The 49,350-nt window shown below is 39.3% G+C and carries 47 protein-coding genes and 1 pseudogene; 33 read left to right on the top strand and 15 right to left on the bottom strand.

Annotation, left to right across the window (positions count from 1 at the left end):
• The 4 genes and pseudogenes from ACPWSO_RS16230 to ACPWSO_RS16215 all read right to left on the bottom strand — a co-directional run.
• Nucleotides 1-214, bottom strand: a pseudogene (locus ACPWSO_RS16230) (IS5/IS1182 family transposase); the annotation flags it as partial.
• A 129-nt stretch (nucleotides 215-343) separates the two neighbouring features.
• Nucleotides 344-1,450 carry an SLC13 family permease gene (locus ACPWSO_RS16225; RefSeq protein ID WP_426084633.1) on the bottom strand — a complete coding sequence of 369 codons (1,107 nt, stop codon included), beginning with the start codon at nucleotides 1,448-1,450 and terminating at the stop codon, nucleotides 344-346.
• Nucleotides 1,451-1,880: 430 nt separating this feature from the next.
• Nucleotides 1,881-2,618 carry an amino acid ABC transporter ATP-binding protein gene (locus ACPWSO_RS16220; protein ID WP_426084632.1) on the bottom strand — a complete coding sequence of 246 codons (738 nt, stop codon included), beginning with the start codon at nucleotides 2,616-2,618 and terminating at the stop codon, nucleotides 1,881-1,883.
• The gene (locus ACPWSO_RS16215) at nucleotides 2,619-4,769 is read right to left on the bottom strand and encodes an amino acid ABC transporter substrate-binding protein/permease (protein WP_426084631.1); all 2,151 of its coding nucleotides are present in this window, start codon (nucleotides 4,767-4,769) and stop codon (nucleotides 2,619-2,621) included.
• 282 nt (nucleotides 4,770-5,051) lie between these two features.
• Between ACPWSO_RS16215 and uvrB the strand changes: the two genes are divergently transcribed.
• From uvrB to whiA, 6 genes are all read left to right on the top strand, one after another.
• On the top strand, nucleotides 5,052-7,046 hold the full coding sequence (uvrB, locus tag ACPWSO_RS16210; protein ID WP_426084630.1) for an excinuclease ABC subunit UvrB: 1,995 nt from the start codon (nucleotides 5,052-5,054) through the stop codon (nucleotides 7,044-7,046).
• Nucleotides 7,047-7,056: 10 nt separating this feature from the next.
• Nucleotides 7,057-9,873 carry an excinuclease ABC subunit UvrA gene (uvrA, locus tag ACPWSO_RS16205; protein ID WP_426084629.1) on the top strand — a complete coding sequence of 939 codons (2,817 nt, stop codon included), beginning with the start codon at nucleotides 7,057-7,059 and terminating at the stop codon, nucleotides 9,871-9,873.
• 349 nt (nucleotides 9,874-10,222) lie between these two features.
• A complete protein-coding gene (locus tag ACPWSO_RS16200) occupies nucleotides 10,223-10,429 on the top strand; it encodes a hypothetical protein (RefSeq protein WP_426084628.1) in 207 nt (68 codons plus the stop codon).
• 116 nt (nucleotides 10,430-10,545) lie between these two features.
• Nucleotides 10,546-11,430: an RNase adapter RapZ gene (gene rapZ / locus ACPWSO_RS16195; protein WP_426084627.1), complete on the top strand. Its 885-nt coding sequence runs from the start codon at nucleotides 10,546-10,548 to the stop codon at nucleotides 11,428-11,430.
• Complete coding sequence (locus tag ACPWSO_RS16190; protein ID WP_426084626.1) at nucleotides 11,427-12,419, top strand: gluconeogenesis factor YvcK family protein; 993 nt, start codon at nucleotides 11,427-11,429, stop codon at nucleotides 12,417-12,419. The genes rapZ and ACPWSO_RS16190 overlap by 4 nt, the downstream gene beginning before the upstream one ends.
• 36 nt (nucleotides 12,420-12,455) lie before the next feature.
• Complete coding sequence (gene whiA / locus ACPWSO_RS16185; protein WP_426084625.1) at nucleotides 12,456-13,391, top strand: DNA-binding protein WhiA; 936 nt, start codon at nucleotides 12,456-12,458, stop codon at nucleotides 13,389-13,391.
• Between the two features lie 133 nt (nucleotides 13,392-13,524).
• Here whiA and ACPWSO_RS16180 read toward each other — a convergent pair whose 3' ends face one another.
• Nucleotides 13,525-14,424, bottom strand: a complete 900-nt coding sequence (locus ACPWSO_RS16180; RefSeq protein ID WP_426084624.1) for a hypothetical protein — start codon at nucleotides 14,422-14,424, stop codon at nucleotides 13,525-13,527.
• Nucleotides 14,421-14,942, bottom strand: coding sequence for a flavodoxin domain-containing protein (locus ACPWSO_RS16175; RefSeq protein WP_426084623.1), 522 nt, complete (start codon nucleotides 14,940-14,942; stop codon nucleotides 14,421-14,423). Before ACPWSO_RS16175 ends, ACPWSO_RS16180 begins: the two co-directional genes overlap by 4 nt.
• Before the next feature lie 409 nt (nucleotides 14,943-15,351).
• Between ACPWSO_RS16175 and ACPWSO_RS16170 the strand changes: the two genes are divergently transcribed.
• Entirely contained in the window at nucleotides 15,352-15,942 is a 591-nt protein-coding gene (locus ACPWSO_RS16170) for a TetR/AcrR family transcriptional regulator (RefSeq protein ID WP_426084622.1), read from the top strand.
• Between the two features lie 324 nt (nucleotides 15,943-16,266).
• Here ACPWSO_RS16170 and ACPWSO_RS16165 read toward each other — a convergent pair whose 3' ends face one another.
• The gene (locus ACPWSO_RS16165; protein ID WP_426084621.1) at nucleotides 16,267-16,584 is read right to left on the bottom strand and encodes a hypothetical protein; all 318 of its coding nucleotides are present in this window, start codon (nucleotides 16,582-16,584) and stop codon (nucleotides 16,267-16,269) included.
• A 172-nt stretch (nucleotides 16,585-16,756) separates the two neighbouring features.
• Between ACPWSO_RS16165 and ACPWSO_RS16160 the strand changes: the two genes are divergently transcribed.
• On the top strand, nucleotides 16,757-17,188 hold the full coding sequence (locus tag ACPWSO_RS16160) for a cupin domain-containing protein (protein WP_426084620.1): 432 nt from the start codon (nucleotides 16,757-16,759) through the stop codon (nucleotides 17,186-17,188).
• A gap of 265 nt (nucleotides 17,189-17,453) precedes the next feature.
• Here ACPWSO_RS16160 and ACPWSO_RS16155 read toward each other — a convergent pair whose 3' ends face one another.
• Together ACPWSO_RS16155 and clpP are read right to left on the bottom strand one after the other, a co-directional pair.
• Nucleotides 17,454-17,978, bottom strand: coding sequence for a DsbA family protein (locus ACPWSO_RS16155; protein WP_426084634.1), 525 nt, complete (start codon nucleotides 17,976-17,978; stop codon nucleotides 17,454-17,456).
• 120 nt (nucleotides 17,979-18,098) lie between these two features.
• Nucleotides 18,099-18,692, bottom strand: a complete 594-nt coding sequence (clpP, locus tag ACPWSO_RS16150) for an ATP-dependent Clp endopeptidase proteolytic subunit ClpP (RefSeq protein WP_209558463.1) — start codon at nucleotides 18,690-18,692, stop codon at nucleotides 18,099-18,101.
• Nucleotides 18,693-19,059: 367 nt separating this feature from the next.
• Here clpP and ACPWSO_RS16145 point away from each other — a divergent pair, with 367 nt between their 5' ends.
• From ACPWSO_RS16145 to ACPWSO_RS16095, 11 genes are all read left to right on the top strand, one after another.
• Entirely contained in the window at nucleotides 19,060-19,419 is a 360-nt protein-coding gene (locus ACPWSO_RS16145; RefSeq protein WP_426084619.1) for a DUF3958 family protein, read from the top strand.
• Between the two features lie 40 nt (nucleotides 19,420-19,459).
• The gene (locus tag ACPWSO_RS16140; RefSeq protein ID WP_426084618.1) at nucleotides 19,460-19,999 is read left to right on the top strand and encodes a hypothetical protein; all 540 of its coding nucleotides are present in this window, start codon (nucleotides 19,460-19,462) and stop codon (nucleotides 19,997-19,999) included.
• 54 nt (nucleotides 20,000-20,053) lie between these two features.
• Nucleotides 20,054-20,359 carry a hypothetical protein gene (locus ACPWSO_RS16135; RefSeq protein WP_426084617.1) on the top strand — a complete coding sequence of 102 codons (306 nt, stop codon included), beginning with the start codon at nucleotides 20,054-20,056 and terminating at the stop codon, nucleotides 20,357-20,359.
• A gap of 169 nt (nucleotides 20,360-20,528) precedes the next feature.
• Nucleotides 20,529-21,044 carry a hypothetical protein gene (locus ACPWSO_RS16130; RefSeq protein ID WP_426084616.1) on the top strand — a complete coding sequence of 172 codons (516 nt, stop codon included), beginning with the start codon at nucleotides 20,529-20,531 and terminating at the stop codon, nucleotides 21,042-21,044.
• Nucleotides 21,045-21,497: 453 nt separating this feature from the next.
• Nucleotides 21,498-23,189, top strand: coding sequence for a dihydroxy-acid dehydratase (gene ilvD, locus ACPWSO_RS16125; protein WP_426084615.1), 1,692 nt, complete (start codon nucleotides 21,498-21,500; stop codon nucleotides 23,187-23,189).
• A 159-nt stretch (nucleotides 23,190-23,348) separates the two neighbouring features.
• Nucleotides 23,349-25,037: a biosynthetic-type acetolactate synthase large subunit gene (ilvB, locus tag ACPWSO_RS16120; protein ID WP_426084614.1), complete on the top strand. Its 1,689-nt coding sequence runs from the start codon at nucleotides 23,349-23,351 to the stop codon at nucleotides 25,035-25,037.
• 1 nt (nucleotide 25,038) lies between these two features.
• Nucleotides 25,039-25,524 carry an acetolactate synthase small subunit gene (ilvN, locus tag ACPWSO_RS16115; protein WP_426084613.1) on the top strand — a complete coding sequence of 162 codons (486 nt, stop codon included), beginning with the start codon at nucleotides 25,039-25,041 and terminating at the stop codon, nucleotides 25,522-25,524.
• Nucleotides 25,525-25,694: 170 nt separating this feature from the next.
• On the top strand, nucleotides 25,695-26,690 hold the full coding sequence (gene ilvC, locus ACPWSO_RS16110) for a ketol-acid reductoisomerase (protein WP_426084612.1): 996 nt from the start codon (nucleotides 25,695-25,697) through the stop codon (nucleotides 26,688-26,690).
• A 23-nt stretch (nucleotides 26,691-26,713) separates the two neighbouring features.
• Entirely contained in the window at nucleotides 26,714-27,970 is a 1,257-nt protein-coding gene (gene ilvA, locus ACPWSO_RS16105; RefSeq protein ID WP_426084611.1) for a threonine ammonia-lyase IlvA, read from the top strand.
• 337 nt (nucleotides 27,971-28,307) lie between these two features.
• Nucleotides 28,308-30,191: an acyltransferase family protein gene (locus tag ACPWSO_RS16100; RefSeq protein ID WP_426084610.1), complete on the top strand. Its 1,884-nt coding sequence runs from the start codon at nucleotides 28,308-28,310 to the stop codon at nucleotides 30,189-30,191.
• Between the two features lie 116 nt (nucleotides 30,192-30,307).
• Entirely contained in the window at nucleotides 30,308-31,312 is a 1,005-nt protein-coding gene (locus tag ACPWSO_RS16095; protein ID WP_426084609.1) for a zinc-binding alcohol dehydrogenase family protein, read from the top strand.
• A gap of 158 nt (nucleotides 31,313-31,470) precedes the next feature.
• On the opposite strand, the gene ACPWSO_RS16090 is transcribed toward ACPWSO_RS16095, so the two are convergent.
• The gene (locus ACPWSO_RS16090; protein ID WP_426084608.1) at nucleotides 31,471-32,286 is read right to left on the bottom strand and encodes an NUDIX hydrolase; all 816 of its coding nucleotides are present in this window, start codon (nucleotides 32,284-32,286) and stop codon (nucleotides 31,471-31,473) included.
• 353 nt (nucleotides 32,287-32,639) lie between these two features.
• Here ACPWSO_RS16090 and abc-f point away from each other — a divergent pair, with 353 nt between their 5' ends.
• From abc-f to ACPWSO_RS16070, 4 genes are all read left to right on the top strand, one after another.
• Nucleotides 32,640-34,190 carry a ribosomal protection-like ABC-F family protein gene (gene abc-f / locus ACPWSO_RS16085; protein WP_426084607.1) on the top strand — a complete coding sequence of 517 codons (1,551 nt, stop codon included), beginning with the start codon at nucleotides 32,640-32,642 and terminating at the stop codon, nucleotides 34,188-34,190.
• Between the two features lie 613 nt (nucleotides 34,191-34,803).
• Nucleotides 34,804-35,370, top strand: coding sequence for a TetR/AcrR family transcriptional regulator (locus ACPWSO_RS16080; RefSeq protein WP_426084606.1), 567 nt, complete (start codon nucleotides 34,804-34,806; stop codon nucleotides 35,368-35,370).
• Complete coding sequence (locus tag ACPWSO_RS16075; RefSeq protein ID WP_426084605.1) at nucleotides 35,367-35,615, top strand: zinc ribbon domain-containing protein; 249 nt, start codon at nucleotides 35,367-35,369, stop codon at nucleotides 35,613-35,615. Before ACPWSO_RS16080 ends, ACPWSO_RS16075 begins: the two co-directional genes overlap by 4 nt.
• On the top strand, nucleotides 35,615-35,869 hold the full coding sequence (locus ACPWSO_RS16070; RefSeq protein WP_426084604.1) for a TfoX/Sxy family DNA transformation protein: 255 nt from the start codon (nucleotides 35,615-35,617) through the stop codon (nucleotides 35,867-35,869). The genes ACPWSO_RS16075 and ACPWSO_RS16070 overlap by 1 nt, the downstream gene beginning before the upstream one ends.
• 170 nt (nucleotides 35,870-36,039) lie before the next feature.
• Here the strand turns inward: ACPWSO_RS16070 and ACPWSO_RS16065 are convergent, their stop codons facing one another.
• Entirely contained in the window at nucleotides 36,040-36,615 is a 576-nt protein-coding gene (locus tag ACPWSO_RS16065; RefSeq protein ID WP_426084603.1) for a GNAT family N-acetyltransferase, read from the bottom strand.
• A gap of 271 nt (nucleotides 36,616-36,886) precedes the next feature.
• A complete protein-coding gene (locus ACPWSO_RS16060; protein WP_426084602.1) occupies nucleotides 36,887-37,729 on the bottom strand; it encodes a MerR family transcriptional regulator in 843 nt (280 codons plus the stop codon).
• Nucleotides 37,730-38,226: 497 nt separating this feature from the next.
• Here ACPWSO_RS16060 and ACPWSO_RS16055 point away from each other — a divergent pair, with 497 nt between their 5' ends.
• From ACPWSO_RS16055 to ACPWSO_RS16035, 5 genes are all read left to right on the top strand, one after another.
• Complete coding sequence (locus ACPWSO_RS16055; protein WP_426084601.1) at nucleotides 38,227-39,651, top strand: PTS mannitol transporter subunit IICB; 1,425 nt, start codon at nucleotides 38,227-38,229, stop codon at nucleotides 39,649-39,651.
• A gap of 44 nt (nucleotides 39,652-39,695) precedes the next feature.
• Complete coding sequence (locus tag ACPWSO_RS16050; protein ID WP_426084600.1) at nucleotides 39,696-41,777, top strand: BglG family transcription antiterminator; 2,082 nt, start codon at nucleotides 39,696-39,698, stop codon at nucleotides 41,775-41,777.
• A gap of 25 nt (nucleotides 41,778-41,802) precedes the next feature.
• Nucleotides 41,803-42,234 carry a PTS sugar transporter subunit IIA gene (locus ACPWSO_RS16045; protein WP_426084599.1) on the top strand — a complete coding sequence of 144 codons (432 nt, stop codon included), beginning with the start codon at nucleotides 41,803-41,805 and terminating at the stop codon, nucleotides 42,232-42,234.
• On the top strand, nucleotides 42,231-43,379 hold the full coding sequence (locus ACPWSO_RS16040) for a mannitol-1-phosphate 5-dehydrogenase (protein ID WP_426084598.1): 1,149 nt from the start codon (nucleotides 42,231-42,233) through the stop codon (nucleotides 43,377-43,379). Before ACPWSO_RS16045 ends, ACPWSO_RS16040 begins: the two co-directional genes overlap by 4 nt.
• Before the next feature lie 225 nt (nucleotides 43,380-43,604).
• Complete coding sequence (locus ACPWSO_RS16035; protein WP_426084597.1) at nucleotides 43,605-44,501, top strand: alpha/beta hydrolase; 897 nt, start codon at nucleotides 43,605-43,607, stop codon at nucleotides 44,499-44,501.
• A gap of 44 nt (nucleotides 44,502-44,545) precedes the next feature.
• Here ACPWSO_RS16035 and ACPWSO_RS16030 read toward each other — a convergent pair whose 3' ends face one another.
• Together ACPWSO_RS16030 and ACPWSO_RS16025 are read right to left on the bottom strand one after the other, a co-directional pair.
• Entirely contained in the window at nucleotides 44,546-45,733 is a 1,188-nt protein-coding gene (locus ACPWSO_RS16030; protein WP_426084596.1) for a toxic anion resistance protein, read from the bottom strand.
• A 28-nt stretch (nucleotides 45,734-45,761) separates the two neighbouring features.
• Complete coding sequence (locus ACPWSO_RS16025; protein WP_426084595.1) at nucleotides 45,762-46,412, bottom strand: 5-bromo-4-chloroindolyl phosphate hydrolysis family protein; 651 nt, start codon at nucleotides 46,410-46,412, stop codon at nucleotides 45,762-45,764.
• A 263-nt stretch (nucleotides 46,413-46,675) separates the two neighbouring features.
• Here ACPWSO_RS16025 and ACPWSO_RS16020 point away from each other — a divergent pair, with 263 nt between their 5' ends.
• The 5 genes from ACPWSO_RS16020 to ACPWSO_RS16000 are packed head-to-tail and all read left to right on the top strand — an operon-like array spanning nucleotide 46,676 to nucleotide 48,999.
• Complete coding sequence (locus tag ACPWSO_RS16020; RefSeq protein ID WP_426084594.1) at nucleotides 46,676-47,257, top strand: NUDIX hydrolase; 582 nt, start codon at nucleotides 46,676-46,678, stop codon at nucleotides 47,255-47,257.
• A complete protein-coding gene (macP, locus tag ACPWSO_RS16015) occupies nucleotides 47,257-47,541 on the top strand; it encodes a cell wall synthase accessory phosphoprotein MacP (protein WP_426084593.1) in 285 nt (94 codons plus the stop codon). The genes ACPWSO_RS16020 and macP overlap by 1 nt, the downstream gene beginning before the upstream one ends.
• A 16-nt stretch (nucleotides 47,542-47,557) precedes the next feature.
• Nucleotides 47,558-48,250 carry a 5'-methylthioadenosine/adenosylhomocysteine nucleosidase gene (locus ACPWSO_RS16010; protein WP_426084592.1) on the top strand — a complete coding sequence of 231 codons (693 nt, stop codon included), beginning with the start codon at nucleotides 47,558-47,560 and terminating at the stop codon, nucleotides 48,248-48,250.
• Between the two features lie 46 nt (nucleotides 48,251-48,296).
• Nucleotides 48,297-48,845, top strand: a complete 549-nt coding sequence (locus ACPWSO_RS16005; RefSeq protein ID WP_426084591.1) for a cysteine hydrolase family protein — start codon at nucleotides 48,297-48,299, stop codon at nucleotides 48,843-48,845.
• Nucleotides 48,835-48,999: a hypothetical protein gene (locus ACPWSO_RS16000; RefSeq protein WP_426084590.1), complete on the top strand. Its 165-nt coding sequence runs from the start codon at nucleotides 48,835-48,837 to the stop codon at nucleotides 48,997-48,999. The genes ACPWSO_RS16005 and ACPWSO_RS16000 overlap by 11 nt, the downstream gene beginning before the upstream one ends.
• Nucleotides 49,000-49,024: 25 nt before the next feature.
• Here the strand turns inward: ACPWSO_RS16000 and ACPWSO_RS15995 are convergent.
• Nucleotides 49,025-49,350: transposase (locus tag ACPWSO_RS15995; protein ID WP_426084589.1), on the bottom strand; the 326-nt coding region annotated here is incomplete at its 5' end.

Genomic DNA, 49,350 nt, shown 5'->3' with positions numbered 1-49,350 from the left:
AAAAGACACGCTGAGTATACGCATACAGAATAATTTTTAATAGCATCTTCGGGTGGTAGGCCGGTCGGCCTAATTGTTCTTCTAATTTATTAAAGAGTGTTTGCGGCATGGCTTCGACTAAGGCATTAACCGCAAAAGCGACATCCGTTTCAGGAATAAACTGTTCCAACTCTAATGGTAAAATCGTTTGATTAATGGTATAATCTTTAAACATAAAAGCACGCTCCTTTTGATTTGGTTTAGTCACTTTAATCTTACACGGTTGCGTGCTTTTTGTGTACCCTAAAATTAAAAAAGTAGGACAATAATCAGATTTTCTTCTGACTATTGTCCCACTCCCTTTTTAGTTTAAGAAAAATAAAAATACAACAATCATTCCTGCCAGAAATAATAGATTAAGCAGAGAGAATTTAGTTAAGAATTGTTTGTCTTTACCAGGGTAATAAACCCTGTAGATTTTAAAACCAATTAAATTTGCCAGAGAAGCAATTAATGTTCCGAGACCTCCAATATTTACACCAAAGAATAAGGCCTTAATATGGCTGGTAAAAGGAGCAATCAGAATAACTGCGGGTACATTACTGATGATTTGACTAAGAGCAATGCTTCCTAAAAAAGTTCGATAACTGCTTTTAAACTGCTCTTTAATAACAGCGGCAGCACCTGGAATTTGAGAAAAACCTCCTACTGCAATGAAAAAGAAGAGAAAGGTTGCCAATAAACGATAGTCAACCTGTTTCCCAGATTGAGGAGAGTAAAAAAGCAAAATAGTAACTGCCAAGGGGATACTAACCTCATAAGGAGATAAATTAAAAACTGCAGACAAAATCAAAAGACCAGTTAGAGAAAGTAATAGTATATGTTTTTGATTAAGCGACTTAAGCTTGACAGTTTTCTCAGTAAGTTTCTTTTTCTCAATAAATAGAAAAGAAAGACAAAGAAAGCCTAAAGAAGCAACCAGCAGGATAAAAGACCATTGAAAAAAATCACTAGCAGATAAGGAAAAATGAGACATCAGATATAAATTTTGGGGATTCCCAAATGGAAAGAAGCTGCTGCCCAGATTAGCTGCAATAATCAGTAAGACTGCTCCAGTAAGCGGATCTTTTAAAACCTTTAGCTTTTTAGTAATTTTTAAGTAAATCGGCATTAGAGTAAGGATAGCTACATCGTTTGTTAAAAGCATTGAGCTGAAGAACGAGAGCAATGTGATGCTAATGATTAAGCTGCGCGTGTCTTTGGAAAAGTGAATAATTTTTTCAGCTAAAAAATTTAAAACTCCAAGATTTTCAATATTCTTGATTAGCAGCATTAACGCAAATAAGCAGCTAAGCATTTTATAATCAATAGTTTCCTTTCCTGGTAGACCAAAGCCTAAGCTAAGTAAAGCGGCTAGGAAAGAAATCGTAAATAAAAGGTCTGTTTTGAAAAACTGAATAATTTTTGTCATTAAGAGATACTCGCCTCGAATCAAAATAGGATAATTTATAGAGTAAAAAAACAGCAGCTGCTTTGACTTCTTTTATGATGCTGAGTTTCACAAAAGAGCTGTAAAATACTTTAGCAGTTTATAGATTTAAGACCCGCTTAAATTAAATGTACGGCAGGAAAAAAGAAATTTCAAGTGAGACACTGTAACAGTTCAGAGAAAACTTAGAGGAAACAAACCAATAGAAATGAACTAAGAGAATATTCGGTGGCTGAAAGTAGTCGGAAGCTGGAATAAAAATCAGAAGCGATTGGGAACTGAGGAATGTCTTGATTTTTTCAAATAAAAGAACTTGAAACAAAACCAGATATTTCCTGCTTTTTGTTCCAAGCTCCACGATTTTAATTAGCTTTTAATCCTGCCAACACTAGTTGATGTTGAAAACTTTTTATCAAATATTCAATACCTTATTCAGGAAGTCCTGAGTCCGTTCATGCTGAGGAGACTCAAAGATTTGCTGTGGCGTACCATCTTCAAGGAAGTTCCCGCCGTCGATGAACATTACGCGGTTTGCCACCTCTTTGGCAAAGCCCATCTCATGTGTAACAATCACCATTGTCATACCTTGTTTTGCCAGCTTTTTCATAACATTCAATACATCCCCAACCATTTCAGGGTCAAGTGCTGAGGTAGGCTCATCGAAAAGCATAATGTCAGGATTCATTGCAAGCGCACGGGCAATAGCCACACGCTGCTTTTGACCACCAGACAAAGATTTCGGATAGCTATCTTTTTTATCTGCCAGTCCAACTGTATCCAGCAGCTTAACAGCTTTTTCTTTTGCCTCGCTTGGAGACATACGGCCTAAATCAACTGGTGCAAGTGTAATGTTTTCCAAAACAGAGAGATGAGGAAAAAGGTTAAAATGTTGGAACACCATCCCGATGTGCTGACGCACCTTATTGATATCTGTATTTTTATCAGTCAGATTCGCACCATCAATAATGATATCCCCGCTGGTTGCCTCTTCCAACTGGTTCAGACAACGTAGAAAGGTACTTTTTCCAGAACCAGAAGGACCAATAACACAAACAACATCACCTTCATTAATTGATACGTTAATGTCTTTTAAAACGGTGTTATCACCATATTTTTTTACTAATTTTTCGACTAGAATTTTTTCTGTCATTTAGTTCACCTTCTTTTCAAGTACTTTAGCCAGCTTAGTTAATGAAGTGATTAGAATCAAATACATTACTGCAACAATCAGATACACCATTGTACTTTGCAGGTTACGGGCAACGATGATTTTACCAGTCTGCAGCAGTTCAATCAGACCAATTGCAGAAAGAATAGTTGTATCTTTCAAAGAAATAACAAACTGATTAATGAAAGAAGGAATCATGATGCGGATAGCCTGCGGCAAAACGATTTTTCTCATTGTTTTATTGTAAGAAAGCCCTAAGCTTCGGGAGGCTTCCATTTGACCAACCGGAACGGCATTAATACCGCCGCGGACAATTTCGGAGATGTAGGCACTAGCATTTAACGTTAATGTAATAATCCCTGCAATAAACACGGGGATGTTGAAGCCTAGAACCCCTGGTAAACCAAAGTAGATGAAGAAAGCAACTACCATCAACGGAATCCCTCGAATAAGATCGACATAAATGGTTGCGACTATGCGCAGGGCCTTAACCGGAGATACACTGAACAGACCAAAGATAACACCAATAATTAGAGCGAGAACAAAAGAAATCAATGTTAGCTGAATGGTCATCCAGAGACCGCTTAACAGTCGTTTCCAGTTGTTTTTAATCATTCCGGCAAATGTAGACTCATCAGCAGTTTCTTTTTTACTGCCGTCTTGAATGTACTTGCTGAGAATCTCGTCGTATTCACCAGTTCGTTTCAGCTCTGCGAGCCCTTCGTTGAACATCTCAACTAATTCCGGATTGTTGCCTTTTTTCACTGCAAAACCATAAGAGCCGCCTTCTTCCCGGGGAATCGGTGTAGCTAAAGGCTGTCCCTGAGCAATACCGTAGCCGATAACAGGGTAATCGTCCATCATGGCATCGATTTCTGAAATTTCTAATGCACTATACAACGCATCAGTAGTATCAAGATACGTGATGGAATACCCATAGTTTTCTTTGTTCGCTTCAAGGAAATCAGCGCTTTCCGTTCCAATTTTCGCTCCTACTGTCTTCCCTTTTAAATCCTCATAAGAAGTAATGGAATCGTTATTTTCTTTAACAGCAATTTGGATGCCGCTGTCAAAGTAAGGTGTTGAGAAATCGAAAGCTTTTTCTCGTTCCTGTGTAATAGTCATTCCAGCAATCATTCCATCTGCCTGACCAGATTCTACGGCTTGAACAGCTGAACTGAAACCAATAAATTTAAATTCAATGTTGAAGCCTTGCAGCTCAGCAACGCGTTTCATTAAATCAACGTCGATTCCTTCGTATTCACCATCAGAATTTTGAAACTCAAATGGTGCAAAGGTTGAATCGCTAGCAATTGAATAAACCTCTTTCTTTGGCTCAATCTGCTGCATTTCTTTTCCGTCGTCTTTGGCACCGGAAGAGATATAAGTAGAAACTATTTTGTCATAGGTTCCATCTTCCTTTAGCTTTTTTAAACCTGCGTTGAACTGTTTAATCAGTTCTGGATTTTGTCCTTTTTTCACTGCAAAACCATAGGAGCTGCCTGTCTCTTTTTCTCCGACTAGCTGCAGCTTCTGTCCGTTAGTGATCGCGTATCCTAAAACTGGATAATCATCAAAGATAGCATCTGCTTCACCATTTTGGAGAGCTTGATAAAGACCTGTTGCATCATCGAAGTTCTTAATTGTATAATCATATTTCTTTTGATTTTCTTCGAGGAAAGCAGCACTCTCTGTTCCAACTTTAGCAGCAACTGTTTTCCCTTTTAAATCCTTATACGAACTGATTGTATCATTTCCTTGCTTAACAGCCATCTGCAGACCACTGTCAAAATAAGGCTCCGAAAAATCAAATGATTTTTTTCGTTCGTCGGTAATACTCATTCCAGCTATCATTCCGTCAATCTGGTTTGACTGAACTGCTTGAATCGCTGAATCAAATCCTAAAGGTTTCAAATTAACTTTAAATCCCTGATCTTCTGCAATCGCATTAAGTAAGTCAATATCGATACCGATGTATTCATCATTTGAATCCTGAAACTCAAACGGCGCAAAAGTCAAATCTGTTCCGATATCGTATGTTTTTTCTTCAGCCGAGGCCGGCTTACCAACAGTGAAAACAAGCAGGCTGGCAATTACAGCAACTAAAGAAAATAAAAAATACTTCTTCTTCATAAAAGTCCTCCTAATATAATTACATATTCAGTAATTATATAGCAAAATTAAGGTCAAAAACAATTAATTTGACATAGAAAAATAAAAAAATATTTAGAAAGTAACATTTCGTGTGAGAAATCATGACATGTAAAAGAGTTTTTTCTATTAAAAAACGATAAAAGAATCTGATCTATTCAAGTGGCGAAAATATGTTCGGTATGTTAAAATAATTCAGGGAGTAAGAAATTACTCTTTTCCTTTTTTCTAGTGAGAAAAAACTGTATGAAGGGAGTAAGTCAGATGATTGAAAGAACAACAACAAACCAGTTTGAACTGGTCTCTAAGTATCAGCCAGATGGTGATCAGCCGGAGGCGATTGAACGATTAGTAGAAGGAATTGAAGGCGGAGAAAAGGCCCAAATTTTACTAGGCGCCACAGGTACTGGTAAAACTTTTACAATCTCAAACGTGATTAAAGAAGTGAACAAACCAACACTGGTGATTGCTCATAATAAAACCTTGGCAGGACAGCTTTACGGGGAGTTTAAAGAGTTTTTCCCAAACAATGCTGTTGAATATTTTGTCAGCTACTATGATTTTTATCAGCCGGAGGCTTACGTTCCTTCAAGTGATACATATATTGAAAAAGATGCCAGCATCAATGATGAAATTGACAAGCTGCGTCACTCGGCTACCAGTGCACTACTAGAACGAAATGATGTTATTGTGATAGCGTCGGTTTCCTGTATTTTTGGTTTGGGAAATCCTGATGAGTATAGTGATCAAGTTGTTTCGCTGCGGGTTGGTATGGAGATAGACCGTGGAACCTTACTTAGAAATCTAATTGATATCCAGTTTGAACGAAATGATATAGACTTTCAGCGGGGACGCTTTAGAGTACGAGGGGATGTTGTCGAGATATTCCCAGCCTCCAAAGATGATCATGCCTTACGGGTGGAGTTTTTTGGAGATGAAATTGAGCGCATTAGAGAAGTAGATGCTTTAACTGGAGAGGTACTTGGCGATACAGAACATGTAGCGATATTTCCAGCAACCCACTTTGTGACCAATGATGATCATATGGAGCATGCGATTGCTCAAATTCAGGCTGAGCTGGATGGCCGGCTTAAGGTTCTGCGTTCTGAAAATAAACTGCTGGAGGCGCAGCGGTTGGAACAACGGACGAATTATGATATCGAGATGATGAGAGAGATGGGCTATACATCTGGAATTGAGAATTATTCCAGACATATGGATGGACGAAAAGAAGGCGAGCCGCCTTATACATTAATCGACTTTTTTCCAGACGATTTTCTGCTGGTTATTGATGAGTCTCACGTAACCATGCCTCAGGTTAGAGGGATGTATAATGGGGACCGTGCCAGAAAGCAGATGCTGGTGGACTATGGTTTTCGTTTGCCGAGCGCGCTGGACAACCGTCCATTAAAACTGGAAGAATTTGAGAAGCATGTCCATCAGGTAGTCTATGTTTCTGCTACACCGGGACCGTATGAACATGAACAAACAGAGACTGTGATTCAACAAATTATTCGTCCAACGGGTCTGTTGGATCCATTGATTGAAGTTCGTCCGATTATGGGACAAATTGATGATTTAGTTGGCGAAATTAATGAGCGGGTGGCAAATAATCAGCGGGTCTTTGTCACGACTTTGACGAAAAAAATGTCGGAGGATTTGACTGACTACTTCAAAGAGCTGGGATTAAAGGTTAAATACCTGCACAGTGATATCAAGACGCTGGAACGTACGGAAATAATTCGTGATCTTCGTTTAGGTGAGTTTGATGTTCTAATTGGGATTAATCTTCTAAGAGAAGGCTTAGACGTGCCGGAGGTATCTCTAATTGCCATCTTGGATGCGGATAAGGAAGGATTTCTGCGAAGTGAACGTTCGCTGGTTCAGACAATTGGACGGGCAGCCCGGAACTCTGAGGGAAAAGTTATCATGTATGCAGATAAAATTACGGATTCCATGCAGAAGGCGATGGATGAAACTGCCCGCCGCCGTTCAATACAAGAGAAGTACAATGAAGAACACGGAATTGTTCCTAAAACAATTATCAAGGAAATTCGTGACTTGATTTCTATTTCTAAAATCGCTGAAGATGAAGAAACTTATTCAATAAGCACATCTTATGACAAGCTGACTAAGCAGGAAAAAGACGATTTGTTGATGAAACTTGAGAAAGAAATGAAAGATGCTGCGAAAGCATTGGATTTTGAAGCAGCTGCAACATTACGGGATACGATTCTGGAGCTGAAGGCTTCAGATTAGGAGGTAGAATATGGCTAACGATAAAATTGTGATTCATGGAGCACGCGCTCATAACTTAAAGAATGTTGATGTGACGATTCCCCGCGATAAGCTGGTTGTAGTGACCGGCTTGTCTGGTTCCGGGAAAAGCTCGCTGGCTTTTGATACATTATATGCAGAAGGGCAAAGACGTTATGTGGAGAGCCTTTCGGCCTACGCTCGTCAATTTTTAGGTCAGATGGATAAACCAGATGTGGATAGTATTGACGGGTTAAGTCCAGCCATCTCCATTGATCAGAAAACAACCAGTAAGAACCCTCGATCAACAGTAGGAACGGTCACGGAAATAAATGATTACCTTCGTCTGCTTTTTGCACGCATTGGTCATCCAATTTGTCCGAACGACAATATCGAAATCACCAGTCAGTCTGTTGAACAGATGGCGGATAAAATTCTGGAATTTCCGGAACGTACAAAACTGCAGATTATGGCTCCAGTCATCGTTAAGAAAAAAGGACAGCATAAAAAAGTATTTGATTCTATTCAAAAAGAAGGATATGTCCGTGTTCGTGTAGATGGAGAAATCTATGATTTGAGTGAAGTACCGGAGCTGGAGAAGAATAAGAAGCATGATATTGCGATTGTAGTAGATCGAATTATTCTTAAAGAAGGCATCCGTTCCCGTTTGTTTGATTCAATTGAAGCTTCTCTTCGCTTAGCAGAGGGATACGTATTAGTAGACATTAATGGTGAAGAAGAACTATTGTTCAGTGAACACTATGCTTGTCCTTACTGCGGCTTTACCGTTGGCGAGCTGGAGCCGAGACTCTTCTCATTTAATGCACCATTTGGCGCTTGCCCAGACTGTGACGGCTTAGGTATGCGCTTGGAAGTAGACAAAGATTTAATCATTCCAGAACCTTCAAAAACATTGAAGGAAGGGGCCATCGCCCCTTGGAATCCAATTAGCTCACAATATTATCCTCAAATGCTTGAGCAGGCAGCAGCTGGTTTTGGCATTGATGCGGATACACCATTTAATGAACTGCCAAAGGAACATCAGGATATCATTTTAAATGGTTCAAACGGTGAAATTTTCCATTTCCATTATGAAAATGAGTTTGGCGGCGTGCGTGATGTGGATCTTGCCTTCGAAGGGATTTTAAAGAACATTAAACGTCGCTATCATGAAACCAACAGCGAATTTACCAGAGAACAAATGCGTTCATACATGACAGAGCTGCCTTGTCAAACCTGTAAAGGCTACCGTTTGAATCCACAAGCTTTAGCTGTGAAAATAAATGGTACCAGCATTGGTGAAGTAAGCGAGTTAACCATTCAAAACAGTGTACCTTTCTTTGAAAAACTGAGCTTAACAGAACAAGAGCAGATGATTGCCAAGCCGATATTGAAAGAAGTAAAAGACCGGTTGACCTTTTTGGAAAATGTGGGATTAAATTACTTAACCTTGAGCCGTGCTTCCGGTACGTTGTCAGGTGGAGAGGCACAGCGGATTCGCCTAGCTACCCAGATTGGATCAAATTTATCCGGCGTATTATATATTCTGGATGAACCCTCTATCGGTCTTCATCAGCGGGATAACGATCGTTTGATTGCTTCTTTAAAGAAAATGCGGGATCTTGGCAATACCCTGATTGTCGTGGAGCATGACGAAGATACTATGCGGGAAGCTGACTACTTGATTGATGTAGGGCCAAGAGCCGGAGAACAAGGCGGACAGATTGTGGCTGCTGGAACACCAGAAGAAGTAGCCGCAAACCCTGATTCACTGACAGGACAATATCTGTCGGGCAAGCTTGTGATTCCTGTGCCGGAAAAACGGCGGAAGGGCACCGGCAAGTCCATTAAAGTCACTGGAGCAGCAGAAAACAATCTCAAAAATGTCAATGTGGAGTTTCCTTTAGGGGAGTTTGTTGCAGTTACCGGTGTATCTGGATCAGGGAAAAGTACGTTGGTCAATCAGATATTGAAAAAGGCTCTTGCTCAAAAGTTAAACCGCAACTCAAATAAACCTGGTAAGCATAAAAGTGTAACTGGGTATAAACAGATTGAAAAAGTAATTGATATCGATCAAAGTCCAATTGGCCGAACACCTCGAAGTAATCCTGCTACATACACTAGTGTATTCGATGATATTCGGGATTTATTCGCTAAAACAAATGAGGCGAAAGTTCGCGGATATAAGAAAGGCCGTTTTAGTTTCAATGTGAAGGGCGGGCGCTGTGAAGCCTGCCGTGGTGATGGGATTATTAAGATTGAAATGCATTTTCTGCCGGATGTTTATGTTCCCTGTGAGGTTTGTCATGGGAAACGCTATAACTCTGAAACGCTGGATGTTCATTACAAAGGAAAAAATATTGCAGATATCTTAGAAATGACTGTTGAAGATGCTGTAGAATTTTTCCAGCCTATTCCTAAAATTCACCGCAAGCTGCAGACAATTTTGGACGTTGGTTTAGGGTATGTAACATTAGGACAGCCAGCTACCACATTGTCAGGTGGTGAAGCACAACGTATGAAGCTTGCCAGTGAGCTGCATAAGATTTCGAATGGCAAGAATTTCTATATCTTGGATGAACCTACGACCGGACTTCATACGGATGATATCGCCCGTTTACTGGATGTTTTGAACCGACTGGTTGATGCTGGAAATACTGTACTGGTTATTGAACATAATCTGGATATGATTAAATCAGCCGATCATGTTATTGACTTAGGTCCAGAGGGTGGCGACGGCGGCGGAACGATTGTCGGAATCGGTACACCGGAAGAAATTGCTGAAATTAAGGAAAGCTATACTGGTCAATATTTGAAGCGGGTTTTATAAATTGGTATACTCCATTTCTGTGAAAGTGTTTTCTTTTTTAAGAAATTCATAATTTTTAAGAATAGATTGAAAAATCTTGATTTATAATTTCTCATAGAGTAAAATCAAAGCAGATAGACAGATTATTGGTATGAATTGGTCTATATCTATCTCTCTATAAATAATCCGTTCAAAAAGAAAAGAAAAGCAGTTTGTCGTAAAAGACAAACTGCTTTTCTTTTTGCTGTTAAGGATTAGGTAGGAAAAAGTCAAAAAAAAGGAAAAAACATCAGAATATTGAATGAGCATAAAATTTTTTTCATGCTATTCTATAGATAGAAAAGATGTCACAAGAAAGAAGGATAGACAAATGGATAGAGGAAACATTAGAGTCGGTGGTACGTATCTATGCAGTGCTGATCACTTATCTTGGTCATTTATTGGAAAAGCTCTTTCCAAGGAAGATCATGCAGTACAAGTGGAGTTGCTCAAATGTCATCCGATTGACCGTATGGCTTTAGAATCTGATAACCCTGTTTTGGACATCAACTACTTGAGCATTATTGACACAATATGATAAGTGAATTGGCAAGGAGGCGCAAGCCTTCTTTTTTTGCGCTTAGAGCTAAGGCTTCCTTTGACACGCCCGGAATGTTATAATAAGTAAAATGTGTTGGAGGAGCGGTGAATTTTATGGTCGATAATTTACAATTAGTCATTATTACAGGAATGAGCGGTGCAGGAAAAACAGTAGCGGTGCAGTGCTTTGAAGATATGGGATATTTCTGTATTGATAATATGCCGCCAAGTTTGATTCCCAAATTTTGGGAGCTGATTAAAGAATCTGGCAAAGTATCGAAAATTGCTTTGGTCGTGGATCTGAGATCACGTGCCTTTTTTAGAGAAATACAGAATATGCTTGTTGAAATAGAAAATACCAATGTCATTGATACCACTGTCATGTTTTTAGATGCGACCGATGAAGAGCTTGTTTCCCGCTATAAGGAAACCAGAAGAACTCATCCTTTAGCTATGGACGGATTAGTCACTGAAGGGATTAGAAAAGAGCGGGCAATCTTGGAAGAAATTAAAGGAGATGCTCAACTAGTTATTGATACAACGGCACTTTCTCCAAGACAGCTTCGAGAACGAATCAGTAAGGAATTTAAATCTAGAGATACCCACGAGTTTCGCGTAGAAATGGTTTCCTTTGGATTCAAATATGGTCTGCCGATTGATGCAGATATTGTAATGGATGTACGCTTCCTGCCTAATCCCCATTACATTCCCGAACTGCGGCCGCTTACTGGACTGGACAGCGCTGTTTATGAGTATGTAATGAATTTTCCAGAAACAGAAGAATTCTATACAAAGTTTATTGATTTGGTAGAGTATGTGCTGCCAGGCTATAAAAAAGAAGGAAAATCTAATGTGACTATCGCTATTGGCTGCACAGGCGGACAGCACCGTTCTGTTGCGCTCACTGAACGGATGTCTCATGAACTGGAAAAAAATTATCATGTAAATGTAACCCATCGTGATAAGGACAAACGGAAAGAGACGGTGAATCGCTCATGAAAACCTATCGAATCCGTAAGCCTAAAATAGTCGTTGTCGGCGGTGGAACAGGACTACCGGTTATTTTGAAAAGTCTCCGTAATCAGGGGGCAGAAATTACAGCGGTGGTAACTGTTGCCGATGACGGAGGCAGCAGTGGAGAGATTAGAAAGTCAATGAATCTGACACCACCAGGGGATTTAAGAAATGTGCTGGTGGCACTTTCAGATATGCCCCAGCTGTATGAAGATATATTCCAATACCGCTTCAATAAAGATGATGAGTATTTTGCTAATCATGCCATAGGCAATCTGATTATAGCCGCTGTCTCTGAGATGAGAGGCAGTACCTATGAAGCGATTCAGCTTTTATCGAAAATGATGCATGTAGATGGACATATTTATCCTTCTTCTGAGCGGCCGCTTACCCTGCACGCTATATTTAAGGATGGTACTGGAGCTGTGGGTGAATCAAGGATCGGTTTAGCACGTAAAACGATTGATCACGTATTTGTGACAAATACGAACGATGATGAACAGCCAACAGCAGCACGAAAAGTTGTAAAAGCAATTGAAGAAGCAGATATGATTGTGCTGGGCCCAGGAAGCTTATTTACTAGTATTTTGCCGAATCTTGTTATTGGTGAAATTGGGGATGCTATTTTAAAACGAACTGGAGAAGTCGTCTATATTTGTAATATTATGACGCAAAAGGGGGAAACAGAGCATTTCACCGATGCTGATCATATTCGTGTGCTCCATGACCATTTAGGAGAGAAATTTGTGGATACTGTTTTGGTGAATACTGAACCTGTACCAGATGGGTACATGGACTTTGAGATTTATGATGAATATCTAGTACAGGTAGTCCACGATTTCCAAGGCTTAAGAAATGAAGGCTGCCGTGTAATATCAACAGACTTTTTAGAATTGAGAAACGGCGGGGTTTTTCATGATGGAGACAAAGTTGTTGAAGAACTATTCCGAATAGTCTTTGGCGCAAAGTATTAAAAGCAACAGTGAAATAGAAAGGAGGCGTACATTCAAATGTCATTTGCCTCAGATGTAAAGAAGGAACTGACAACCTTAGAGGTTCACAGAGAACATGCACGGGCAGAGCTGGCTGCTCTGATTCGGATGAATGGTTCATTGAGTCTGTTGAATCAACAGTTTGTTTTAAATGTTCAGACCGAAAATGCGGCGATTGCCAGACGAATATATACCTTATTAAAGGATCATTATGATGTTCGTTCGGAGCTGCTGGTTAGACGAAAGATGAAGCTGAAGAAAAACAATGTATACATTGTTCGGCTAAAACAGGATACCAAATCTGTATTAGCGGATTTAGACATTATGGACGGCTTGGTTTTTCAGGACCATGTTTCCGATGAAATTGTCGGAAATGCTCAAAAGATGCGCTCCTATTTACGTGGGGCTTTTATGGCAACTGGGTCGGTAAATAATCCGGAAACCAGCCGCTATCATCTGGAAATATTCTCCATTTATGAAGATCATAATAACGATATTTGCGACATGCTGAACTATTATGGATTAAATGGACGAACCTTAGAACGAAGAAACGGCTATATTTCCTATCTAAAAGGAGCAGAAAAAATCGCTGACTTTCTGACCCTGATCGGAGCAACCAATTCTATGCTAAAGTTTGAAGATGTTCGAATTGTTCGTGATATGAGAAACTCAGTGAATCGATTGGTTAACTGTGAAACAGCTAATTTAAATAAAACAATTGATGCTGCCTCAAAACAGATAGAAAATATTCAATATATAGAAAATACAGTCGGTTTGCAGGCTTTACCGGGAAAGCTTCAGGAAATTGCCGAGCTGCGTCTAGAGCATCCAGAAGTTAGCCTAAAGGAACTGGGAGAAATGATTCCTTCTGGAGCGATTTCTAAATCTGGAATTAATCACCGTATTAGAAAAATCAATGAGTTTGCTGAAAAGCTTAGAGAAAAAAGTGCATAAAAAAGGTTGGTAGATTTTCCTTTTGGAGTTTCCACCAACACAATATATTTTAGAGTCTAAAAACTGGTTTATTCTGATTACTTGGAGTAGGCCAGTTTTTTCATGTAAAAATCAGGTATATAAAATCATATTTTTAAGGTTTTGCAGGATCTCTAGCGTCTGATACTTGTTTGAAGTGTTTAAAATAACGAAAACTAATACTGGATGAATAAAAAGAGAGTAGAATAAAGACAATTACCTTAGTGACTAGCGCTGGAAGGGGCACATCAACGGCAGCCAGCAGCTGCATTACCGTTTGAAAAATAACCATGATGCCAATAAACGTACACATCAATGCTGTAACGGGCAGCAACGTATACGCACGACTATCATCAGTTTTCACTAGATATAGTACTAGAAAAATGAAAGGGCTGAGAATGGCTAAGTCGATAACATAAGTAATTTCAGTAGTATAAATCTCAAGCATCGCTAATGGTGAATCTGATATCAAGGCGGATAAAATATCCGGCAGCCAGGCGATAAATATTGAAAACCCGGAAAGAATCAGAAAAAAATGAACAAAGCGACTATTAAGACTCCGCTCTTGCTGCTGCTTCAGCCATTTATGATCTAATAAAAATAGGCAAGAAATAAAACTGAAAAAGCATAAAGAGAAAAATAAGATATAAATCAAGTGAAGTCGATTATAAGCCACACCGATTGCCAAACTAACAGCATAGTAAAGTAGTGCTGAGAGCAAACCTGTTAGCAAAAGCAGTAGTTTCTCGCTCCCGCTTTTTTTGTATTTCAGCAAGAACCATGACATTGGCAGCAGCAAAAATAATAAAACAGACCAGTCTGAGCCAATGAGAATAGGTGCTTTAAAATATGAGTCATGGGCATAGATACCGAAGCCCCATAGTTCTACCGGTTCTCCGTATTGATTAAGAACTTCATAGGAGTCGCTGAAATCAAACGAAAAAATACCGGCTAATGTAGTAATGAATCCAAACAAGATTGTCAATCCAAGCAAGATTTCCGTTTTTTGTTTCATGTACTATATGTCCTCCCTTCTTGTTCATTGAGTGCTTGTACGATACTGTCCAGAGCAGATTTATCTAGGTAATGATCAGTTTCATGGCGTGGAAATTCTAAGCGCTGATCATGAAATATTTTTTTTAGAATCAGCTTTTCAAAAAAATTTAGTTTATCTGGATAAATAATTGATCCAGCAAAAGCAGTCAATTCGGCATGCTCACGAAGAGCAGCGGGAAAAATAGCTTGAAGCTGCTGCGCAATCTTTTCCTCTGAGAACTGTAAGCCAGTATTGACAAGAATTAGCGTTTTTTGTAGTAAAGTTTCTTGATGAGAAGCTAAGAATGCAGCAGCTTGTTTTCTCAGCTGACCGGCATAAGCCGGTGCTAAAAAGATAATTTGGTTAAAATCATCTGATAGACTGATAGGTTCCTGAATGTCAGAAAGCTGAACATCAAATTGGAGTTCGCAACCAATCATTTTAGCTATATGTGAGGTACTTCCATGTTTAGAATCGTAGATAATCATAGTTTTCATAGAAAGGCTCTCTCCTTTTTTTGAACAATATTCATAAAATGAACATCGTTCATATTTATGTTATAATAATAACATAAATCGGAAAAATGTAAAGATACTCTGTTGAAAATATCTTCTTTCTTTATTATGATTAGACCAACAGTAGCCAAAAGAGCTAACTATGTGGATTTCAAAAAAGCTTCGATGTTCAAAGCTAATAACTAGTCATACAGAGGAATCAAGTATTTTTTGCGAAGCGACTTATTTCGCTCGATTATGTACAGACTCACTATAATTTTTTATTTTGACTTGCCTGGAGTGAGTTGACTTGCTAAAAGAAATTTTTCAGTAGTAATACAGATAAAAGCTACGGACTGATGCTGCACTTCTTTTATGGGATATTTAATAGATAGATAGAGGGTGAATGGGAATGGATAGTAAGTCAAGAAAACAAATAGAACGAATAGCAATAGAGGAAAAAATTGTAGATGCGGCTGTGGTAATTATTCTTGAAGAAGGAATCGAGAAGCTGTCAATCCGAAAAATAGCAGAAAGAATCGGTTATGCAGTTGGCACAATCTATAATTATTATAAAAACAAAGATGATATTTTAACAAGCATCTCAACTAGGGTTTTTCAGGAAGTTATGGAAGAGATTACTACGTTATTAGCAAAGTATCCTGAACAGACGCCAGTTGAAAAATTGAGAGCATGCAACAGGACGTTTATTCGAACAATGATAAAATATCCTGAGAAATTTAAAGCCGTAATGATGGCCTCCCGTAATGATCCTATTCCAGAGGAGGGCGAAGAAGAAGCAGGAATTGATTTACTGCAGGCATTAATCAATGAGGGGATAACAGAAGGCTGCTTTACGTCGGCGAATCAGCATTCAGCTGAGCTGATGCTAATTGGACTGATGGGTTTAGTCTATCATATTGTCAGCACTGGTCTATCTGGTGAATCAGCAGAAAGGATGGCAGAACAATATATAGAAATGCTTATTCAAGCATTAAATTAGACTATCAGTGATTTTTTTAAGAAATGTTTAGAGATAAATAGCTTGTATTATCTAATAGCAAATTGTTTTTAAAAGACTTTATATGGTTTGCGCTACTTGAAGAAATAATGAATGTTTTTTCCTGAAACGACTAGAAAGTTAACTGTTGGTCATTCTATTGAGATAGTTCATGACTGTTTTCATCAAGAGAAAAATGCAATTATCAGCAGCCGCCAGCAGTAAAATAAACAAATAAATAGCAATGCCTAATATAAAACAGCTTTCAATTCGTTCTCTAAAAATTGAGGCTTTTTTATTTTTCAGAAAAAAAATAAAACTTGGTGATTACCAAATTTTAACAACTTTGCCGAAAATATTCTGTTTTTTTATCCAGCCATTCACATAATTATGATTGTTGGAAATTTGAAACTCCAGTTGATTGTTTCGATTTCTAACAGCTGTTATTAAGTGTGTGTAGTAGTTACCTTTGACTTTGCAAAAAACAATATCATTGACTGCTAACTCAGTATTCATCGTTACTGGTTCTAAGCTCACAGGCTGATTTGATTTAATAATCGGCAGCATGGAATTTCCTGCTTCTTTATATTTTTCAACGGGAATTCCCTGTTGAAGCAATGAAGCAAAATAGCTTGCTTTAGACAAAATAACCCCTCCTTTAATAAAAAGAATAACATAGTTTAGGATTTTCTCCTAGTTAAAATAGGCAGGAGAGCGGTTTGTCGGTATACTAGTTAATATATAGAATTCGACGAGTAATCAGCATTAAATGCTCCAACAAGTAAAATTCCAAAGCGCAGAAAGGATGAAGGATAGAATGAAAAAACAAATACCGGATATAATGACTCAAATGGACGCATTGTCAGTTACTAAAGAAAACGGAACTGCAGTCGGCTATTTTTTGTTTGATACCTTTGAAGTGCATACGAATACTATTCCAGCTGGCTGTGTTCAGGATTGGCATGCCCACAAAGAAATTGAAGAAATTATTGTAGTTAATAAAGGAAGTCTGTGTGTAGAATGGATTGATGACTTATTGCAGTGTCGTCAGGTAGCAGCGGGTGAACTGATTCGAATGAACAAAAGCATTCATCGGATATCAAATCCAGGAAAAACTATCGCTGAATGTACTATCTTCAGATTTGTTCCACCAAAAGAAAATCAAGCAGCAGTTATTAAAATTGATAAGCAGGTTTTTTCTGAGGCAGAAGCAGCAAGGCTGCTAAGAAGAAACAAGGATGAAAAATAAGGCGATTAAAAAAATAGAATTATCATGAACTAATCTTGGGTTGATTTGAAAAGAGTAATTGAATAAAAAACACAGCTAAATAGATGGAAAACAGAATAATAAATGGTGGGTAAGATATTCAATCGAATACCTTACCCACTAATCTTAGTATATTTATTCGGAGCAGGCACAACTAAAGAGCTGAAAATTTATTTATATCCCAGACCTCATAAAACGAATATTTATTTCAGTTGATTTTTTTAACTCCAAATTTTTTAAATGATTGTTACTCTCTGTGTTCAATATAGGCAATTAACTCTTCTTTTGTAACTGATTCATCAAAAATATGCTGGTCAATAATGATGGTTGGCACAAACTGGATATTAGCAGCAACAGCTTCATCAATAACTGCCTGTGAAACTGCCCGATTATCCATTTCCTGCAGTCCCAGATTATTTTGAGCAAATTCCGCAACATGAGTCAGGGACATATCCCCCCATTTATCCTGCGTGGCATAAATTTGCCGTAAGTCTGTCAAACCTTTTAACGGAAGGTCGTAATTGATAAAGCGGTGCATCATATTTCCCCGCTGCAGGCTTTCCTTTTCTTTATCGAACAGTTTGATAATCCGCTGCAGTTTTCCATTGTTCACATAAGTCGTAAGCATATCGTCATATTCATTAAACCACTGTCTACAATAAGGGCAGCGGACATTCATAAACTCAATCATTTTCACTGGAGCCGAGTCTCTGCCGATGATTAAACCATTTTCTTCTGTAACTTTGGAGGCATCGATTTGAGAAATATCCATCATCAATAATCCTTTCTTCCTTTAATTTTCTTTCAACTATTAGTGTACTATTGTTTGTAAGTTAATTTCAAAGAAAAAAGCCTGAAATCTAATGATTTCAGACTTTTGAGATTCTGATTATTAATTCAGAGAACTGCTGTTTTCCATCACTTCATCAATCAGCCCATAATCTTTTGCCTGCTGTGCAGTCATAAAGTTATCGCGATCTGTATCTTTCTCAATCACTTCAATTGGTTGCCCCGTACGTTCAGCTAAGATTTTATTCAAGCGTTCACGTGTATCGAGAATGTGTTTAGCAGCAATTTCAATTTCAGTTGCCTGACCTTGTGCTCCTCCTAATGGCTGGTGAATCATGATTTCAGCATTCGGCAACGCAAAGCGTTTGCCTTTTTGACCGGCTGTCAGCAAGAAGCTGCCCATAGAAGCTGCCATCCCTAATACGATTGTCTGTACATCAGCTTTAACAAAGTTCATTGTATCAAAGATTGCTAATCCAGCAGAAACACTGCCGCCCGGAGAGTTGATGTATAGATAAATATCTTTTTCAGAATCCTGTGCATCAAGGAACAACAGCTGAGCGATAACGGAGTTAGCTACATTGTCGTCGATTGGTCCGCTCAACATAATGATTCTGTCTTTTAATAAGCGTGAGTAAATATCATAGGCTCTTTCGCCGCGAGATGATTGTTCTATGACTGTTGGTATTAAATTCATAAGTTATGTCCTCCTATATAAAAAGCTCATAAAAACATTCTAACATATCCCTGATTGGAATGCCTAAAAAAAGTATACTCTAATGGTCAATAAAGGTCAATTAAATTGCATTGAAATTATTCACCTGTTTTTACACAGAAAAATAGGAGAAGCTATATCAATTATTTTATATAAAGAGAAAAAATCTGATAAGTTGATTTCCAAGGATTATGATAAACTATATGTAATGAAAAGAATTTTTAATTGGTTATTTTGTCATTTTTATTATGAGACTATTTAGGAGGAAAGTTAATGAGTGATAAAGAGGTTGGATTTGTATCCAAGCAGAGAAGGCAAATCATTATCCAGAAAATTGCAGGGCGTGTAAATGGATAGAAAGAAGATTAACCAATGGGATGGCCTGCTGCTGGAAGAGCGAAATGTCGAAAAAGCATTAGACGAAGCTATAGAAACACAGAGAAAAATGGACAAGCTTGAGGATAAATATAGTGAACTGTTCTACCGGGTGAATCATCTTGTCAGCCGTTTAGATCAGTTTATCGGCAACGATCAGGAAAAACAAATGACCGAGGAATTGCGATGGCAGGTTCAGCAAAAGAAAAAAGCTGTATTCTTTCATTTGGAGGAGGAAAAAGAAAAGCTTCTTAAAGAGACTAAGGAGCTGCAGGATCAGGAAGACTTAATTTATTATCAAAAGAAACGTCTTCTAATAGAAGAAAAGGTGTAGTTGATTAGAGTAGACAGGTTCATTGGATAAGGAGCAGCAGATGAAAAATTACATGAAGCGAGACAGTCGTTTTATGCAGCAGTACTACGCACTGTTTTCTGATGAGAACATAATGAGCAGTCATCAAGCCTATTACGCAGCACTAGCGGCTTTTGTCAAAAGAAATAATCGATATTTCAGAAAAGAGGTTTTGCAAAACTCGCGCTTGGATATGCTAATCGAGCTTGATCCGGCAGTCTATGTTAATCCAGAGACAACTCTCTCTTTGGAAACAGAGAAAAACATAGTAAGTCAACGTGAATATAATAAAATCGGCGGGTTAGCGATGATCATCAGCAGTACGTTATGGGAGCTGGCGGCGGTTCCTACAAGCAATGACTGCCCAAAAATTAATCAATATACTATGTATTATGTTCTTGCGAAGCAGCCGAACGGGAAAATTCATTTTTTGGAAGAATGTGAGCAGTGTGGCTATCTGATGGACAGTTATGGAAATGAGTATGAGGGACTAGCTGGCATTATTTTTCCAGCAACGAGAGAAGAAATTGCCATCCACCTCTCTAAAAAAGGTATATTGTAGAAAGTAAAAGAATTATTTGCGGCTAAATGAACACGAAAAAAGGAGTAGTATGATTTGAATGATGTAAATGATATTGAAGAGCTTTATCCGTTGTTGAGAAAGCAGTTGGAAGACTATGTGATTACAGGAGATGTCATAGAGCGGTTGTCGTTTTTGTATAGTCAATGTCTGGATAACACCTCACAATTTGCCTGGTATCTGGGAGGACCGCTTTTTTGGATTATTCATTGGCGGGCGGTGAAGAAAACGGATAAGAAGATAGGTATCTGTTCCACGGAACGAAAGATTATTCATATTCTGCAGGAATATGAAGCTCAATTTGAAAAAGGTGTGACAATCCTGATACGTCGTGAAGCATAACTATAAGTTAGTTCTGCTTTCTATGGTAATTGCTGGAAAATTTGATTTCTACTGAGAACTTGGATAGAGCAAGGATATACCGAGGTGTGTAGCCGTAGTTTTTAATTTCTCTAGAAAGCAGAATGTGCTATACTAATTTACAGACAAACTAACGTAAGAGGTAAATCCAATGCTTGTTTTTTTTGTAGGAATTATAGGGGTTATCGTAGGGGCGGCAATTGTGATCTTATCGATGGCTTTTCGGCTTTCATATGAAGAACGCAGATATATTCGCCACCGCGAATTGGAAAATTATGTGAAGGAGATTGAGAGTTTAAATCTTCTGAATAAAAAAATTAATGAGATTTTACAGAAGAGAGATATCTATATTGACCGGTCTGTTCATTTTCTGTCAGTTGATGACTGTTATATCAGTATTGATGATTTTATTTATCTGGAATCTTTTTCAGCACAGAATAATTTTTATCTGCCAACTTACCTGATTGATGTGTTTTTTAAAAAAATTACCCATCGAAAGGTAATACTTACGCCAGATGAGGTTGCTTCAATTGGCGGAAACACGTATAAAGGCGGTCGAGTCATTCTTGAAAATTTCTCTGATGAGCTTTTATCAATTATTGAAGATAAAAAACGTCAGATGAAACGTCTGACTAAAAAACCGTTATATTATTTTAGAAATAATTAAACTGTCAACACTAGAACAAAAGTCAAATTTTGTTCTAGTGTTTTTTTATTTCGCAAAACAGCTCCTGTTCCCAAATAGCTTTTTATAACTAAAAGTTAGAAAAGAAAATTGAAAATGTTTTTCGAATTTTCTGAATTTTCTATTGACATTCTCATTTTAAAAGTTTATAGTTAACAAAAGCTTTTCTGATTCACATTAATTTTTAATGTTATGTACCTATGTACAGCGAATAAAGGAGAATCCACTTATGAGAAAGACAGCGAATATTGAATTAGTCATTATTTTATTATCGAGGACTTAGAACACTGAGATTTTTGCAGATGTTTGAGTCCTATTCGTCTTTAGTGAATGGGATTCTTGCTAAAGCATCCCATTTGATGGGATGCTTTTTTTGTAGAAGAAATAGGTGAAGCAAGACTGAAGAGACCGAAAACCAGAATTGGAGTGATAAAAATGCGAAGTGATATGATCAAAAAAGGAATCGAAGCAGCTCCGGCAAGAAGTCTGCTATACGCAACAGGCCAAGTAAAAAGTGCCAGAGATATGGAGAAACCATTTATTGCTATCTGTAATTCTTATATCGATATTGTTCCTGGACATGTCCATCTGCGCGAGCTGGCGGATATTGCGAAGGAAGCGATTCGTGAAGCTGGCGGAATTCCGTTTGAGTTCAATACAATCGGGGTTGATGACGGCATAGCGATGGGGCACATTGGAATGCGCTATTCATTACCCAGCCGGGAAATAATTGCAGACGCGGCGGAAACCGTGATTAATGCTCACTGGTTTGATGGTGTTTTCTACATTCCAAACTGCGATAAAATCACACCGGGCATGTTAATGGCAAGTGTCCGTACGAATGTACCAGCTATCTTTTGTTCCGGCGGTCCAATGAAAGCTGGAGTTGATCCTCGTGGACACACAGCGACGTTATCGTCTATGTTCGAAGCGGTAGGAGCTTATAAAGATGGACAAATGACAGAAGAAGAATTTACCTTTATGGAACAAAATGCTTGCCCGACCTGTGGTTCTTGTGCCGGAATGTTCACTGCAAACTCAATGAATTGTCTGATGGAGATTTTAGGTATGGCACTGCCGGGGAATGGCACAATTTTAGCTGTTTCAGAGGAGCGCAAAGAATTGGTTCGAAAATCTGCATTTCATTTAATGGATTTAGTTAAACAGCAAATCAAACCAAGAGATATTATCACTAAGGAGGCAATTGATGATGCTTTTGCCTTAGACATGGCAATGGGCGGCTCAACCAATACCGTTCTTCACACCTTGGCAATTGCAAATGAAGCAGAGATTGAATATGATCAAGAATCAATCAATGAAATTGCCAAGCGAGTCCCTTACCTTTCAAAAATTGCTCCTTCATCCGCTTATTCTATGCATGATGTACACGAAGCTGGTGGAGTTCCAGCAATCATAAAAGAACTGGTTGATTTAGGCGATGCGATTCATCCTGATAGGATAACTGTATCAGGTAAAACTCTTCGGGAAAATGTAGCAGATGCATCAATTAAAAATGAGGAAGTCATTCATCCAAAGGAAACACCGTACAGCCCTGTCGGCGGTCTTTCAATTCTATATGGAAATATTGCACCAAAGGGCAGCGTTATTAAAGTCGGTGGTGTAGATCCGTCTATTCAAGTGTTTACAGGAAAAGCGATTTGTTTCAACTCTCATGATGAGGCAGTTCAAGCAATTGATAATCATACGGTGACTAAAGGACACGTGGTGGTTATCCGCTATGAAGGACCAAAGGGCGGACCGGGCATGCCTGAAATGCTGGCGCCGACTTCAAGTATTGTCGGTAGAGGTTTAGGCAAAGATGTTGCTTTGATTACAGATGGACGCTTTTCCGGTGCTACTAGGGGAATTGCTGTAGGACATATTTCTCCTGAAGCTGCTGAAGGCGGACCGATAGCGCTAATTAATGATGGAGACACGATTGAAATTGATTTGACTAATCGAACATTAAATGTTCAAGTTCCAGAAGAAGAACTACAGCAGCGGAAAGAAACGCTGCAGCCGTTTAAGGCTAAGGTTAAAACTGGGTATTTAGCTAGATATACAGCCTTGGTTACTTCTGCTCATACAGGCGGTATTATGCGTATTCCTGATGATTTGCTTGACTAAAAAAATGGGTATGACCAAAAATGCAATGGGTACTTCTTTACTATAATATCCTTTTTTAAAAGAACTGGTTTGTACAGGTTAGTAGGAAAATAATCAAAGAGGATTGGCTTTAGCCAGCAAATAAAGGAGCTATAGAATCAAAAGTTAGGAGGAACGCGTATGACAAATGCAAAGAGCGGTTCAAAAATATTGATTGATGCGCTGCTTCGTCAGAATGTAGAAATGATTTTCGGGTATCCGGGAGGCGCAGTCCTCCCGCTCTATGATGCCTTGTATGATGGAGAGATGCCGCATATATTAACACGGCATGAACAAGGAGCTGTACATGCCGCGGAGGGATATGCAAAGGCAACTGGCAAGCCGGGAGTTGTAGTGGTGACAAGCGGACCAGGTGCTACAAATGCAGTCACAGGAATTGCGGATGCAATGAGTGATTCGGTTCCCCTCGTGGTATTCACCGGACAGGTAACGACTAATGGTATTGGTAAAGACGCCTTTCAGGAAGCTGACGTGGTAGGAATTACGATGCCGATCACTAAAAATAATTATCAGGTAAGAGATACGAGCGAGCTGCCGAGAATCATTGATGAAGCTTTTCATATTGCTTCTACAGGAAGAAAAGGACCAGTAGTAATTGATTTGCCTAAGGATATGACAATTATTGAATCAGATGCCGAGCACCCGCCTGCATTAGCACTGCCAAGCTATCAGCCGACAGTCTTTCCTAATAAGCTTCAGGTTAAAAAGCTGATGGAGGAGCTGAAGGAAGCGAAGAAGCCGCTTGTATTAGCGGGAGCGGGTGTAGTTCAAGCGAATGCTAGTGAAGAATTAACCGCGTTTGTTGAAAAGCACAAGCTGCCTGTATTAAGTACGCTACTTGGTTTGGGTGCAGTACCTTCTGAGCATGAGCTGTTTTTGGGAATGGGTGGTATGCATGGTTCCTTTGCGGCGAATATGGCACTGACAGATTGTGATTTGCTGATCAACATTGGTTCGAGGTTTGACGACCGCCTAGCAAGTGCGCCGCAGGAATTTGTTCCGAATGCAGTAGTTGCTCATATTGATATTGACCCAGCTGAAATCGGTAAAATAATTGAAACCAAGATTCCGATAGTTGCCGATGCAAAGGAAACATTGAAGGAAATGCTGACTTATGAGCTGTGTGAAAACGGAGACTGCTGGTCAGACTGGCGGAAAATCAATCAGTCAAGGAAGAAATTGCATCCATTTAAATATGACGCAGAACAACAGAAAGAAATCAAACCGCAAAAGGTAATTGAGTACATCGGAAAACTGACAGCTGGTGAAGCAATCGTGGTAACAGATGTTGGACAGCACCAGATGTGGACAGCACAGTTCTATCCATTTAAAAATGAAAAGCAGTTCATTACGAGCGGTGGTTTGGGAACGATGGGGTATGGTATACCGGCAGCGATTGGCGCCAAGCTGGGCTGTCGCGAAAAAGAGGTTGTCCTGTTTGTTGGAGACGGCGGGTTTCAAATGACGAATCAGGAGCTGGCAATTTTAAATGACTACGATTTGCCAATTAAGATTGTTCTCTTGAATAATCAATCGCTGGGAATGGTCCGACAGTGGCAGGAAAGCTTCTTTAACGAACGGCGGTCGGAGTCTGTATTTGCCAGTCAGCCGGACTTTGTTAAGCTGGCTGAAGCTTATGGAATTTCTGCTGTTCGCATTACTGATCCGCAAAAGGTCGAAGCAGATCTGACCGAAGCATTTAAAGAAAAAGGTCCGATACTGATTGAAGTAGCAGTATCACAAACTGAACATGTACTGCCAATGGTGCCGGCAGGCAAACCAAATTATCAGATGATGGGAGTGGACTAAGATGAGACGAATTATAACAGCTGCAGTTCATAATAATTCAGGTGTCCTGAATCGTTTCAGTGGTGTTCTGACCAGGCGTCAGGTAAATATCGACAGTATTTCAGTAGGACCTACAGAGCAAAGCAATATCTCTAGAATAACGATTATTGTGCAAGTGGAAGATCTCAATGAAAGTGAGCAGATAACCAAACAGTTGAACAAGCAGATTGATGTGATTAAGGTTTCCGACATCACTGATGAACCACATCTGGAAAGAGAGCTGGCTTTGATTAAGCTAAATGCGCCGGCTGCTGTTCGTTCAGAGCTTTTCTCAGTCATTGATCCATTTAGAGCCAATGTCATCGATGTGGGCACAAAAACAGTAGTCATTCAGGTAACTGGTACCAGTGAGAAGATTAGCGCCTTTGTTGATGTTGTTGCTCCTTATGGGATAAAGCAGCTGGCAAGAACAGGTGTGACAGGATTTACCAGAGGGAATAATAGCTGAAGGAGAGACCGACAGCTAGCCGCAAAAAAATATATTTTCACTTTACTAATAACGTCTGGCATTACAAATTCCGCTTGCTGAATAGATAAGAAGGTTGTAAAACAATCTTTCACAAAAAGGCAGCTAAATTTGGATTGCTTTTCTAATAAAAATATGGAGGGTTTATGATTATGGCAAAAGTATATTACAATGATTCAGTTGAAAAAAATGTGTTGGAAGGAAAAACAGTAGCAATTGTGGGCTATGGCTCTCAAGGACATGCTCATGCTCAGAACCTGAGGGATAATGGTAATCAGGTAGTTATCGGAATTAGAGAAGGAAAATCAGCTGAAGCAGCTAGAAATGACGGCTTCGAAGTACTGCCGGTTGGAGAAGCTGCTAAAAAGGCACAGGTTGTCATGATTTTAGCTCCCGATGAAATTCAAGGTGCGTTGTATGAAAATGAAATTGCACCAAATCTGGCAGCAGGAGATGCACTGGCTTTCGCTCATGGTTTTAATATCCATTTTGATGTAATCAAGCCTCCCAAAGATGTTGATGTCTTTCTGGTTGCTCCTAAAGGACCCGGACATCTGGTTCGCCGGACATTTACGGAAGGATTTGCTGTACCTGCTTTATTTGCTGTTTATCAGGACGCAACAGGAACTGCATCAGATGTCGCTCTTTCTTATGCCAAAGGAATTGGAGCTACTCGTGTAGGTGTTCTGGAAACAACCTTTAAAGAAGAAACTGAAACAGATCTTTTCGGAGAGCAGGCTGTTTTATGCGGAGGCTTGACTAGCTTGATTGAAGCGGGCTTTGAAACACTGACAGAAGCTGGATACCAGCCTGAGCTGGCTTACTTCGAGGTATGTCATGAACTGAAGCTGATTGTCGACCTAATCTACGAAGGAGGCTTCGAGAAGATGCGTCATTCTATCTCTAATACGGCGGAATATGGCGATTATGTATCTGGACCTAGAGTAGTAACAGAGCAGGCAAAAGCAAATATGAAAGATGTTCTGACTGATATCCAAAACGGGAATTTTGCTAAAGGCTTTGTGGATGACAATAAGAACGGCTTCAAGGAATTTTATAAAATGAGAGAAGAAAACGCCGGACATCCGATTGAAAAAGTTGGTGCAGAGCTTAGAAAAATGATGCCCTTTGTTTCAAGAAATGACTAATTGTTCGTTAATGAGGTGAAATGATGGCAAAGCTCACAAAAGAAAAAATAGAAGACGCATATGGACTACTTAGCAAAGTAGTGATGAAGACGCCGCTGCAGTATGATGTATACCTGTCACAGAAATATCAGTGCAGTGTATATTTAAAGAGAGAAGATTTGCAAAAGGTACGCTCATTCAAACTTCGAGGCGCGTATTATGCGATTTCGCAAATTGCACCTGAAACGTTAGCGAATGGTGTTGTATGCGCCAGTGCGGGAAATCATGCTCAAGGAGTGGCTTACACCTGTCAGGAAATGAAGGTTTCTGCAACGATTTTCATGCCGACAACTACACCTCAGCAAAAAATTACTCAGGTTCAGTTTTTTGGTGGAAATGAAGTAACAATCCAATTGGTAGGAGATACCTTTGATGCCTCGGCGGCAGCAGCAAAAGCATTTGCTTTAAAGAACGGTCAAACGTTCATTGATCCTTTTGATGATTTGGATATCATGGCAGGGCAGGGAACGGTGGCTGTAGAAATCTTTAACAAGGCACGGGAAGAAGACATTCAAGTGGATTACTTGATTGCTGCGATTGGCGGCGGCGGTTTAATTAGCGGAACAGGCGTCTATACTAAAAGCGTCAGTCCTGTAACTGCTGTAATCGGAGTAGAGCCTAAAGGTGCTCAGTCGATGAAAGCGGCCTTTGATTTAGGAGAGCCAATTGAATTATCTCAGGTTGAGAAATTTGTCGATGGTGCAGCAGTAAAAAAAGTTGGCGGGAAAACATACGCTCACGCAGTGGAATCAGTCGATGAGTTGTTGGCGGTTGACGAAGGTCAGGTATGTTCAACAATTTTAGAGCTATACTCCAAACAGGCGATTGTAGCAGAACCAGCGGGTGCACTGAGCGTTGCGGCACTTGAACAGATGAAAGACACAATTAAAGGGAAAAATGTCGTTTGTATCATTAGCGGCGGAAATAATGATATTAATCGAATGGCTGAAATTGAAGAGCGTTCGCTGATATTCGAAGGACTGAAACATTATTTTGTAATTAACTTCCCTCAGCGTCCGGGAGCGTTGAGAGAGTTTGTAAATGATGTTTTGGGACCTGCTGATGATATTACACGGTTTGAGTATACCAAGAAAGTGAACCGGGGAACTGGACCGGTTATCTTAGGGATTTTGCTAAAAAATCCAGAAGATTTGGCTAAACTTACTGAAAAGCTGAATGAATTCGATCCAACTTACATTGATTTAAGTCAAAATCCTTCACTGTATACGTTATTGGTTTAAATGTTCCAAAAGAAAATGCAGAATCATAAAAAAGACTCGTGAAATATATATAATATTTTTCGAGTTTTTTTGTTATTTAAAAATATAAACATAAAATTAAATTTCATGAAATTTAACAGTTCCTAGGAAAAAGAAAAATATCAAATTCGGTAAAAATTTTTTTAGTTGAAAATTTATTTTCAGCTACTATAAGAATTTGTAAAATTTTTAAGAAAATCGTAAAACTATTCTTGCCATTTCTATAGAAAGGACGTATATTTAATTTATTGCTTTAAAAAGCATCTAAAAATTAAAAATAACCTTTATAAAAATAGATTATAGTAAAGTTGGTATATAGATGGAACAGAAACAAAGGCTGAAAAACAGCCGTTATATCACTGGTTTCGATGGCATTCGAACACTTGCAGTTGTCGGGGTTATCCTCTATCACTTATTTCCTCCTATCATGAGTGGAGGCTATCTGGGGGTCCCGATATTTTTTACTCTTTCGGGCTATTTAATCACCGATTTACTTCGCCAGGAATGGCTTCAAAATAATGAGATAGATGTTAAAGGATTTTACATACGAAGGATGAAGCGACTCTATCCAGGACTAATTTTTATGCTTATCTCCACATCCGCTTACATCGCTCTGTTTCAGAGGGATCTGCTCAATAATCTTCGGGGCGTTGTAGCCAGCAGCATGTTATATTATAACAACTGGTGGCAAATATTTCACGGTTTTTCCTACTTTGATCGTTTCGCAACACAATCACCGTTTACCCATATCTGGTCTCTGGCTGTAGAGGCTCAAAACTACCTAATCTGGCCACTCATATTTATTCTTTTAAAGAAATATTTAAAGAACAGAGTAAAAATTACCACAGCAATTTTCGGTGCAGCACTTGGTTCGGCGCTGTTAATGGCTATCTTATACACACCAGGCGCAGATCCTACAAGAGTCTATTATGGAACGGATACGCGATTGTTTTCAATACTGCTGGGCAGCGGGCTAGCATTCGTCTGGCCGACCTTTCGATTAAAAAAAGAAATACCTGAAAAAGCTCGTTATCTTTTGAATATCGTTGGAGGTGTTTCACTGGCGGCAGTTATTCTTTCGTTTATCTTCTTAGCAGACCATTATACCTTTGTCTACAGAGGAGGCATGCTGCTGGTTACTGTATTTGCCACATTACTTGTTGCAATCACTGCTCATCCAGGCGCAGATGTCAATAAGTGGCTGACAAATCCAGTCTTCACCTGGATTGGCAAACGGAGTTATGGCATTTATCTGTATCAGTTTCCAGTGATGATTTTCTACGAAGCAAAAATAAAAAATATTAGCGAACATCTGATTATTCACTCGCTGATTGAACTAGCGTTGATTTTAGGTATTAGTGAACTCTCTTATCGATTTATTGAAAAGCCCCTTGGCAAGTTCTATTACAAATATATCTGGTACGCTCTGAAGGATTTGGTGAAAAGACCATGGATTACTATTCCTAAAGCTACTTTTCTAATTGGCACAGTTTTATTTGGTTTTGCAGTATATGGCTGGGTTGAAGCACCGGTTAATTATGTGACGGCGGAACAAAAGCAGCTTCAAGAAACCATTGCCAATAATAAGAAGAAGGCGGAAGAACGAAAGCAAGCAGAAAAAGATAAGACAGCAAGCTCTTCCAGCAGCGAAGCAGAACCTGTAGATCCGACGCATTATGGACTAACCGAGGACGAATGGAACCAGGCCCAGGCTCTAGAGGTAACAGCATTTGGTGATTCTGTTATTTTGGACGGCGCGGCTGACCTGCAGGCGATTTTTCCTAAGATGATTGTAGATGGCGAAGTTGGACGGCAGCTGTATAGCAGCGAGGAACCACTGGAAAAATTGAAGACGGACAATCAGCTGAAGGAGACTGTCTTAATCGGTTTGGGAACAAATGGCTCTTTTACCGAAGATCAATTTGATAATCTAATGAAAATTATTGGAGAAGAGCGACAAGTCTTTTGGCTGAACGTTCGGGTACCAACGAGGCGTTGGCAAAATGAAGTCAATGCCATGCTTGAATCCATGACAAACAAATACAAAAATCTGACAATTATTGATTGGTATAGTCTTAGTAAAGATCATGACGAATGGTTCTACGAAGATTTAGTCCATCCTAATATAGATGGTCAGGTGGAATACGCCCAGCTGATTGCTAAAAGTCTAGTAGCTGGCAGTCAAGCCAAGCAGGACAAATAAAATAAAACGCACTTATTCTGTAGCTGTTCTAAAACCAGCACAAAATAAGTGCGTTTTTTTTCATTTCAGCGTACTCTTATCAGTAAGAGCTTGAATTATTGTGAGGAGGAAAAGTTATGAAGACGATGAAAGCTGTTGTATTAAGAGAAACCAATCAGGAAAATCATTTTGAAGATGGATTACTGGCTGTTCCAGAGCTGCAAAACCCTAAGGATGTATTAATTGAAGTGAAGGCTGTATCAGTGAATCCTATTGACACAAAGACGGCAAAACAAAAGATAGATAATGACTATCGGATTTTGGGCTGGGATGGTGCGGGAATTGTGAAGGAGACTGGAGCAGAAGTCACTTCTTTTAAAATCGGAGATGAGGTTTTTTATGCTGGAGACTTTAGTAGAGCCGGCAGCAATAGTCAGTATCAGTTAGTGGATGAAAGACTGATAGCTAAAAAGCCCAAAAACCTTAGCTTTGAGGAGAGTGGCGCAATTCCTTTAACTGGTTTGACTGCGTGGGAATCTCTTTATGATCGTTTAGGAATTAGTGAAGCAGACAAAGGTAAACAAATTCTGATTATTAACGGAGCCGGAGGCGTAGGTTCAATAGCTATTCAGCTGGCAAAAAAAGCTGGATTACAGGTAATTACTACAGCTTCCAGAGAAGAAACAATGACTTGGGTTCAAAATATGGGTGCCGATTTTGTCATTAATCATCGGAATGCTCTTTCAGATGAGTTGGAAAAAATAGGCATTAGAGAAGTACCATATATTTTATGTTTGTATAATACTAGTATGTATTGGCAGGAGATTGCAAAGATAATTCAGCCCCAAGGGAAAATATGCTCTATCGTTGATGGCGGAAGCCCGGTTGATTTAGATTTGCTGAAAAATAAAAGCGTGACATTCAGCTGGGAGTTCATGTTTACCCGGTCCCTCTACCAAACCGCAGATATGAGTCGTCAAGGTGAAATATTGAAGCAGCTGGCTGAGCTGTATGACTCGCATGAATTGGAAAGCACTGTAACGGAGTCTATTCAGCCGATAAATGCAGAAAATTTGGAGAAGGCACATCAGCTGGTAGGAAGGGGTAAAATGGTTGGCAAGCTTGTACTAAGCGGGTGGTAAAAGGAGCAAACTAAGTAATAGAAAAAAGTGATGGGGATATAACTCAATGAGTTATACCCCATCACTTGGAATCTGGATAAATGGTGGGTGCAGAAGCAACCTCTTCGGAAATAAACACTTCTGCCCATCCTCGCTTTAAAGTCAAATTTTACCGACATCTAGTCATCCAGCTTTAATTTATAAATCTTTGAAGGACGGCCAATCCCAACAGGACGTTCACCAATCTCTTCAAAATATTGAAGCATGGCCTTTTTAAAGTTGGAATGATCGATGGACTTGTAGTCCACCCCTAAAAATTTGGCAAATACTTTACGTGCTTCTGTTATTGTAAAGTCCTTTCCTAAAACCTGCAGCACCTGCGGTTCATGCTCCATCTTGTTAGCTACTCGATTAAAGGCCTTTAAAAGAATCTCACTATGGTCAAAGGCTAACAGATGATGATCACTGGCACTTGAATCGTTTAGGTCAAGGGTTATTTCGGCTTCTCCGTTTGCCAAAAGCAGCTTGCTTCCCACCCGCTGCATAGTGAACCAGCTGACTTCTTTCGCATCGTCTCCGGCAATCAATGGTTCTTCACCGATAAACGCCAGATAGCTGACCGTTACAACCCAGCCGCGGGGATCACGATTAGGTGTACTAAAAGTATGGAGCTGTTCAATATTCTGTTTAGAGATTACGACGCCGGTTTCTTCCTTTGTTTCTCTCAGAACACTTTCGCCTGTGGATTCATTCGGCATAACAAATCCGCCTGGCAGTGCCCATGAGTTTCTATAGGGGTGACCTTTTCGCTTAATTAGAAGCAGCTTTAACTGATCCTCTTCTTTGTTATAGCACATCAAAACAATATCAACTGTCAATGAAGGCTTTTCATACTCAGGATGATCCTGCTGGTGATACCACTTTAAGAACTCTACTTCACTGGCTATCTGCTCATAATATTGGCGTTCTTCTTTTTTAGAAGCAAAGTGAGACAAAAGCACTCATCCTTTCTATATTAATGGTAATAGTAATTTTTACTTTATTGTATCACGAAGAAGAATAAAAACAACTATAGGCAGAAAGTATTGAAAAAATAAAAGAAATTTGTTAGACTATGGTTAATGTTAAGAAAGGGAAAGGTATTCAGACTATGCGTATTACATCTACTATTCAATAATTTAATACAATTATTAAATTCTGTAGTGGATGAGTGTGCCTAAATAGTCATGACAAAATATCTTTCGTTATTCAAAGCCGGACCTAGGGTTTATTTTGGTTGGTTTTTGAGTGTTCGTTATATTTAGGTCAATAAGGCATCTTCTTCAGGATTGAAGGAGGTTTTTTTGTTATGTCAATAGAATTAAAAAATATAAAAATGTACTTTGGAGATAAGGATTTGTTTACAATCGACCATTTGGTAATTCCTGATGGAAGTAGAGTGGGAATTGTAGGAGACAACGGTTCAGGAAAAACAACACTCTTTTCTCTTATAAAAGGCGAAATTGAACCAAACCAAGGGCAAGTGTTCTGTAGTGACCAGACAGCGTCTATTGAACAGTTGATTGATACTGAAACAACAGATAGCGGCGGTGAACAGACAAAACGGCGAATACAAGAGGCGCTGAAATCACCTACCAATATTTTGCTTGCTGATGAGCCGACGAACCATTTAGATAAAAAAGGAATTGCCTTTTTAGAAAAGAAACTAAAGCGATATGCAGGAACACTGCTGGTTATCTCTCACAATCGTTCTTTTTTGAATAAGGTTGTTAATAAAATTTTAGCAATAGAAAATGGTAGAGTGAAGCTGTATGAAGGAAACTACGATACGTATTTCGCTCAGAAAAAAATTGAAGAGACAGAGCAACAGAGAGCATATGATAGCTATCAACAGGAAAGGCGGCGGTTAACTCAGTCAGTCGGTGTGGTGCAGGAAAAGAGCCGCCAGACTAGAAAAGCACCAAAGCGTATGGGAAATTCTGAGGCAAGACTTCATAAAATGGGAGATCAGAGAGCGAAAAAAAACTTAGATGATCGGGCAAAAATTATGGAAACTCGTTTAGCCAAGCTGGAAAAAGTAGATAAGCCAATTGAGAAAAAACAGCTGATTATTCCGTTTTCTCCTGCTCAGAAGCTGCATACAGCATATCCCTTGACCGCTGAGGGCTACAATTTGACAGCAGGAAATAAAGAACTTCTAAAAACAGCTGCTTTTCGTTTGGAAACAGGTTCTAAAACAGCTTTAATAGGAGTGAATGGTTCAGGAAAAACGACTCTGCTTAAAGAAATTCTCAATAGAGGACAAGGGATTACTTTTGCGAAAGGTGTTCGTATCGGTTATTTTAGTCAAACCTTTGAAACCTTGAACGAAGAAAAGACAATCTTTGAATCCGTAAGTGAGTCTTCTATGCATAGTGATCAGTCGGTTCGGGATTTACTGGCTCATATGCAATTCCTTGGAAATGCTGTGTTTAAAAAAATTGGTGTATTAAGCGGCGGTGAGCGAAGCAAAGTAGCAATCAGCAAGCTTTTGTTAAGCGATTATAATCTGCTGTTGCTGGATGAGCCAACCAACCATTTGGATATTTCTTCGATTGAGGTTTTAGAAGAAGCATTAAATGTATATCAAGGGACAATTCTCTTTGTTTCTCATGACGATACCTTTATCCGTAATGTAGCTACTGAAACCTGGCTGATTTCAGGGAAAGATATTCAGTCTGAGCAGGATCAAAACCGTTTGAGCGAATTAGAAGAGCAGGAGAAACAGCAAAAGCTGCTGCTGGAGAACCGTAAAACGGTGATAATTAGTAGACTGAGTTCGGCAGACGAGCTGGAAAAACGAAGGCTTGAAGAAGAATTTCAAGAGGTTTTAAAAAAATTAAAGAAAATGAACAGCTGATTTTAAAAGATTGATTTAGATCGATAAGTATAGAGGAGTATCCTCAATTGGATTTCCAAATAGGTATTCAAATCAACTAAATCTTGCGTTTTTATCAGATTAAGTAAGTAGTAGTTTTATCTGATAAAAATAATTTTTGAATAGCTGAGGTTATGACAAAAGTGTTCAGCTTCGAGAAATAAGAAGAATAATCCGAAAATAGTTTCTCATATTTTTGAGATTATTCGGCTTATTTCCGAGAAAGCTGCTTTTGGAATACCGTTTATTCGGTTTTAGGGATGTCAAAAGTCTGGGATTTTGTTTATGTCCCAGACTTTTTTTAGAATCCACCGCAATAGGTAAAATAGTAATCTTTAAGCAGGCTAAAAATATAATTGACAGAAAATCTAGAAAGTTATAAACTGACTATGTAGTCAGTTCGTGATAAGGGATAAAAGAGTGTAGAATTTTTATAGTTGTAAAATCGGTCATATCAAAGATTACCCAAGGAAACATTTGACTAGTATCTAGCTTCACGAGCCAGCTATTTTGGGAACACCGTTTATTCGGATTCTAGATAAGGCAGAGTTCAATCATTTAGTTATGTCCCACTGACTTTCTAATTGGAGGAAATATGAAAAGAGCAGAAAAAAAAGCAATGACTCGAAAGAAAATATTAGCTGCAGCTACTGTTTTATATGGTAAAAAGGGCTTTGTTGAGGTATCAATTGAAGAGATTAGCCGCCAGGCAGAAGTTGGCAAAGGAACGGTTTTTCTGCATTTTGTCAATCAGGACAGATTGATGGAAGAAGTGATTTCTCAACTACTAAAGGATTTTGATTATCAAATGCAGACCGGTATGATAGCCTCATTGGAGGACTATCTGTTTCTTCATCTATCTGTTTTAGAACAATATGAAGATTTATATGTTTATTTCATTACTCAACGGCTGCTGCTGAATCAAGAGGTTAGCTATTTGTATGTAAGTATTCAAGCTGCCTTTGCTCATCATTTTGAACGAGCAGTCAATGATACACTTAGCCTGCCGTTGGCGGTGCTTTTTACAAACTGGTTAGGGTTTATTCACTATTATCTGGAAAACCGTGATTTATTTGGTGGAAAAAATATCATAAAAAGAAATAAGGCCTATTGGATTGAACAATTTCTGACATTAGTTTACAAAGGAGGAATAAAAAAATGAAACATTGTATTGCCTGTGGCATGCCGATGCGAAATAAAGCAGACTTTGCCGCTTCCGATATGACAAAAGAGTATTGTGTCTATTGTGAAAAAGAAGATGGAACGATGAAAAATTTTTCTGAAATGGTAGCTGGGATGACTGATTTTATTGTTGCTACACAAGGTTTAGATCGAAAGGCTGCAGAGAAAGCCGCTGTCTATCAATTAGGACAGCTGCCGCATTGGCAGAGTAAGGAGGAACTGTGATGAAGCTGGAGGAAGCACAGGGAATTGGACCAGTAACTGTAGAAAAGCTCAGTCAGGTTGGCATTGATACATTGGAGGAACTGGAAGAGAAGGGGAGTATGGCGGCATTTCTCTTAGTACGGGAACAAGTAGATAAAGGCGCCTGTCTATCTTTTCTTTATGGGTTAGAAGGGGCGATTCAAAAAAAGAGAAGTAAAGAGCTCTCTAAAGAAACGAAGGAAGATTTACGTCTTTTTTATCATTCACTGGAGTAGCCAGCTTTTTGAGTCATTGAATGTAAATAAGTTGAGAGGCAGATTACTTCCGTCGCTGTTTGTCACTTATCTCAAATATTTGAAGCATAAACAAGCTTTGAAACATCGTTTATTCAACTTTCAGCATACTAAAAGTCTGGGAATATAGTTATATCTCAGGCTCCTTTTTTCTATAGGAAAGACTTAGTTAAAATAGCTGTTTCCTCCACACCGTAATCCCCATTTTCATAAAGAGCGGCGTACTCTTCCCGTAAAAAAGCAGACATTTTTTTCTCAGTTTTTTTAAAACCAGCCTTTCCATATGCTTTAAGTGCCCAAGTATTTTTAATTGAAGGGGCGATGATTATTTGTTTACTGCCGATTGTCTGATTCAGATAGTCACTAAGTACATTTAAGGCATCAACACCAAATCCTTTGCCGCAATTTACCTCACAATTCATCCAAATATCGAGTTCTGCAAGTGCTGGTTTTAAATGAAAAGTAGAGTAGCTAATATAGCCAATGGCTTCATCAGCATTTAGAATAAGAAAGCCCTGACCATCACTAGGTCTGGTTCCAGTAAAAAAATAGTCTTCATAATAAGCAGTGCAAAATTCTTCATAAGTCGGAATTTCTTTTTCTGGATAATCAGGTGGTCCGCTATGGAATTTCGTTGTTTCTGAATGAAAGCACCAGTCATATACTTTCGCCCTATCCGTCAGTGCAGCAGGGATTAAGCAAATTTTTTTACCCTGTAACATAGTCATTTCTCCTCCATAGTTAATCAGATAGTGCTTATTTGTAAATTTGAGTAGTCAGCATAATCTGCTATTTCATTATATCAAACAAAAAAGAAACTAAAATTAAAGTATAAACCAATTAATTTTTTGTTAGCAAGGGGAGTATAAAATTTTTATAGTTGTAAGCTAGGTGATATCAGGAAATAGTGAGAGAGCTGTCCAGGTAATGTCCAGCTTCTCCAGCAAGCTCTCTTCAACATTAAATCAAGTCGGCCGCCTCATGATAAGATAAAAGGCATTATGCGCTGGACTCACCATAATACGTCAAAATAGCTTTGGCGATAAACACAGTAATTCCAGTACCATATTGCGCTTCAGTTGCCTGATTTTGCTGAGAAGGATCTAGGTACCCCTTCGCCAGCTCTAAAAGTAAGCGTCTAGCATTTATCAGTTTGAAAAAATTTTTATAGTTTTCGGCCAGCTTTATGACAGCCTTTTCGGCCAAAGCTGAATTATTTGTATCCATCGCTAAAGAGAATTGAGCATAAATTTGGTTGATGGCTTCTTTTTGCTTTTGCAGCGACTGGGTACTCTCTGATCTTTGTAGGCTAGTCTCTAGAGCTTTTGATTTGCTGCCGTAAAGCTGAACAAAGCGGGAGCTTAATTGACCATCCTTTTTAAACTCCGCTAATAAAAAGCTGCGGTATTCTGTAAGACTGCCGAATTTACTGATAATTAATTTTTCATCAGTAACTTTTAGTGAATGAGTAATAAGTTTAGTAAAATCCTCCTCGTTAAATGCTTCGAAATCCATCGTCCTCACCCCTGCCATTACATCGGAAATTAGTTCAATAAGACCATTTAGCCGGTTTCTTTTAGCCTCCAATAGAATTTTTTGTGCAGCTAAGGCAGCGTCACTGTTAAAATCCGGATTGCTGAGGATTCTTTTAATCTCTGTTAATGGAATATCAAGTTCCTTAAAAAACATAATACGCTGCAGCTGTTGGACAGAACAATCATCATATAAGCGATAGCCGGCTTTCGAAAGCTTCACAGGCTTCAGCAGGTCAATTTCATCATAATAGCGCAGTGTACGAATACTTACCCCGGTTAATTCTGCTACTTCTTTGACAGTTTTCATTTATATTCCTCCTCACGAATCCAGCATAAGCCCTCACGCTGCGTCAGGGTCAATAACCTATCAGAAAAAATACTGAAATTCTCTTTTTATTGTGATTATATCATGAGGAATGCAAGCCTATAGCAAGCACTATATTTCTCGAGCTGCTCCAAGTATGAGTGTTTGTCAAAACCTCATGGACTTATTACTTGAGAGCTGAATGAACTCGTTCAGCTTTTCTAAACTGCATAACTTTTCTAGGATTATCCTCATATTTATTATAGAAGATGGACTGTTAAAACTACATAAAGAATAGTTTGGTAGTAGTCACAGGTCCATTACAGGTTTTGTCCATTATCGGGTGACAAAACTGTCTTTTCATTTCCTTGTGAATAGGATAGACAGCGTTTACAATGAAGTTGACAGCAAGAGCTGGTCACGAAAAAATTCGGCTGCGCAGCCAAAAAGAAATGCTTTTAAAAACTAAGGACTTTTCAAAATATGAGGAGGAAAAAGTCATGGAACAAACACAGGGGAATATGAAAGTGAAGATCCAGCAGTTCGGCAGCTTCTTAAGTGGAATGATTATGCCGAATATTGGAGCATTTATTGCGTGGGGAATTTTAACAGCTTTATTTATTCCGACCGGCTGGATGCCAAATGAACAGCTGAACGAGATTACTGGACCAACAATCAATTATTTATTACCAATTCTGATTGGATTTACCGGCGGACGGCTGGTTTATGATATTCGCGGTGGTGTCGTCGGCGCAATGGTAACGATGGGTGTAATTACAGGGGCGAACATTCCAATGTTCTTAGGAGCAATGATTGTTGGTCCGGCGGGTGCCTTTTGTATTAAAAAGTTTGATGAGCTGGTTGATGGAAAAATCAAACCGGGATTCGAAATGCTGGTCAACAACTTTTCTGCAGGTATTTTATCTTCTGTTTTAGCTATTCTAGCATTTTTAGTTGTTGGACCTGCTGTAGAAGGCTTGAACACTGCTTTGGCTTCCGGCGTTAGCTTTTTGATTGAGCATTCACTACTGCCTGTAGCAAGCGTATTTATTGAACCGGCTAAGGTTTTGTTTTTAAATAATGCCATCAATCACGGAGTAATCAGCCCAATCGCTATTGAACAGGCTGCGGAGACAGGTAAATCACTGTTGTTCCTGCTGGAAGCAAATCCTGGACCAGGGCTAGGAATTTTATTGGCTTATACATTGTTTGGTAAAGGCTCTGCAAGACAGACAGCACCAGGTGCGATTATCATTCATTTCCTTGGAGGGATTCATGAGATTTATTTCCCTTATATCTTAATGAAGCCTGCACTAATTTTATCAGCAATTGCCGGCGGTATGACAGGTGTTTTAACCTTATCAATTTTCAATTCAGGACTAGTAGCTCCTGCTTCACCGGGAAGTATCTTTGCTATTTTGGCAATGACGCCTCGTGATGGCTACTTAGGAGTAATTCTAGCGATTGCAGCAGCAACTGCTGTATCATTCGGAATTTCCAGTTTAATTTTAAAAACGTCAAAAGAGTCTGCTGAAGACTTAGAAACAGCAACGGAAAAAGTAAGTGCTCTGAAAGGAAAACAAATAGTTACTCAGAACATTACTGCGAAAGAAGAAGCTGCGGACCACGGGGCTGCTTTGACTAATGTACAAAAAATTATTTTTGCTTGCGACGCAGGCATGGGATCGAGCGCAATGGGGGCTTCAGTATTAAGAAATAAGGTGAAGAAAGCCGGGCTTTCCATTGAGGTAGTGAATTCTGCGATTGCTCAGCTGCCGACGGATGCCGATATTGTTGTTACACATAAGGATTTGACATCGAGAGCAATGGAGAAATTGCCTAACGCTTATCATGTTTCAGTTGAAAATTTCTTAAATGGTGATCAATACGACCAGCTGGTAGAAAAGCTTATCGGACAAGGGTAGCAGCCTGATTCAGTTAGTCTCAAGAAAAAAAGGAGGAAGCAGCTATGTATCTTTCAGCAAGAGCTCGACTTATTTTGGAGCAATTTCTTAATCATGCGCTCCCAGTGTCTCTTAAGCAGCTGGCTCGAGAACTGAACGTCAGCGAGCGCACTGTTCGCCGTGATATGAAAGAGGTGGAGGATACACTGCACTCCTATGACTTACAGTTAAATAAAGAAAATGGCCTGATGAGAATAGATGGCACAGAAAAGGCAATTCAAAATTTTCGTTGGTATCTGATGGATCTTTCCTATAACGAATACAGTCCGGAGGAGCGTCAGCTAAGAATTTTAAAAGCACTTGTGCAGGAAGAAGATGTTGTTAAGCTGGTAGGTTTAGCGAATGATTTAAACGTAACAGTTTCGACAGTAAGCGGCGATTTGACTAAAATTGAAGAGCAGCTTCCAGCTGGAGTGGTTATCGAACGAAAACGAGGCTCTGGAGTATCCTTGAAGGCTGGAGAAATTGAGCGGCGCCATCTAATGAGTGGAATCGTTGGTGATCAGTTTCCTAATTACCAGCTGCTTAAATATTTTCAGGAAAAGGAAAAAAGTGAGACAACATCGGTTTGGATCGAAGAACGTCTGCTCAATCTGTTGGATGAACAGGTTTTAAAGAAAGTAGAAGCACGAATCCGCAGCTGGCGGGAAAACGAACTGCCGGAAATCAGTGATGAAGCTTATATGAATTTAATCGTTCATCTGGCGATTGCAGCAGAACGTATTATTAATGGCAGCTTTGTCAAGGATAGCCAAGCTGCGGAGCTAACCGGCACAGCGGAATATGAGACAGCAGCCCGGCTGCTGGGAGAGATTTTAGAAATCGACAAAGAAGTTGTACCAGAAGGGGAAGCCGTTTATGCGGCAATGTATTTGCGGGGACTGAAGAGCAGCAAAGCAGATCAAAAGCTTATTGAAAATGAAGATATTCAAGTAATGTTATTTGCCAAAGAGCTGATTGCCGGAGTTGAGGCAGAGCTGGATAAACAGCTGCCCCAGGAGCAGCTGTTTAAAGGACTGATTTCTCATTTAAAACCAACTATAAGAAGATTACAGCAGCATATGCGAATATATAATCCCTTAATACATTCAATCAAGCAGGACTACCCTGAGCTTTTTCAAATTATTCGCCGAGTGTTTGATCAGCTGTATCAGGGAGAAATAGCTCCAGATGAAGAAATCGGCTATCTAGTTTTACATTTTGGCGCAGTTCTGCTGCAGATGGAAAGTGAGAACCTGTTTTCAGGACTAGTTGTTTGCGCCAGCGGGATTGGGACTTCAAGAATGCTGGTAACACGCTTAAAGCAAAAGATTCCTCAATTGAAAGAGCTTCAGACGGTTTCACTATTTGAACTGACAAGAAAACGGCGTGAAAAAGAGGTAGATATCATTATCTCCACAATTGACTTGGGAAAGGTAGATTTTGATTATTTCCTTGTTTCACCGATTTTGTCAGAACAGGAAATCACACAAATTGATTTATATCTGAAAAGTATTCGTCATGAACCAGAGAAGCGAGCTGCTAAAGATATGACAGCCTCTCAAATCACTATAGCGGAAGCTGTTGACCTGCTTGAAGAACGGCAGCTTTACCACGAGGTTGTCCTTTCAATGTTAAAGAATTTCAACTATGGTTCTTTGGAGGGACAATTGGGAAACACGGAAGATATACTACGGGCAGTATGCACACAGCTTCTGGAAAAAGATCCAACAATAAATGTCGAACTGTTGATTGGACTGCTGATGAAGGAAAATTGGAGCGGATTTGGGATTCCTAACACTAGGATTGCAATGTTTCATGGACGTGATGAAATGATTCGACAGCCCTTTTTTCAAGTCTTTCAGCTTTCTGAGTCGCTAACAGTAAAAGGAATGGATCAGTCTGACATGCAGGTGAATAAGCTGATTCTGCTTTTAGCTCCGGAAAAGTATTCTCAGCAAGGACTAAAAGTTATGAGCTACATTAGCACGTTATTTGTGGATGATCCTCAGCTTGTTGAGGTTTTGGAAGGGAAAGAAGAGAAAGAGATATCCAACTATTTTGTTCAGAAGTTAATGGACTTTTTAACACTAAGGACAGAAGAATAAATAGTCATTTGGAGGTAAGAAATAGATGAAATTAAGAGAGCAAGACGTACAGTTAAATCAAACATTTGAAAATAAAATAGAAGCAATCACTGCAGCCGGCAAATTATTAGAAGAAAGAGGTTACGTAACAGAGGCCTACATACCAAAAATGATTGAGAGAGACGAGATGACCTCAACATTTATTGGAAATATGGTTGCTATCCCCCATGGAACAGAGGATAGCAAAAATGATATTTTGCAATCAGGAATTGTTGTGATGCAGGTGCCTGAAGGCGTAGAATTTGATAGCCATCCAGTTAAGCTAATCATAGGTATAGCAGGAGCGGAGAATGAACATTTGGAGCTGCTATCAGAAATTGCAATGGTTTGCTCTGAAATGGAGAATGTCGAAAAACTAATTAATGCCCAAAGTGAAGAAACGATTATTTCGCTTTTTGAAGGTGGTGTAGCAGTATGAAAAAGGCTGTCCACTTTGGTGCAGGAAATATTGGACGCGGCTTCATCGGCTGGCTGCTGTCGAATGCCGGCTATAACGTTATCTTTGCAGATGTGAACCAGCAGATTGTAGACGCAATTAATGATAAAAGAGAATATCGGGTGATTCTGGCAAACGAACAGCAGGAGAGCTTTCTAATTGAACACGTTTCGGCTCTAAGCAGTATTTCTGATGAAACACAGCTGATTCGTGAGATTGCTGCAGCAGAAATTTTAACGACGGCAGTTGGTCCGACAATTTTACCACGATTGGCTGATACGATTGCTAAGGGGATTCGCTTAAGGAGTGTGGCAGAAAAGCCGCTTACTGTGATTGCATGTGAAAATATGATTGGCGGTTCAGCTCTACTAAAGGCTGAGGTATATAAGAAGCTGTCAAAAGAAGAGCAGCGGTACGCAGATGAATTTGTGGCATTTCCTAACTCAGCAGTAGACCGCATTGTACCAGATCAGCAGCATGATGATTTATTAACTGTGACAGTTGAACCTTTTTATGAATGGGTGGTGGAGGAGCTTCCCAACACGGCATCTGCACCTAAAATAGCTGGGATGACATATGTTCCAGATTTAACGCCTTATATTGAAAGAAAGCTGTTCACCGTGAACACGGGGCATGCAGTAACTGCTTATTTTGGCTATATTAAAAACATTGATTCTATTGAGGACGCCATCCATAATGAAAAAGTACTATTTATTGTTCGAAGTGCATTAGAGGAAACCGGAGCCTTACTGGAAAAGAAATTCCAGTTTTCTCACAAAGATCATCAAGAGTATATTGATAAAATAATTGACCGTTTTAAAAACCCATATGTATCTGATTATGTTACACGGGTTGGACGTTCGCCAATCAGAAAAATTGGCGAAAATGACCGCTTTATTCAGCCGGCCCGCCAATTTGTAGAAGCCTTTAATGAAACGCCAAAAGCATTAGCGATAGCAATTGCTGCTGCTTTGAAGTTTGAGAATCCTTCAGATGAGGAAGCCTGCGCATTACAGCAGGCTATCGAAGAAAGCGGACTTGATGCTACAATCGAACAATACACGGGGTTGAAGCCCTATACTAAGCTGTTTGAGAAGGTTAGAGACTCTTATCATGAATTAGTGTAGTTGAATAAAATAAAGAAGATGTTAAGAAAAAGATGAGCCGGGTAAAAATTGGAAAAGCAATTTTTACTTGGCTCTTTTTATTTGGAGAATCTGATTTGTACTGACCCCATAAATGGGAAGGTTTTCTGTTAGTTAGCCGTATGCTTTCAAAAAATGGATAGGCGGATTCAAATATGGTGGAAAGCTATTCTTGTGGTAAAATAAGAACAAAAAAGGAGGAAACTCATGCCTAGTACAGCTGCTATAGAAGCAAGTAAAAAGATGATGGAAAGCAAAGATCTAGACGAGATTTTGTACACCCCTCTGGAGGAACAGCGGAAACAATGGGAGGATTCCTGTAAGAATGTGGAGCTGCCGGAAGGTATGAGAGCAGTTCCGGAAATAATTGTCGGATTAGAGACGGAGTGGCTGATTCCAAAAGATACACAGGAAAATCAAGTCATTGTATATTTTCACGGGGGAGGCCTAAACCAGGGCTCTATTATTACCCATCGTAAGCTGGGGACGTATGTTGCCGTACATACCAATCGAAAGGTATTGCTTTTTAACTATCCGCTAGCGCCTGAGCATCCTTATCCGGCAGCAGTGGAGGCGTCAGGGAAGCTCTATCAGGGATTATTGGAAAAAGGCTATTTACCGCAAAACATCATTTTTGGCAGCGATTCTTCGGGGAGTACTTTGTCATTAGCAACGATGCTGCGCCTAAAAACCCAAAAGGCAGAATTGCCAAAAGCCTCCTTTCATTTTTCACCGATGATTGACTATAGCTTATCTGGCAAATCTATCGATGAGAATAAAGAAAAAGATCCTCAGCTTTTTAAAGAGGATTTGGAGTTGACTGCGGATTATTACTGCAGCTCAGAGCTGCGTAAAGCATCAGATGTGTCGCCGTTATTTGGTACCTTTGAAGGTTTCCCGCCAATATTGATCCACGTGGGAAGTGATGAGCTGTTATGGAGTGATGGTGAACGTCTTGCTGAAAAAATGAAAGCAGCCGGCGTTCAGACAGAATATAAGAAGTGGGAAGGACTTTGGCATGTTTTTCAGTCAAAAGCTGCCACTGTTCCAGAAGCAAAGTCATCATTAGTGGAAATGGCTGATTTTCTTAATCATATAATCTAAAAAAAGACCTGTTCCTTTTAAAAAAGAGGTACAGGTCTTTTTGCTTATTGTGTTAGTTCTAAAAGCTTGTTCTTCAAGTCTTCTTCCATATTGCCTAATTCGATTTCAGCAGCACGGCGTTTTTCTTTTCCTTCCTGCTGAATACGAAGTGTTTCCTGAATTGTTTCAACCAGATCATTTTGAGTTTTCTGTAGTGTTTCGATATCCACAATCCCCCGTTCGTTTTCTTTGGCAGTTTCAATAGCAGAAATCTTCAGCATCTCAGAGTTTTTCTTCAATAGGTCATTGGTTGTTTCAGAGACCTGACGCTGAGCAGTTACTGCATCCTTTTGACGAAGCAAGGTCAGTGCAATAACTACTTGGTTTTTCCATAATGGAATCGCAGTATTAATGGATGCTTGAATTTTTTCAGCGAGTGCTTGATTTGTATTTTGAATCAAGCGGATTTGAGGTGCCTGCTGAATTGTGATCTGCCGAGCTAAGCGCAAATCATGGGTTCTCTTGTCCAGACGGTCAAGAAACTGTGTATAGTCATTAGCAATTTGCACGTCCATCTGATCGCCGGTTTCTTCCGCTTTTTTCATCGCTTCCGGAATTGTTTTTAAGTTTAGTTCCTCAATTTTCAATTCTCCGGCAGCAATGTAGATATTTAAGGCATCAAAATAGTCTTTGTTCTTGTTGTAAAGCTGTTCCAGCATTAGATTATCTTTCAAAAGACCTTCCTTTTCACGGTCTAGCTTGACAGCAATCTTATCAATCTGTGCACCAATTTTTTGATATTTTGCAGTGATTTCAAAAATTGACTGTTTTACCTTGCCAAACATTTTTTGAAAAATATTTCCTTCTCCAGCACGAAGCTCATCAGGGTTTGCTTCATTCAGACGGTACATTAAATCCGTCAGAGAATCGCCAATCGGACCGATGTCTTGAGCCTGTACATGATTCAGCATAGACTGAGAGAATTCGCTAAGCTTGTTTTGAGCATTAGAGCCGTAAGTGATTACAGCCTGTGAATCCTGAATATCAATTTTTGAAGCCAGTTCTTGAGCCTGACGCTTCCGATCTTCCGGCAGCTTATCAACCAAACGGACTGCCGCCTGCTGGTCACGCAGTGCCGATATCTCATTTTGCTGCGTAGTTGTTAATGTATCGATTGGTGTAGAGAACGGATTATTTAATAAATCATCTAATGCGTTGTCTACGGATACGGTTTCTTTTTGTTTATTATCCATCCATATAACCTCCTGTGTAAGTAGCTATTTATTCGCTACCATTATTATCTCTTTTCAAACTGTTTTTAGCAATCGAAATCTCAACATCTAAATCTTCCAAATCTTCAGCTACAAACTGTTCATAATCCTTTTTAATCAGCTTGGACACTTGGTCGATAATCTGAGCACTCTCCTCTAGTTTTTCATACGCCTGTTTACTCTTGATTTCGTGACTGTCAATTTCCAAATACTTGTCAGTCAGGTCTACTAGATTCGGCAAATGAGTATAGAGAAAATGATTGGCAGAATGAAGCTTAGTTGGATTTTTTACCAATTCCTTGAACATAGCTTTTGCTACCCGCAAGGTATCATTCCGCAAATCGATTGCTTTTAGTTTTGTTGAACGGTTGATGTTTTCCTGAAGCTTTTCAACTTGACGTTTGGTTGTGTTCATGGTGTCGCGGAAAAACATGATTTCGTTGTCGCTCATTCCTAGCTGTTCATAGTGCTCTTCTTTTGCTTTTGTCAGATTCGGCAGTGCCGGCGCAGCTTTATCTTTTTTACGTCCGACAAAAAGAGTTATGAGGATAGCTGCTACTAAAAGAAACGCAATCAATTCGATATTGATATAGGTGAAGTTGACAAGAACAGCAGCTAAAACTATATAAGCGATTATTTGTAAAATTTTTCTTCCAATCATATGAATACCCTCCATTTTCTAATCAAAAGATTTCTCTCTTGCTACATAAGTCATTTTAACACAATCCCTATTAGAAAAAATATCCGTCCTAAGGTTGATTTTGATATTTACAAAAAACATAAGAAACAGCGAAAAAAGTTTATTATTATGGAAAATATGGTATTTTTTAAGAAAGTTGTAAATCTGGGCGGTATCATCTAAAATAATGAAGAGCTCGTCCACAGCAGCAGAATATGCTGAACTACTGAAAGCAGGGTGAAAACATGTTGAATTATGAGGATTTTGAAGAAAAAACAATAACGAGACAGGAGATATTTAAAGGTCATATTATAGAAGTTGTTGTTGATGATGTCCGTTTACCAGATGGATCAACAGGAAAAAGAGAACTGGTTTTTCATCCGGGCGGTGTAGCAGTCATTCCAATTACAGCTGATAATAAAATGGTTATGGTTAAACAATTCCGCAAGCCTCTGGAAAAAGTTATTTTAGAAATTCCAGCCGGAAAGATTGACCCGGGTGAACAAAATCATCCTATAGAAACAGCCAAACGGGAGCTTGAAGAAGAAACGGCTTATCGAGCAGAAAAACTGATTCCAATAACAGGAATGTATGTATCTCCGGGCTTCGCTGACGAGATTCTTCATATTTTCTATGCAGAAAATCTTGAAAAGGTGGAAAATCCGCTGCCTCAGGATGAGGATGAAGTGATTGAATTGTACGAGCTGACTTTAGAAGAAGCAAAACAAGAGGTTGCCAATGGCTTGATTTGTGATGCCAAGACATTGTTTGCTGTTCAATATTGGGAATTAATGGAATTAAAGAAAAATGCTAAGGAGGCACACTGATGGGAAAAGGTCCGTTAATTACTCGGACAGAGCTGCGTAAGCGCAAGGCAGCTGCTGAAGCTGAGCTGGAGCAGCGCCAGGAGCGTGCTGAACAAGAGTATCAGGAAAAGGAAAAAGAAATTTCTGATTTTTATAGAAAAGAACGGAAAAAAAGTCAGGAGATCGTTAAGACGCGTTCAGGAGAACAAAACAAAATTAGACAGCGAAGTACAACACTGACGAAGGCAATTATTATTGTTGCTGTACTTTTAGTGATTGTTATGCTGATTGTATTGAATTTGTAGAAATGAGGAATAATAAATGAAAATCGGTATTATTGGTGCGATGGATCAGGAAATTGAAGAACTGAAAAAAGTATTAGTAGAAAAGAAATCATGGGAACGGGCGGGTGCGGTTTTTGTTTCAGGTTCACTTGGCAATCACGAGGTAATCGTTGTGCGTTCAGGTATCGGCAAGGTCTTGTCTACTGTAACTACGGTGCTGCTTATTCAGGAGTATGGTGTTAACATGGTTATCAATACAGGCTCTGCCGGGGGAATTGGCGCAGGCTTGGCTGTAGGGGATATTGTTATTGCAGATAAACTGGCATATTTTGATGTTGATGTTACAGGCTTTGGCTATGAAAAAGGACAGCTGCCGGGAATGCCGTTATATTATGAGTGCAGCACGTATTTAAAAGCCGAAATGAAAAAAGCAGTTGAAAAGATTGGCTTACCTGTACAGCATGGACTAATCGTAACTGGGGATTCCTTTGTAAATGGAAGGGAAAAAACCGCTGGGATACTTAAGGATTTTCCAGAAGCCTTGGCTTGTGAAATGGAAGGGGCAGCTATTGCTCAAGCGGCAGCTCAGTTCAATATTCCCTTTTTAGTCGTTCGTGCAATTAGCGATACGGCTGACCATGAAGCTACACAGTCCTTCGATGAGTTTATTATAGAAGCTGGAAAGAAATCTGCTGAGATGGTTATCCAGTTTGTTAGACATTTGGTATAAAAACAGGTAATGGCTGGGACACTAATGAAACAAAGGAGTGAAGAGAATGAAAGCATTAATTTCTATCGATTACACTAATGATTTTGTTGCTGCTGATGGTGCTTTGACAACAGGAGAACCAGGACAGGCGATTGAGGAAGCTTTAGTAGAGATTACCAGAACCTTTACAGAGAACGGCGACTTCGTCATATATGGTATAGACAGACATGACAAGGATGACGCTTATCATCCGGAAAGTAAGCTGTTTCCCCCACATAATCTTGCAGGGACAAAGGGCCGGGAGTTATTTGGCGGCTTAAAACCACTATACGAAGAAACAAAAAATCAGGAGAACGTTTATTGGATTGATAAACGGCACTATTCCGCTTTTAGTGGTACAGATTTGGATATTCGGCTGCGGGAACGCCAAATCACGGAAATACATTTGACAGGAGTCTGTACGGATATTTGTGTTTTGCATACAGCTGTAGATGCTTATAATCTAGGCTATCAACTGGTGATTCATAAATCTGCTGTAGCAAGCTTTGATCAGGCTGGGCACGAATGGGCATTGCGGCATTTTGCTAATACATTAGGCGCGGAAATTGTCGACTAAAGATAAAGAAGTCTTAGGTACTGAAGGTCAGAAGAGGGAGTGGGACATAAATGAAGCATCCGCTCTTGCTGCTCCTGAAAGACAAAAAGACGGTGCTCAAAAAGCTGCATTTTCTAAAGAAGAATGTGAGCCTGCGGTTGCTCGTCGCAATTAAGTGCCAGTATAGATTGTCTCACCGTTTATTCGGATTTCCACATACTAAAAGAGACTGGGACATAATCCACTCTCAAAAAGAAAACAAGCTCGATTTTGATGATGAATGTCAAAATCGGACTTGTTTTTTCTTCTTCCCTTCTCTTTCTCTCCATATATTTCCCTAATTTTCTTAGATTTAGTGCCATGAGAGCCAAACCAACATCAATCTTCGCTCCTTGTTTCCCACGTAAATGGAAACGATGGAACGCCAAATGAGCCTTTAGATGCCCAAACACTGGTTCTACATCGATTTTCCGTTGTCGATAAATCGAACCTGTTTTTTCATCTGAAAGCTTCTTCTTGCATTCTG

Source organism: Enterococcus sp. LJL51, from assembly GCF_049894025.1.
Classification (GTDB): domain Bacteria; phylum Bacillota; class Bacilli; order Lactobacillales; family Enterococcaceae; genus Enterococcus_L.
The sequence above is the reverse complement of the archived record's forward strand: the minus strand, read 5'-3'. Positions and strand labels throughout refer to the sequence as shown.

Coding starts and splice junctions, on each gene's coding strand:
- ACPWSO_RS16215 (WP_426084631.1), bottom strand. CDS start 4,769: ATGAAGAAGAAGTATTTTTTATTTTCTTTAGTTGCTGTAATTGCCAGC.
- ACPWSO_RS16055 (WP_426084601.1), top strand. CDS start 38,227: ATGGAACAAACACAGGGGAATATGAAAGTGAAGATCCAGCAGTTCGGC.
- ilvN (WP_426084613.1), top strand. CDS start 25,039: ATGAGACGAATTATAACAGCTGCAGTTCATAATAATTCAGGTGTCCTG.
- ACPWSO_RS16035 (WP_426084597.1), top strand. CDS start 43,605: ATGCCTAGTACAGCTGCTATAGAAGCAAGTAAAAAGATGATGGAAAGC.
- ACPWSO_RS16145 (WP_426084619.1), top strand. CDS start 19,060: ATGGATAGAAAGAAGATTAACCAATGGGATGGCCTGCTGCTGGAAGAG.
- ACPWSO_RS16070 (WP_426084604.1), top strand. CDS start 35,615: ATGAAGCTGGAGGAAGCACAGGGAATTGGACCAGTAACTGTAGAAAAG.
- ACPWSO_RS16155 (WP_426084634.1), bottom strand. CDS start 17,978: ATGGATATTTCTCAAATCGATGCCTCCAAAGTTACAGAAGAAAATGGT.
- ACPWSO_RS16225 (WP_426084633.1), bottom strand. CDS start 1,450: ATGACAAAAATTATTCAGTTTTTCAAAACAGACCTTTTATTTACGATT.
- ilvB (WP_426084614.1), top strand. CDS start 23,349: ATGACAAATGCAAAGAGCGGTTCAAAAATATTGATTGATGCGCTGCTT.
- ACPWSO_RS16010 (WP_426084592.1), top strand. CDS start 47,558: ATGAAAATCGGTATTATTGGTGCGATGGATCAGGAAATTGAAGAACTG.
- ACPWSO_RS16040 (WP_426084598.1), top strand. CDS start 42,231: ATGAAAAAGGCTGTCCACTTTGGTGCAGGAAATATTGGACGCGGCTTC.
- ilvD (WP_426084615.1), top strand. CDS start 21,498: ATGCGAAGTGATATGATCAAAAAAGGAATCGAAGCAGCTCCGGCAAGA.
- macP (WP_426084593.1), top strand. CDS start 47,257: ATGGGAAAAGGTCCGTTAATTACTCGGACAGAGCTGCGTAAGCGCAAG.
- ACPWSO_RS16220 (WP_426084632.1), bottom strand. CDS start 2,618: ATGACAGAAAAAATTCTAGTCGAAAAATTAGTAAAAAAATATGGTGAT.
- ACPWSO_RS16060 (WP_426084602.1), bottom strand. CDS start 37,729: ATGAAAACTGTCAAAGAAGTAGCAGAATTAACCGGGGTAAGTATTCGT.
- ACPWSO_RS16065 (WP_426084603.1), bottom strand. CDS start 36,615: ATGACTATGTTACAGGGTAAAAAAATTTGCTTAATCCCTGCTGCACTG.
- ACPWSO_RS16045 (WP_426084599.1), top strand. CDS start 41,803: ATGAAATTAAGAGAGCAAGACGTACAGTTAAATCAAACATTTGAAAAT.
- ACPWSO_RS16170 (WP_426084622.1), top strand. CDS start 15,352: ATGGATAGTAAGTCAAGAAAACAAATAGAACGAATAGCAATAGAGGAA.
- ACPWSO_RS16130 (WP_426084616.1), top strand. CDS start 20,529: ATGCTTGTTTTTTTTGTAGGAATTATAGGGGTTATCGTAGGGGCGGCA.
- ACPWSO_RS16095 (WP_426084609.1), top strand. CDS start 30,308: ATGAAGACGATGAAAGCTGTTGTATTAAGAGAAACCAATCAGGAAAAT.
- ACPWSO_RS16030 (WP_426084596.1), bottom strand. CDS start 45,733: ATGGATAATAAACAAAAAGAAACCGTATCCGTAGACAACGCATTAGAT.
- ilvA (WP_426084611.1), top strand. CDS start 26,714: ATGGCAAAGCTCACAAAAGAAAAAATAGAAGACGCATATGGACTACTT.
- uvrA (WP_426084629.1), top strand. CDS start 7,057: ATGGCTAACGATAAAATTGTGATTCATGGAGCACGCGCTCATAACTTA.
- ACPWSO_RS16160 (WP_426084620.1), top strand. CDS start 16,757: ATGAAAAAACAAATACCGGATATAATGACTCAAATGGACGCATTGTCA.
- ACPWSO_RS16140 (WP_426084618.1), top strand. CDS start 19,460: ATGAAAAATTACATGAAGCGAGACAGTCGTTTTATGCAGCAGTACTAC.
- abc-f (WP_426084607.1), top strand. CDS start 32,640: ATGTCAATAGAATTAAAAAATATAAAAATGTACTTTGGAGATAAGGAT.
- ACPWSO_RS16020 (WP_426084594.1), top strand. CDS start 46,676: ATGTTGAATTATGAGGATTTTGAAGAAAAAACAATAACGAGACAGGAG.
- whiA (WP_426084625.1), top strand. CDS start 12,456: ATGTCATTTGCCTCAGATGTAAAGAAGGAACTGACAACCTTAGAGGTT.
- ACPWSO_RS16025 (WP_426084595.1), bottom strand. CDS start 46,412: ATGATTGGAAGAAAAATTTTACAAATAATCGCTTATATAGTTTTAGCT.
- ACPWSO_RS16100 (WP_426084610.1), top strand. CDS start 28,308: ATGGAACAGAAACAAAGGCTGAAAAACAGCCGTTATATCACTGGTTTC.
- uvrB (WP_426084630.1), top strand. CDS start 5,052: ATGATTGAAAGAACAACAACAAACCAGTTTGAACTGGTCTCTAAGTAT.
- ilvC (WP_426084612.1), top strand. CDS start 25,695: ATGGCAAAAGTATATTACAATGATTCAGTTGAAAAAAATGTGTTGGAA.
- ACPWSO_RS16075 (WP_426084605.1), top strand. CDS start 35,367: ATGAAACATTGTATTGCCTGTGGCATGCCGATGCGAAATAAAGCAGAC.
- clpP (WP_209558463.1), bottom strand. CDS start 18,692: ATGAATTTAATACCAACAGTCATAGAACAATCATCTCGCGGCGAAAGA.
- ACPWSO_RS16200 (WP_426084628.1), top strand. CDS start 10,223: ATGGATAGAGGAAACATTAGAGTCGGTGGTACGTATCTATGCAGTGCT.
- ACPWSO_RS16080 (WP_426084606.1), top strand. CDS start 34,804: ATGAAAAGAGCAGAAAAAAAAGCAATGACTCGAAAGAAAATATTAGCT.
- ACPWSO_RS16175 (WP_426084623.1), bottom strand. CDS start 14,942: ATGAAAACTATGATTATCTACGATTCTAAACATGGAAGTACCTCACAT.
- ACPWSO_RS16005 (WP_426084591.1), top strand. CDS start 48,297: ATGAAAGCATTAATTTCTATCGATTACACTAATGATTTTGTTGCTGCT.
- ACPWSO_RS16050 (WP_426084600.1), top strand. CDS start 39,696: ATGTATCTTTCAGCAAGAGCTCGACTTATTTTGGAGCAATTTCTTAAT.
- ACPWSO_RS16190 (WP_426084626.1), top strand. CDS start 11,427: ATGAAAACCTATCGAATCCGTAAGCCTAAAATAGTCGTTGTCGGCGGT.
- rapZ (WP_426084627.1), top strand. CDS start 10,546: ATGGTCGATAATTTACAATTAGTCATTATTACAGGAATGAGCGGTGCA.
- ACPWSO_RS16180 (WP_426084624.1), bottom strand. CDS start 14,424: ATGAAACAAAAAACGGAAATCTTGCTTGGATTGACAATCTTGTTTGGA.